The sequence below is a fragment of the Vibrio sp. 10N.286.45.E10 genome, from assembly GCF_002874195.2.
GTDB classification, from domain to species: Bacteria; Pseudomonadota; Gammaproteobacteria; order Enterobacterales; family Vibrionaceae; genus Vibrio; species Vibrio crassostreae.
In genome coordinates, this window is sequence record NZ_MCWD02000002.1 from 692056 (window position 1) to 749726 (window position 57671).

At 43.9% G+C, this 57671-nt stretch carries 46 protein-coding genes and 2 pseudogenes (1 of these 48 running past the window's edge); 18 read left to right on the forward strand and 30 right to left on the reverse strand.

Going from position 1 to position 57671, the window contains the following annotated elements:
* Both BCU34_RS16210 and BCU34_RS16215 read right to left on the reverse strand, forming a co-directional pair.
* Positions 1–96 carry the start of an NAD(P)-dependent oxidoreductase gene (locus BCU34_RS16210; protein ID WP_102478959.1) on the reverse strand. The gene continues 780 nt to the left of window position 1, outside the view, so only the first 96 of its 876 coding nucleotides appear in the window; it begins with the start codon at positions 94–96; the stop codon falls past the left edge of the window.
* 12 nt (positions 97–108) lie between these two features.
* Positions 109–1011 carry a LysR family transcriptional regulator gene (locus BCU34_RS16215; protein ID WP_102478960.1) on the reverse strand — a complete coding sequence of 301 codons (903 nt, stop codon included), beginning with the start codon at positions 1009–1011 and terminating at the stop codon, positions 109–111.
* An 85-nt stretch (positions 1012–1096) separates the two neighbouring features.
* On the opposite strand from BCU34_RS16215, the gene BCU34_RS16220 reads away from it, so the two are divergent.
* The gene (locus BCU34_RS16220; protein ID WP_057622702.1) at positions 1097–1348 is read left to right on the forward strand and encodes a DUF2798 domain-containing protein; all 252 of its coding nucleotides are present in this window, start codon (positions 1097–1099) and stop codon (positions 1346–1348) included.
* 165 nt (positions 1349–1513) lie between these two features.
* Here BCU34_RS16220 and BCU34_RS16225 read toward each other — a convergent pair whose 3' ends face one another.
* The 4 genes from BCU34_RS16225 to phhA all read right to left on the reverse strand — a co-directional run bounded on the left by BCU34_RS16225 (position 1514) and on the right by phhA (position 3908).
* Positions 1514–2230, reverse strand: coding sequence for a YebC/PmpR family DNA-binding transcriptional regulator (locus BCU34_RS16225; protein ID WP_017057670.1), 717 nt, complete (start codon positions 2228–2230; stop codon positions 1514–1516).
* Positions 2231–2326: 96 nt separating this feature from the next.
* A complete protein-coding gene (locus tag BCU34_RS16230; RefSeq protein WP_102431580.1) occupies positions 2327–2536 on the reverse strand; it encodes a DUF3283 family protein in 210 nt (69 codons plus the stop codon).
* 249 nt (positions 2537–2785) lie between these two features.
* Positions 2786–3124: a 4a-hydroxytetrahydrobiopterin dehydratase gene (locus tag BCU34_RS16235; protein WP_017102223.1), complete on the reverse strand. Its 339-nt coding sequence runs from the start codon at positions 3122–3124 to the stop codon at positions 2786–2788.
* Entirely contained in the window at positions 3114–3908 is a 795-nt protein-coding gene (phhA, locus tag BCU34_RS16240) for a phenylalanine 4-monooxygenase (protein WP_017630281.1), read from the reverse strand. The genes BCU34_RS16235 and phhA overlap by 11 nt, the downstream gene beginning before the upstream one ends.
* A 200-nt stretch (positions 3909–4108) precedes the next feature.
* Here phhA and BCU34_RS16245 point away from each other — a divergent pair, with 200 nt between their 5' ends.
* Both BCU34_RS16245 and BCU34_RS16250 read left to right on the forward strand, forming a co-directional pair.
* Positions 4109–6094: an acetoacetate--CoA ligase gene (locus BCU34_RS16245; RefSeq protein ID WP_102478961.1), complete on the forward strand. Its 1986-nt coding sequence runs from the start codon at positions 4109–4111 to the stop codon at positions 6092–6094.
* A 378-nt stretch (positions 6095–6472) separates the two neighbouring features.
* Complete coding sequence (locus BCU34_RS16250; RefSeq protein WP_102431583.1) at positions 6473–7315, forward strand: AraC family transcriptional regulator; 843 nt, start codon at positions 6473–6475, stop codon at positions 7313–7315.
* Positions 7316–7460: 145 nt separating this feature from the next.
* Here BCU34_RS16250 and BCU34_RS16255 read toward each other — a convergent pair whose 3' ends face one another.
* Complete coding sequence (locus BCU34_RS16255; protein ID WP_102478962.1) at positions 7461–7895, reverse strand: MarR family winged helix-turn-helix transcriptional regulator; 435 nt, start codon at positions 7893–7895, stop codon at positions 7461–7463.
* Positions 7888–8511, reverse strand: a complete 624-nt coding sequence (locus BCU34_RS16260; protein WP_102478963.1) for a DJ-1/PfpI family protein — start codon at positions 8509–8511, stop codon at positions 7888–7890. The genes BCU34_RS16255 and BCU34_RS16260 overlap by 8 nt, the downstream gene beginning before the upstream one ends.
* 234 nt (positions 8512–8745) lie before the next feature.
* On the opposite strand from BCU34_RS16260, the pseudogene BCU34_RS16265 reads away from it, so the two are divergent.
* Positions 8746–9342, forward strand: a pseudogene (locus tag BCU34_RS16265) (tyrosine-type recombinase/integrase).
* A 195-nt stretch (positions 9343–9537) separates the two neighbouring features.
* Here BCU34_RS16265 and BCU34_RS16270 read toward each other — a convergent pair.
* Positions 9538–10161, reverse strand: a complete 624-nt coding sequence (locus BCU34_RS16270; protein ID WP_102478964.1) for a LysE family translocator — start codon at positions 10159–10161, stop codon at positions 9538–9540.
* 168 nt (positions 10162–10329) lie between these two features.
* Between BCU34_RS16270 and BCU34_RS16275 the strand changes: the two genes are divergently transcribed.
* A complete protein-coding gene (locus BCU34_RS16275; RefSeq protein ID WP_102478965.1) occupies positions 10330–10887 on the forward strand; it encodes a helix-turn-helix domain-containing protein in 558 nt (185 codons plus the stop codon).
* 476 nt (positions 10888–11363) lie between these two features.
* Here the strand turns inward: BCU34_RS16275 and BCU34_RS16280 are convergent, their stop codons facing one another.
* Together BCU34_RS16280 and BCU34_RS16285 are read right to left on the reverse strand one after the other, a co-directional pair.
* Positions 11364–12380 (reverse strand): IS110 family transposase, encoded by a 1017-nt coding sequence (locus tag BCU34_RS16280; RefSeq protein WP_102478966.1) that lies wholly within the window; start codon positions 12378–12380, stop codon positions 11364–11366.
* A 618-nt stretch (positions 12381–12998) separates the two neighbouring features.
* The gene (locus tag BCU34_RS16285; protein ID WP_102479413.1) at positions 12999–13967 is read right to left on the reverse strand and encodes an IS30-like element ISVa6 family transposase; all 969 of its coding nucleotides are present in this window, start codon (positions 13965–13967) and stop codon (positions 12999–13001) included.
* Between the two features lie 637 nt (positions 13968–14604).
* Here BCU34_RS16285 and BCU34_RS16290 point away from each other — a divergent pair.
* The 3 genes from BCU34_RS16290 to BCU34_RS16300 all read left to right on the forward strand — a co-directional run bounded on the left by BCU34_RS16290 (position 14605) and on the right by BCU34_RS16300 (position 16551).
* Positions 14605–14955, forward strand: a complete 351-nt coding sequence (locus BCU34_RS16290) for a hypothetical protein (RefSeq protein ID WP_102479060.1) — start codon at positions 14605–14607, stop codon at positions 14953–14955.
* 138 nt (positions 14956–15093) lie between these two features.
* Complete coding sequence (locus BCU34_RS16295) at positions 15094–15558, forward strand: GNAT family N-acetyltransferase (protein WP_063523324.1); 465 nt, start codon at positions 15094–15096, stop codon at positions 15556–15558.
* A gap of 516 nt (positions 15559–16074) precedes the next feature.
* The gene (locus BCU34_RS16300) at positions 16075–16551 is read left to right on the forward strand and encodes an NUDIX hydrolase (protein WP_102479058.1); all 477 of its coding nucleotides are present in this window, start codon (positions 16075–16077) and stop codon (positions 16549–16551) included.
* Positions 16552–16776: 225 nt separating this feature from the next.
* Here the strand turns inward: BCU34_RS16300 and BCU34_RS16305 are convergent, their stop codons facing one another.
* Entirely contained in the window at positions 16777–18297 is a 1521-nt protein-coding gene (locus BCU34_RS16305; protein WP_082040340.1) for an ISNCY family transposase, read from the reverse strand.
* Positions 18298–19160: 863 nt separating this feature from the next.
* Here BCU34_RS16305 and BCU34_RS16310 point away from each other — a divergent pair.
* Positions 19161–20090 carry a carbamate kinase gene (locus BCU34_RS16310; protein WP_102431585.1) on the forward strand — a complete coding sequence of 310 codons (930 nt, stop codon included), beginning with the start codon at positions 19161–19163 and terminating at the stop codon, positions 20088–20090.
* A gap of 219 nt (positions 20091–20309) precedes the next feature.
* On the opposite strand, the gene maiA is transcribed toward BCU34_RS16310, so the two are convergent.
* From maiA to BCU34_RS16340, 6 genes are all read right to left on the reverse strand, one after another.
* A complete protein-coding gene (gene maiA / locus BCU34_RS16315; RefSeq protein ID WP_102479846.1) occupies positions 20310–21014 on the reverse strand; it encodes a maleylacetoacetate isomerase in 705 nt (234 codons plus the stop codon).
* 21 nt (positions 21015–21035) lie between these two features.
* Positions 21036–22073, reverse strand: coding sequence for a fumarylacetoacetate hydrolase family protein (locus tag BCU34_RS16320; RefSeq protein ID WP_102479844.1), 1038 nt, complete (start codon positions 22071–22073; stop codon positions 21036–21038).
* A 12-nt stretch (positions 22074–22085) separates the two neighbouring features.
* Positions 22086–23216, reverse strand: a complete 1131-nt coding sequence (locus BCU34_RS16325) for a homogentisate 1,2-dioxygenase (protein WP_102479836.1) — start codon at positions 23214–23216, stop codon at positions 22086–22088.
* On the reverse strand, positions 23209–24282 hold the full coding sequence (hppD, locus tag BCU34_RS16330; protein ID WP_102479834.1) for a 4-hydroxyphenylpyruvate dioxygenase: 1074 nt from the start codon (positions 24280–24282) through the stop codon (positions 23209–23211). The genes BCU34_RS16325 and hppD overlap by 8 nt, the downstream gene beginning before the upstream one ends.
* 375 nt (positions 24283–24657) lie before the next feature.
* The gene (locus tag BCU34_RS16335) at positions 24658–25317 is read right to left on the reverse strand and encodes an HAD family hydrolase (protein ID WP_102433011.1); all 660 of its coding nucleotides are present in this window, start codon (positions 25315–25317) and stop codon (positions 24658–24660) included.
* Between the two features lie 327 nt (positions 25318–25644).
* Positions 25645–28029 carry a response regulator gene (locus BCU34_RS16340; RefSeq protein WP_102433012.1) on the reverse strand — a complete coding sequence of 795 codons (2385 nt, stop codon included), beginning with the start codon at positions 28027–28029 and terminating at the stop codon, positions 25645–25647.
* Between the two features lie 88 nt (positions 28030–28117).
* Between BCU34_RS16340 and BCU34_RS16345 the strand changes: the two genes are divergently transcribed.
* Complete coding sequence (locus BCU34_RS16345; protein ID WP_102479832.1) at positions 28118–28876, forward strand: substrate-binding periplasmic protein; 759 nt, start codon at positions 28118–28120, stop codon at positions 28874–28876.
* Between the two features lie 139 nt (positions 28877–29015).
* Here BCU34_RS16345 and BCU34_RS16350 read toward each other — a convergent pair whose 3' ends face one another.
* Both BCU34_RS16350 and BCU34_RS16355 read right to left on the reverse strand, forming a co-directional pair.
* Positions 29016–29546 carry an NADAR family protein gene (locus tag BCU34_RS16350; protein WP_102433014.1) on the reverse strand — a complete coding sequence of 177 codons (531 nt, stop codon included), beginning with the start codon at positions 29544–29546 and terminating at the stop codon, positions 29016–29018.
* A gap of 190 nt (positions 29547–29736) precedes the next feature.
* On the reverse strand, positions 29737–29931 hold the full coding sequence (locus BCU34_RS16355; protein WP_048660531.1) for a PA3496 family putative envelope integrity protein: 195 nt from the start codon (positions 29929–29931) through the stop codon (positions 29737–29739).
* Positions 29932–30293: 362 nt separating this feature from the next.
* On the opposite strand from BCU34_RS16355, the gene BCU34_RS16360 reads away from it, so the two are divergent.
* Genes BCU34_RS16360 through BCU34_RS16370 form a run of 3 tightly spaced genes read left to right on the forward strand, consistent with a single transcriptional unit; the run spans position 30294 to position 32575 of the window.
* On the forward strand, positions 30294–31118 hold the full coding sequence (locus tag BCU34_RS16360) for an ABC transporter ATP-binding protein (protein WP_102433015.1): 825 nt from the start codon (positions 30294–30296) through the stop codon (positions 31116–31118).
* Positions 31119–31127: 9 nt separating this feature from the next.
* On the forward strand, positions 31128–32060 hold the full coding sequence (locus tag BCU34_RS16365; protein ID WP_048663996.1) for an ATP-binding cassette domain-containing protein: 933 nt from the start codon (positions 31128–31130) through the stop codon (positions 32058–32060).
* Positions 32057–32575 carry a transcriptional regulator gene (locus BCU34_RS16370; protein WP_102433017.1) on the forward strand — a complete coding sequence of 173 codons (519 nt, stop codon included), beginning with the start codon at positions 32057–32059 and terminating at the stop codon, positions 32573–32575. Before BCU34_RS16365 ends, BCU34_RS16370 begins: the two co-directional genes overlap by 4 nt.
* 381 nt (positions 32576–32956) lie before the next feature.
* On the opposite strand, the gene BCU34_RS16375 is transcribed toward BCU34_RS16370, so the two are convergent.
* Entirely contained in the window at positions 32957–34936 is a 1980-nt protein-coding gene (locus BCU34_RS16375) for a replication initiator protein RctB domain-containing protein (RefSeq protein WP_102479820.1), read from the reverse strand.
* Between the two features lie 1261 nt (positions 34937–36197).
* Between BCU34_RS16375 and BCU34_RS16380 the strand changes: the two genes are divergently transcribed.
* The 4 genes from BCU34_RS16380 (at position 36198) to BCU34_RS16395 (ending at position 42671) form a co-directional block, all read left to right on the forward strand.
* Positions 36198–37415, forward strand: a complete 1218-nt coding sequence (locus BCU34_RS16380) for a ParA family protein (RefSeq protein ID WP_102480786.1) — start codon at positions 36198–36200, stop codon at positions 37413–37415.
* Between the two features lie 5 nt (positions 37416–37420).
* Complete coding sequence (locus tag BCU34_RS16385) at positions 37421–38395, forward strand: ParB/RepB/Spo0J family partition protein (protein WP_048660526.1); 975 nt, start codon at positions 37421–37423, stop codon at positions 38393–38395.
* 93 nt (positions 38396–38488) lie between these two features.
* Positions 38489–40582 (forward strand): GNAT family N-acetyltransferase, encoded by a 2094-nt coding sequence (locus BCU34_RS16390; RefSeq protein ID WP_102480787.1) that lies wholly within the window; start codon positions 38489–38491, stop codon positions 40580–40582.
* Positions 40583–41000: 418 nt separating this feature from the next.
* Positions 41001–42671: a DUF342 domain-containing protein gene (locus tag BCU34_RS16395; protein WP_102431369.1), complete on the forward strand. Its 1671-nt coding sequence runs from the start codon at positions 41001–41003 to the stop codon at positions 42669–42671.
* Positions 42672–42821: 150 nt separating this feature from the next.
* On the opposite strand, the gene BCU34_RS16400 is transcribed toward BCU34_RS16395, so the two are convergent.
* From BCU34_RS16400 to BCU34_RS16425, 6 genes are all read right to left on the reverse strand, one after another.
* A complete protein-coding gene (locus tag BCU34_RS16400; protein ID WP_102480788.1) occupies positions 42822–44936 on the reverse strand; it encodes a type I secretion system permease/ATPase in 2115 nt (704 codons plus the stop codon).
* 18 nt (positions 44937–44954) lie between these two features.
* Complete coding sequence (locus tag BCU34_RS16405; protein ID WP_048664433.1) at positions 44955–46865, reverse strand: LapD/MoxY N-terminal periplasmic domain-containing protein; 1911 nt, start codon at positions 46863–46865, stop codon at positions 44955–44957.
* 5 nt (positions 46866–46870) lie between these two features.
* Positions 46871–47539 (reverse strand): transglutaminase-like cysteine peptidase, encoded by a 669-nt coding sequence (locus BCU34_RS16410; RefSeq protein WP_102480789.1) that lies wholly within the window; start codon positions 47537–47539, stop codon positions 46871–46873.
* Positions 47540–47598: 59 nt separating this feature from the next.
* Positions 47599–48990 carry an HlyD family type I secretion periplasmic adaptor subunit gene (locus BCU34_RS16415; RefSeq protein WP_048660519.1) on the reverse strand — a complete coding sequence of 464 codons (1392 nt, stop codon included), beginning with the start codon at positions 48988–48990 and terminating at the stop codon, positions 47599–47601.
* 112 nt (positions 48991–49102) lie between these two features.
* Complete coding sequence (locus BCU34_RS16420; protein WP_048664434.1) at positions 49103–50398, reverse strand: sigma-54-dependent transcriptional regulator; 1296 nt, start codon at positions 50396–50398, stop codon at positions 49103–49105.
* Between the two features lie 84 nt (positions 50399–50482).
* Positions 50483–52405, reverse strand: a complete 1923-nt coding sequence (locus tag BCU34_RS16425; protein WP_102480790.1) for an ATP-binding protein — start codon at positions 52403–52405, stop codon at positions 50483–50485.
* Between the two features lie 167 nt (positions 52406–52572).
* Here BCU34_RS16425 and pdxH point away from each other — a divergent pair, with 167 nt between their 5' ends.
* Positions 52573–53208 (forward strand): pyridoxamine 5'-phosphate oxidase, encoded by a 636-nt coding sequence (gene pdxH, locus BCU34_RS16430; RefSeq protein WP_102480791.1) that lies wholly within the window; start codon positions 52573–52575, stop codon positions 53206–53208.
* 101 nt (positions 53209–53309) lie between these two features.
* Here pdxH and BCU34_RS16435 read toward each other — a convergent pair.
* The 3 genes and pseudogenes from BCU34_RS16435 to BCU34_RS16445 form a co-directional block, all read right to left on the reverse strand.
* A pseudogene (locus BCU34_RS16435) lies at positions 53310–54045 on the reverse strand (PAS domain-containing protein).
* A gap of 423 nt (positions 54046–54468) precedes the next feature.
* Complete coding sequence (locus tag BCU34_RS16440; protein ID WP_102480793.1) at positions 54469–56298, reverse strand: formylglycine-generating enzyme family protein; 1830 nt, start codon at positions 56296–56298, stop codon at positions 54469–54471.
* Between the two features lie 223 nt (positions 56299–56521).
* Positions 56522–57625, reverse strand: a complete 1104-nt coding sequence (locus BCU34_RS16445) for a PEGA domain-containing protein (protein ID WP_055319250.1) — start codon at positions 57623–57625, stop codon at positions 56522–56524.
* Between the last annotated feature and the right edge of the window lie 46 nt (positions 57626–57671).

Consider the following 57671-nt stretch of genomic DNA (forward strand, 5'->3'; position numbering starts at 1 on the left):
AGTGCGGTTAAATACCGTTACTTCGAAACCAGCTTTGACTAGGTGACCTGCCATTGGGAAGCCCATAACGCCTAGCCCGATAAAACTTACTTTCATTTCTTTCTCCTTTTATTTGACCAAGTCATCGCTATGAAAAGATCGAACACTCTCAATCAATGCATCAATAAGCAAGGTCAAAGCCTTTGGCTGATATTTTCTTTCTTTGTACACTAAATACGCTTGGCGATCACCCCGATGATATTCGGGAAGCACTTGAATCAAATTCATCTCTCGGGATACATGACGAAAAGGCAATGATGCAAGCCCTAAGCCTTTTTGCGCCGCTGCTGCCACCGCATGAATGTCGTTAACGATGAACTTAGGTTTAATCGTGATCATCTGCTCTAAGCGGTCGGATTTGTAGAGCGGCATATCAAACACATCATCAACGTTAATCCAATCTTGAAGCTCTAAGTCGTCAGGCTTTTCTATTGTTGCTCGCGAATCTAAGTATTCTGGGCTTGCATAAAATCCGTGTTTGGCTTTGAAAAGTGGTCGAGCAATCATGCCTTCCATATCCGAGATCTTAAACGTGATCAGTAAGTCACGATCGGTCTGTGGAATAAGCTGCTGCTGGCTCAGGGTTAGGTCGAGTTGAACCTTTGAATATTGAGTGAGAAATTGCTCTACCGTCGAGCGTAGAAAGCCACTGTAGAAGTTATGAGGCACTGCGAGCTTAATCTTGCCTTGGATAGCATCACGCTCTTCCAACAAGCTATTAAAGCCTTGATGGATAGACTCCATGCCACTGCTCAGTGCAGCAAAGGCCGCCTCGCCGTCTTTAGTGGCCACCAGCTCACGACCTTTCTTTTCCAAAAGTCGGATATTAAGGCGATCTTCCAATGCGGTTAACCGACGTGACATAGTCGACACAGGCAGTTGCAGCCGTTTCGAGGCTGATAGCAAAGAGCCCTCTTCAACCACTGCACAGAATAAGAACAGATCATCAATGTTTCCAAATATGGAATTCATACTTCTATATGTGCCTATTTTTCTCATTAATGGATAGGAGTAACCTTATCTCATCAACAACAGAAAATCACGGGAGAAACATAATATGAACAACAAACAATTTTGGGTAACCGCGATTTTATCCTCCCTGACCATGGCGACCATCATGTCTGGGTTAATTTCTGGCTACAAAATGGGGTTCAGCCACGAATGGCCGCCAATCTGGATGCAAAGCTTTTTCATTGCTTGGCCGTGTGCCATCGTGCTCAACCTCACCGTGCTCCCTTTGATCAGAAAACTCTCTGCATGGATTTGTCGCCCGAGAACGCTTTGCGAACCTGAGATCACGGAACGATGATCAAGGGTTAATGTTCAGGAGCTATGTTCTAGACAATATCATTAAGAGGCTGCGACCAAAGAGATGCGTTCAAAAAACGCTGTTCATGGATAAACGCCTGAATTACGCCCATAAAAAAACCGAGCACTAGGCTCGGTTTTTTAATAACTGTTGTTACTGTAAAGATTACAGCTCAGCGTTGTGGTAAACCTGCTGAACATCATCACAGTCGTCAAGCATGTCTAAGAACTTCTGGAACTTCTCAGAATCTTCTTCAGCTACTGGCGTAGTCGTTTGAGGAACAAAAGTGATTTCCTCAACGTCTAGAGTTAGCTCTGGGAACGCAGTGTTTAGTGCTGTCTTCGTTTTGAAGAACTCAGTCGTTGGAGCGAATACAGTGATAACACCGTCTTCTAGCTCAACGTCAGTCACGTCTACGTCTTCCATCATTAGCGTTTCTAGGATGATCTCGTCATCTTCGCCTTTGAACTGGAATACAGCTTGGTGAGCGAACATGTGAGAAACAGTACCTTCAACACCGATTTTCGCGCCAGTCTTAACGAAACATTGGCGAACGTCTTGGAAAGTACGGTTGCCGTTGTCAGTTAGACAGTCAACGATCACGCTTGTGCCACCTGGGCCAAAACCTTCGTAACGAGCTGGTTGGAAGTCTTCACCGCCGCCGCCGTTCGCTTTATCGATCGCTTTGTCGATAACGTGAGCTGGTACTTGGTCTTTCTTCGCTTTAGCAATCAGGTGCTTAAGAGGTAGGTTCATGTCTGGGTCAGAGCTGCCGTTCTTAGCCAGTACGTAAATCTCTTTACCGTATTTAGAATAAACTTTAATTTTTGCGCCTGCAGTTTTCGCCATTGAGGCCTTGCGCACTTCAAAACTTCTTCCCATCGGGATCTTCTCTCTGATTCAATTAACGGTGCAAATTCTAGCAAATTACTGTGTCATTTCAATTCTACAGCACTGCTGGGCAAGGTTTGTCTGCGTTTATGCGACACCCATTACCCGTTTGTATTTTTCTACAGACTGTTCAAACCACACCTTTTCATCTGGGTCACCTAGCTTCATTGCTTCTTCAACAATGGCTTCAGGGCCACATTTCGCTTGCTTCAGTTTCCATACAAGAAACGATGCTTGCTTATCCAGTTCGATTCTATTTTTCTCGCTGGGTGGAAGGAGTGAAAGGTTGATAGACATTGCTAGCCTTCGTCTGTAATACACTTGGCCGAGAAATATATCATAGAGCAGCCTCATAAAACCAATACTATGAGTAACAGAAAGGGTTTATGAGACCCGAAACCAAGCAAGTCGCTGATGCAGGTCAAGCTAGTTTGAGAGAAGTGACGCCCCATGATGCGAAAGTATTGCTTATTCGACTCACCTAATGAGCCGAATAATGAGTTAATCACATCACAAAGGCGAAAGAGTGATTTCTAATCTATGAAACTACTCACTCACCGCGAATACATCGCAGCGTGAGGCGCAGATGAAATCATTTTTATGTAGGCCTTTAATTGAGTGGCTCCACCAAGTGACGGTGACTTTGCCCCACTCCAATAAGATCGAAGGATGGTGGAACTCTTCTTCTGCCAACTCTGACACTTTGTTGCTGAATGCCCATGCTTGCTTGTAATTCTTAAACTTAAACACCTTCTCAAGCTGTGGGATGCCGTCTCTTTCCATGATCTGCCAATCTGACAACTCCAATAGTAAAGATTGTTGCTCATCTTTACTTAAGGCAATCGCGTCGATACTGCAGGCTTCGCATTTTTGTTCATTCAACATGTGTGGGTTCCTTGGGTTCAAAAAGTGGTGGTAGTAACCCCGCATCAATCGCGAGATCAGCTTGCTGTAATAGGTTTTCCTGACTGATTTTGAAGAGCTCAGATAGCTCGTCGATCACGTAATATTTCGGCTGCATGATGTCGATGCGATAAGGCGTTCTTAAAACCGTTTGCAGATCGAACCGCTCGCGAACGGCCAAATCCCCTCCCAACGCATACATGGTTTCCGCCGGAGACGAAAGAATGCCACCGCCATAGATTTTCAATTGTTGGCCTTCTTTTACTAAACCGAACTCGACCGTAAACCAATACAAACGGGCAAGGTAAGCGCGCTGTTTGGATGTCGCGGCTTGGCCTAGTTTTCCATAATGCTCAGTGAATGCTGCGAAATCAGCATTAGTGAGCATGGCACAGTGACCAAAAATTTCATGAAAGAAATCAGGTTCTTGTAAGTAATCGAACTCGTCTCGCGTTCTCAAAAATGTCGCGACGGGGAATTTCTTATTCGCGAGCAAATCAAAGAAACGGTCGAAATCGATTAACGCAGGCACAGGCTGAACCTGCCAACCTGTTGTTTCCTTTAGCACTTTGTTTATCTCTGGAAGCTGGGGAACTCTGTCTAATGGCAGATCCAGCAGGGTCAAACCGTGCAAATAGGCATCACAAGCGCGGTCACTAATGACGTCCAGTTGCCTTTTCACCAAGTCGTGCCAAATGGCATCTTCTTCGAGGCTCCACTCAACCCATCCCTCTTGGCTCACGGGCTTAGAATGATATTGAGTCATTACACACCTCCTTTCGAATGTCTCACTTTAAGCCTATCTCCACTCCTTATATCCGCCAATTTACACGACTTTTCGAAACAGGCGATCGTGTAACATTTTATTTACACAATTCCGCCCCCCCCCTTATTTTGCTGATCTTTTGACTTTGTAAAACCTAAATACCAGACTGAAATCGTTAACTTTTTGTTAAAGGTAAAGGAATGCACGAAAGCAATAAGCCAATTTGGCAGCCAAGCGAGCAGCGTATCGCCGATGCCAACTTAACCCGATTTATCAACAACCTTAATCTGTCTGACTTAAACCGAGATAGAGACATACAAAGCTACGCAGATCTCCATCAATGGTCGGTGGATCAGCCGGAGTCGTTTTGGCAAAACGTGTGGCAGTTTTGTGGCGTGGTTGGCTCGCAAGGGGATGACATCAAAACGCAAGGTGAGATCCGCTGGCAGCAGCCTAAATCGAATCGTGATGCAATTTGGTTTCCGAATGCACAAGTAAACTACGCTGAGAACTTGCTGCGTTTGGCACACACCATGCCTCATGAGCTTGCGATTTGGTTTGAGAATGAACGTGGCGAACAACAGAGTTATACATGGAAAACCCTGTGTGAAGCGGTCTCTAGCGTTCAGCAATGGCTTGTCGATAGCGGAGTGAAGCAAGGTGATGTGGTTGCCGCGTATACGCCCTATCTGCCACAAACCGTAATAGCGATGCTGGCAACCACCAGCTTGGGCGCGATTTGGACATCGACCTCGCCTGATTTTGGTGTCGAGAGTGTGATTGAACGATTTGGCCAAGTGAAACCCAAGGTGCTGTTCACCTGTGATGGCTATACCTTCAATGGCAAAACGTTCGATATGACGGACAAGAACCGTGAAATCATCGAGCACTTAACCGAGCTAAAACAGGTGTGTCAGATCGGTTACTTGGGAAGGAATGACTTTGAAAATGATGTGTCGATTCGAAGCTGGCACAACATGATCAATCATTATCAGCCACAACTTGTACGATTTGTGCGTGTCAGCTTCAATGAACCATTGTTTGTACTCTACTCTTCCGGCACAACAGGCAAGCCAAAGTGTATTGTTCACTCGGTTGGTGGCACCACCATCAACCACCTAAAAGAGCATCAGCTTCATTGCGATGTTAAGCCAAACGACCGCGTGTTCTACTACACCACTTGTGGTTGGATGATGTGGAACTGGCACGTCTCTGCGCTTGCCAGCGGCGCTTGTTTAGTGATCTTTGATGGTAGTCCGGTTTACCCGCAACCCAATGTTCTATGGGATTTGGCGCAGCGAGCTGACGTATCGACATTTGGCACCTCAGCTAAGTATCTAGAAGCGATCGAGAAGGCAGAGCTCTCGCCATTAGAAAACCACTCTCTGCCTCATTTAAGAACACTGTGCTCAACAGGTTCTGTGCTTTACCCAGAGCAATTTGATTACGTTTACAAACACATCAAACAAGACCTGCATTTAGCATCCATTTCTGGCGGCACGGATATTTGTGGCTGTTTTGTGTTGGGTAACCCTATCTCGCCAGTGTATCGCGGTGAGTGCCAACAGGCAGGGCTTGGCGTCGACATCAAGGTATTCAATTCAACGGGCCATAAAGTCGAGCACGAACGTGGTGAACTGGTGTGTACCAATTCCCTCCCCAATTTCCCAGTTGGCTTCTGGAATGACACCGGAGAGCGCTATCACAGCACTTATTGGGACAGGTTCGATAATGTGTGGCATCACGGTGACGAGGTCGCGCAGAGTCTGCATGGCGGCTATCTGTTCTATGGGCGAGGCGACACCACACTCAACCCTGGTGGTGTGCGTATTGGTACTGCTGAGATCTACCAACAAGTGAACACCATTGAGGGCATCATAGATTCCATCGCCGTCGGTAAAGATGTCGACCGCAATGAGCAAATTTGGTTGTTCGTTCAACTGCAGCAAGGTGTAGCTCTAAATGAAACGCTATTGGCCGCCATTAAGCACAAGCTCAAATCATCTTGCTCGCCAAGGCATGTGCCGAGCCAGGTTTTTGCGATCAGTGACGTGCCAAAAACACGCTCAGGAAAACTGGTAGAACTGGCGGTGAAGCAGGTCGTGAATGGCAAGGATGTAGAAAACCTCGGGGCTATCGCTAACGCCGAGGTTTTGGAAGAGATAAAGCGTGTAGTTTCGCTTTAGTGTTAAGACCTAGAAGAGCGTGAGTGAGAAGCGCCCCTCCACGGATAATGAAGTGACGCTGTGGAGGTTTTTTTGATCTTAGTATTCGATGTTTTTAGGTAGAGTAGTCAGGATATGTCTGTCACTTTTTAACTCTAGCTTTAAGCCGTTCCAACAGACTGCTCGAACTCATTTCGGCCCCGTAGTGTTTTATTCAGTAGCCAAATTGGCAATGTTCTTTAGTTACTTTTTCTTATGTTGCTTGTATTTTTTAGATTGATGTCAGGTTTGAAAACGGTCTTGAATCTAAACTTTCAGACAAATTAGCAATAATGGAAAATCACTTAGTCTCGCGGTATAGGACACTACCTATGTCGAAATAGGATGGATGTATAAGTAATGCAGAACAACTATGTGAGGTTGGAGAAGGTAGTGAGGTATTTAGAATCTCACCTTGATCAACCGATGGTAATAGAAGAGCTATTATCAAAATTTCACTTCTCAAAATACCATTTTCATCACTTGTTCCGAGCCTATTATGGCGAGGGTGTATATGCGATGCGTAAGCGCCTGCTTTTAGAGAGGGCGGCACGAAGTATTGCTTATGGAGATGAGAGCATGACTGAGATTGCTTTTTCTTGTGGCTATGAAAACCAAGCTTCTTTTAATAAGGCGATGCGAAAGCAGTTCTCTTGTACACCATCGTATATTCGTCATCAAAAAACAGTTCCTGCCTTAAAAGGGCAACAACTCACTAGTTTTGAGGACATAAAGATGAATATAAACGTTGTCGATCGCAAGTCTACGGAAGTCCTGTATTCCAGAGGTAGTGGCAAATACAATGATGCTGCTGCAACCGCATGGGGTCAACTGATGCCGTTTGTTTATTCTAATCGCTTAATTCAACCCGAGACAATAACGATAGGAATAAGCCATGACGACCCGAATATAACCCTTGTAGATAATATACGCTACGATGCATGTGCAACGATCGTTACTGAGATGGAATTACCTGAAGGTATCGAGCGCAAGACAATCTTGGGTGGCAAATATGCCAAGGCCTTACACAAAGGTACTTACGAGAAACTCTCTGAAGCTTATAGCTATTTACTCTTGAAATGGCTACCAGAGAGTGGGTTTGAACTGCGAGATCAACCATGCTTTGAGGTGTACCTGAATCGAGACCCAAGACGAACTAAACCTGAGAATTTAAAAACCGAAATCTATATTCCGATCAAATAGCTAAGAGAGCTTCCCTTGAGTCAGTCAATCACGGCTGACTCACTTTTGCCCCATTCTGCGTTAGAGTGATTATTCGTTGGTGAATCGTGCCACTGAAATCAGATTACATTTTCTCATGATTGGCGCTCTGTATCACTCATATAGATTAAAGGCTTTTCATTGCGGTTGATAGTTCAGTTATGGCTTTAACCATTTCAGCTACTTTTTCTTCCCCAACCGTATCAATTAGTTGCTCTGCATATGCTTTATGAAATGGTCTTATTTTTGACAGAGCATTATGACCTTTTGGCGTTAACTGAAGTAACATAGCCTTTTGATGAGATGGATTTTCTAATGTTTCTAACATACCTTCATCGATAAGCTGTTTGCTGGTTCTCTGAACGCTTTGACGTGTGATCCCCATTTGACGTGCGACTTCAGCTTGTGTAAGAGGATCATTAACAAGAGCCCCCAACACTTGCCAGCGAGTTGCAGTGAGATCTGCCCGAGAAGCAATATTCTCGGCTATTGATAAAAACTGACCATTTAAAGAAAAAACAGTTAGGGCTAAAGTACTGAGGTCATGTCTTGGGTCACTCATTGAAGGAATTCTCCATTAACTCGTAAAAACCAGTTATGTCCCGCTGTTCGAATAATTTCAACCAAGAATCTAGCGTAGTTTCAGAATAGATCTCCAACTTCCTGAATATCTCTGCCGCAAAAGCAATAGGTTCAATACCCCCTGCGGTGATCAAATAGTCTGTCGATACAACGGGTTCTTGGATATAGTTCTGGCTACCTGCATATCCTGTCATTTCCAGAAATTCTTTTGCATTACTAGTATGCGGAACATTATCTAATATACCTTTTCTCGCTAAAGCAGCGGTTGCACCACAGATAGCTGCAACACAAATACCATTGTCGATAAAACGCTTGGCTGCATCGACAAAATCATCGATGCCGCCTGAAGCAGCATTATCTGAACCACAAAGAATAAGCATTTTACCATCAGAGGGATTTAGCTTATCGAGAGATAAATCTGGCACGACAGTTAATCCACCTTTAGTTCTAATCGATTCTTTATTTCGCCCAACCGTCTTTATTACAAACCTGTCAGGGAAAGCTTGAAACTCTTGAGAGTTGATATGAGCCAAGACATACCCGTACTCCCAATCAGAGATACCGTCATATACAGCTAGATAAATAGATTCCTTCATAAATTACACCTCAAAAATGACAACAGACTTACATTGTGTCAGCGTACTGTCACAATTACAAGGAAATAAATTCAATGGGAGTTGCATACAATTTCACAAACTTTACATTAATTAAGTTGATATCACAGAGTTCAGCCTTTCAGTTTCTGTCCACCGACATTTAAGAGCTTCCTAAACCCTACTAAATTTGACGGCCAAACTTCATGTTGACCAAAACATTGAGAGGAGGTCATCATGAGAAAGTTATCTTCTGGAAAATGCAGTGGCATCAAAAGGCCATTTAAGCTTGAAGAGATCTGGCGGATCAGAACTAGGCTGGAGATTGAAAATGATCTGATGCAGCTCGCATTACTGAACCTAGCTATAGATAGCAAATTAAGAGCGAGTGACTTACTAAAGCTACACGTTTACGATGTTTCTTCGCAAGGGGTTATCTATGAAAGGGTTCAGTGCATCCAGCAAAAAACTGGCACCGATGTCCATTATGAGATTACTCCGAGAACATAGCAAAGTATTAGCCGATGGATTTTTGCAGCATCCCTAGAGGCAAGCAGCTTTCTATTCCCGAGTAGCCGACGCTTTGGGCAACCTATCAGCTACTCATTCTATCGTTCAATTATCAGGAACTGGGCTGTAAAACTGGGACTGAATGCTGACTATTACGGCACTCATTCCATGCGCCGCACCAAAGCCACGTTAATATATGCCAGAACGAAAAACATCAGGGCCGTACAGATTTTACATGGACATTCGAAGCTAGATAATACAATTCGATACCTTGGCGTTGAACTAGAAGACGCTCTGAGGTTGTCTGAGAAAACAGACTGCTGACAGGTGATGAAACAGGCTTTTCTTCTGAAAAGCCTGTGCCCCATTCGGTGTTAACGTAATGACTCAGTGGCAAATCGTGCCACTGAAATCACAGTACTTTTGCTCATGGTTGCTACTAGCGGAGTGATGAAAGGAATCTCCCATTTCTTTCCATCTTGTAAGTTAACTCGTTTAAGACTGAACCTGAATAACTATTCATTGCCAACTAGCTATTAACTGCTGCCTAATGTCTGCAATCACTGGAAAGACCGATAACAATAACAAAAAAGACATAGACATGTTAAACCAAAGTAGATAGTTACTGTATTTCAGTGTTTGTTGTAGGAAAGAACCAAACAGTAGCCATATCCCTACGCATGGAAACGAAACGAGGAAAAAGGTTGTAGCAATGGTCAGGCTTTGGGTTGTGTATTGTTCTCCTATCGTTGTGAATGAAGAAATCGCACCAATAGCAACTACCCATGCTTTGGCATTAACCCATTGAAAGATTGCTCCTTTTAGAAAACCCAGTGGCTTGGCTTTTTGAGCGCTACTATCTACTGAGCCACTTCTGGCTATAAGCCAGGCCAAGTAAAGCAAATAGGCTGTCCCAACAATCTTTATGATTAAACTCAGTTGTGGAAACCGTGTAAAAAGGTGGCCGAACCCCAATCCGACAACCAGTAGCATAACAGTAAATCCGACACAAATGCCTGTCAGTAGAGGCAGGCTCTTTCGCACGCCAAAGTTTAGTCCTGATGTCATAACCATAATGTTATTGGGGCCAGGAGTAACTGAAGCAGAAATAGCAAATAGCGCTATAGAAACCATGTATTCCAATTTAATTTCCTCTTAATATTTGATGTCCGCTTTCATTTCATGAATTACGATAAATGTAAAATCATTTTAATGAACGAGTGTTTTTTATATTGAACACATAAGCGTGGGCTGTCAAACAAAACTATCGTTTGATATAATGAACGAAATATTTTATAACTAACCTGTCCTATGAATAGAAATGAACCACCTATTGCACAAATTGCAGCTACGTTAAATTCGGAAAGAAGACGCTCAGGGCTAAGTATTGCTGAGGTTGCCAGGCAGGCAAAAATTGCAAAATCGACGTTATCTCAACTGGAAAACGGAGTTGGGAACCCAAGCATAGAAACGCTATGGTCTATTTGTATCGTATTAGGTATCCCAGTATCACGCTTGCTGGAATCACCGAAACAGGAAACGAAAGTCATTCGCCATGGAGAAGGAGTAACAGTTGCTTCAAAGCGTAACAATTACCACGCTACTTTGCTTGCAGCATGTCCGCCTAACGTAAGTCGAGATATATACTGGATTGAAGTTGAACCTGGAGAACCCCATTACTCGGAACCACACAATCAAGGCGTAATCGAGCACGTTGTTATTACTACAGGAAAGGCTCGACTTGGGTTGGTTTCAGAAAGTTATGAGCTTAATGAAGGTGATTATATTTCTTACCCTGGAGATTTGCCGCATTTGTTTGAGGCTTTACAAGAAGGAACAAGAGCAATGCTGATTTCTGAGTACCGATAAAACTACTACTTTACGAGAGTGTTAGATACAAGAACATATGCAATTTAATAGCATTTAATTTAGTGGTTCTAGGGTAATATTGTGCAAACTTCTGTCCATTTCCGTTCACGGACGGCACCTCATCAAGTGGTGTCGTTCTGCGTTTAGCAGTACTGAAAGTTATCCTCGCTCATCTAAATTAGCAAAATCGGTAACTCAGAATTGTCCGTGCGACCTGAAGTCGTATGAAGCGTTGTTCACCACGAAAGAGTGAATGTATGGTACGCCCCGCATTTGCAAGTAAATAATAACGAGCTGATTTGCGCCAATGTATTCAGAGTCTTCATGAAGTCACTACACAACTTCGCTCTACGATGAGATCCGCGCCAGATTGTCCTCATAACCATCAAAGCATTTTAATTTGCTTGTTCACTCAACAGGTTTCAATCTGGTGGTCTAACCGTTTTGTCATCATTTACTATCATTGCAAATCTGGTTTAAATTTTTAGTGAGAATTCTTTATTTGTGACCATAACAGACCACGCTATTCTTGCGAGCTTATTAGCTAAAGCAACAACAACCACATTAAATGGTTTGTTGCGTTTTAGATTTACTACCCACTCCCCAAAATGCTTTTCAGCGGTTTCTGTTTTCTTTAATATTGAGCGAGCAGCATGGATAAAAAGCTCACGTAGATCACTATTGCCGCGTTTTGATATACCTAACATCCGACTTTTACCACCGGTAGAATGTTGATGAGGAACTAAGCCAATCCATGCTGCAAAGTTCCGTCCATTAGAAAAGTCCTTTGGGTTAGCAACATTAGCTACACAGCATGCCGCTGTCAAAGGTCCTACGCCAGGGATAGTTTGTAATAGGTGATAACGGATATTCTCTTTATTAATTAGTCGTAGCTTTTTCTCTTGAAGCTCAATCTTTTCGCTAAGGTATTGATAATATTCAACCTGAGTTTTAAGTTCACAAACCAAAGAGTTTGGTAAAACCTCATTTTGAAGTTCTATCCATGCAAATAGTTTTTTAAGGTGGCTATGACCACGAGGTAAACTTAGTCCAAACTCCAAAAGCATTGCCCCAATCCTGTTCATACAGGCTGTTCTTTCTTTCATAAACGAAGACCTAACTTTCCGAACCATCGAAGCTACTTGTGCTTCTTCAGGTTTAGGAGAAGTGAACCTCATTGAAGGTCTCGTCGATGCTTCAGCAATCGCATCGGCATCTATAAAATCATTCTTATTGGTCTTCACATAAGGTTTAACATATTGCGCAGGAATCAACTTAACTGTATGGCCATAAGATTTACACTTCCTTGCTAACCAATGAGAACCGCCACAAGACTCCATTGCTACGTTCACTGGTTCATGCACAGATAACATTTGGAGTAGTTTTGTTCTACTTAACTTCTTACGAAATGTTTCTTTGCCAGATAAATCATGTCCAATTGCATGAAATGAGGATTTGCCTAGATCAATACCGATAGTTGTTGTGGTAGCCATGATGAAACTCCTTTAGTAGACGGATCTAAGTCTAGGTGGTTGGGTGTGGGGCGTACCATCTAATTACCATCTGTATCACCAGATGACCCAAGGGTCCTGAATAAAGCAGCGGATCTGACAATGTAACGAAACTTGGCTATGAGGCTGAGTGGGAACAAAATCGTGAGAGGATGTTCCTCCTGAAAACCACAGCTCGGGTGAGTGCTAGGGAGTCAATATGATGAATGTAATGTGAATCCATTTAAGGCGCGTTATATTATGAAGCAGCGGAAGTGGTTAATACGCTGTAGCCAAAAGGCAACGAGAGTCGGAAAGAGATTGGACAATGCTCTTTCGTGGTCATTGTACTCTCCGCACCATTGTGGGCATCTAAGTTGACATTTTACGCGACATACGGAACAGGGTAAGCCTGTATATCTCCCTATGGGAAAGCAGTCTGTGAAGATTGCCGATAGGTATGCAGGTAAAGGAGGTTAGAAAAAGGGAATGCCGCTTTGTAACGAAGCGGATACAGGTTTGTATCTGGCGCGAAAGCGAGCTGACTTCTAACTGGTCTCCCGTTGCGAAAGAGTTTGAAGAACTTTATTACTTAGTATCAAGTTTGAAGTGCGACACTTTTTACAGATGCGCATGAATATACTCCGTTGGTGTTCTATACCCAAGCCTTTTGCGTGGGCGCGTATTTAATTTATGTGCAATTTCAATGCAGAGCTTCTGTGTCACGTGTGACATAGAAGTTCGTTTTGGTAAGTATTGTCGTATCAAGCCATTGGTGTTTTCATTAGTCCCTCGCTCCCATGAGTGGTATGGATTTGCAAAGTAAAACAGACAGTTATGATGTTTTTCTAGTTGTGCATAACCATGAAACTCAGTGCCGTTATCCGCAGTTATCGTCTTGAAAGGTAAGTCAGAGCGGGTCATGATTTTGCTCATTCTTACGTTGAGCGACTCGCTTGTTCTGTCGTCCATTTGCCCAATAAAAGTGTAGCCTGTCATTCTGTCGACTAAAGTCACGATACAGTGCTTGGTTCCGCGGCCAACGACGGTATCAATTTCCCAATGACCAGGCTCTTTTCTATGCTCAGCATTTGCTGGTCTTTCGGTAATATGACGCTTTGCAGCTAGCCGTCCACGGCTGTCTTTTGAGTTATACCTTTTCCGCCTTTTCTTAGTGGATTGGCGTAGGTGCTTCCATAGTGTTCCACCGAGAGTTTTGTCGTTCCAAACGTACTGATAAATGAGCTCGTGGCTCATTGTTGGATAGCCTTTTACCCTCAGGTATCCGACGATTTGGTCAGGACTCCAATCAAGTCGTAGCAAGGCTTCAGGTAACCTGAAGTCGATTTCGCTGTAGCGCTTATTTCTGCGCGAGCGACTCAGCCGGTTGCGAGCCATTTGTTGGGCTCTCCACGCCTGATAGGAGTACCTTTTAAAGTGTCTGTTGTATCGGGAATTGCGTTCAATTTCTCGATAGATAGTAGCTTTGTGACGACCCAGTTGTTTAGCTATTATAGCGGTACTAATTCCTTGCTTTCTGAGTGCAGAAATCATATACCTTTCGTTCTCAGTGAGGTGCGTGTATCTCATGTTTTTTACTTCTTGGCGGGAGCAAACTTCATGATTATCGCATCTCACTGTTTTTATGTTCAGAGGTGTCGCACTTCGTACTTGAATCCAAGTTAAAGAAGAAAAGCAAATGATGATTTCAAATGAAATTAGTGCGTCTTCTGACAATGAACCTTGGTCTATCAATTACTGAGTGACCATTGGGGAAGTATTAAAGCTTCAAGTGCGTATCGCAAAGGTAATTAAAACGAAGGGTTAGTGCCGTGACCAATTGTTGGTATCGCTCTAATGCTATAACGTTCTAATTACTGGGTACTTAACGGTGCCTTTGAGGAGGCTTGAGTCGTATGCAGTGAAAGTTGCACGTACGGTTCTGAGGAGGGTGGCACCTGGCAACAGGTGCCGTCTATCCGACAGAAACGAGTTTGGTGCAGAATAGTTAGTGTGATCTAAAATCGTTATCACCAAACTCAATTTTTGTATATTTGCACAGTAATATTTAGAACTTCCAAATATCAAAACAAATGTGAAGAAAAGTTTTGCGCGTTTTCACTGGTCTAACGACATAAACGCGCATGCGCACGAATAAAATGTTAGGTAACTAAACATGAGTTACGATATTGAATTCCCAAATCCATTTTAGTTGGGAATAAAAATCATGGAAAGTGAAGGCAACTTACCATCCTTAGGTTGCCAAGTTGATATAAAACTCGAACTACCTCGAGGAAAGTTTGAATATACAGCTTCCGAGATATGGTTTGAATGTGCTGTTTTTGACGAATTCATAAATCAATTAAACCTCTTGAAGTCAGGCACTCAAACTAAAGCAGAATTTTATGATATTGATCGAGAAATTGTTCTTATATTCACAAATGAACAAATTGAATTAGCTGTACACCGCATTCACAGTGAAATTGGTTCAGGGTATCTTGAGTTTAAACGTGACTTCGTCGCTGATATTTTGCATCAACATATCGAGCATCTATGTAGTTTTGCGAAATGGTGGTAAAGTTACCTAATAAGCTAATAAACAAGGACAAAAAACAGTTTGCTGTTTTCGTTCCTCAACATTTTAGCAAACAATTTTTTGCCTGTGCTGGCAGGCGTTATATCGTTTTTTTAAGTTCATCATTTTATAGGATTAGACATGATTCAGCTCAGACCAATGACCTCAAATGAATACCCTGCGTATTGTGATTATTTCATTGATGATTACAGCCGTGAAATAGCTGAAAACTATGGTCACTCAATGGATAGGGCGCTCGAATTGGCTAATCAGGATCTTCTTCGTAGTTTTCCTAATGGTTTGGAAGCTAATGACCATGAATTATTATGTATTGAATCAGGTTCAGAGTTGGTTGGCTATCTGTGGCACTCGATTAACGGAAATGATAAATCGACCTTTATTTATGATTTCTTCATTTTTCCAAACTGCCGCAATAATGGTTATGGGAAATTGGCAATTGCTGCCCTTGAATCACAATTGAAATCGATTGGTATTGAGCAAATTAAATTACGAGTTGCGTACCAAAATCAAAGAGCGTTAAAACTGTATCAAGAAGTTGGTTTTGCTATTTCTGGCTACAATATGTCAAAGAAAATAGTAAGTTAGCATTCTCGATATAACAAATGCATCAACACGATTTGCTACATTCGGCATTCTAGGTTTCTTTGTGTTTACCGTATTAAGTGGTAAGTTTGAGCTTAATTTGCATGGCAGCAAACGTGTTATGCAGGCGTTACTTTTCCATACTTCAATTAATCAGTTAAATTCTAATTTAGTAATGTCGCTGACAAGCTTTTGTCCAAAAACTTCGCAGGCCGAATTCTGACCCGCGGCACTTTTTAGCTGGAAAGTGCCCGATTATCGCCTAGAGTTGATACTCATTCATATCCTTTTTTATGGGGTTTGCCCTTCTAAAAGTTATCTATTCTTCTAATGCTGTTCATTGTGAAAGTTATCTGAATTCAGTACATCTAGAAATTATGCTTCACTTAGCAGTCTAACCTCTCAATGTGGTCACTAACTTATTGATTATAAATTGAAGTGATAGCTGAAAGGCTGCATTATTGGGCGTAAAATGTGACGCAGAGTCATATAGAAGGCTTTATGCTGTAAGGAGTAGAAATGTTGAGATTTGATCAAGGTGATGCTCGATTTAACTTTCGAAGTGCTGCCGTTATTATTCATGATAATCATGTGTTATTACATAGAGTTGTCGGAGATTCTTTTTGGGCGCTTCCCGGTGGTAGAGTTGAGTTTTTCGAAAACTCAGATGCTACATTGAATCGAGAGCTACTAGAAGAGTTAGGGGTAGAGTCGTCTGTTAAGAAGCACCTTTGGCACGTTGAAAGTTTCTTTGAACATGCAAATAAAAAGTATCATGAAATCGCTAACTATTTTTTTGTTCAACTAAGCGAACCTCATAGATTTCCATTGAACGAGCCTTTTCGTGGTATTGAGTCTGGCGTCGATCTTGAGTTTAGGTGGTTTTCATTGAACGAGTTGCCAGAAGTGGATGTGAAGCCAGAGTTTTTGCGTTTAGGTTTGTTAGATTTACCTCTAGAAACAAAGTACATCAAACTAAGTGAGTTAGAAGCATAACAAGCTGCGAAGCCAGCGCTTAATCAGCCCGATGCCTCTATATAAGTAAATTGTGCGATCTAACCTACATCAACAATACTGAACCTCCCTGAATTTAAGCCGTTTGCCATACTTGCAGTTATTCATTAATTGCTAATTTTGTCATTACTGAGGGAACATGACGGGATAAGTACCAACCGATTCTGTCATGCCTTTATATTCTAGTATTCATATCGTTCAACTGCCTCACACATCGATACTCATTGATTGGGATTGCTTGATTCTCATCTCTCGTGTATTGAGCTTTTCTCTTTTCCATATAGTCTGGATGGTGCTGATACTCACGGTAATGTTTTCTTGTTTGAGTAGTTTCATCACTTGTATCGACGTATTATGCGGGTTGAGCAACGTCAACTCGATAATCCTATCTTCGGTGCTCTCTGGGATTGCGTTTTTACTGCGCTTCAGTGGCTTATTAATCCGTTTGAGGCCAAGTGGCCCTTCCTCTTCCATTATTTGCTGATAGGTATATAAGGTTTGGCGTGAGCAACCTAAGATACGAGCGGCTTTAGAGACACTACCAAGCTCTGCAACCAACTCCAGAGCCTCTATTTTACGTTGTACCTCTTTGCCGTATTCGTTGCATTTACGTGGCTCTACTAACTCAGTGATGTCTAACCGTCGATGACCGAAGTAAGCAGAGAAGGTACCATCGAACTGACATCGTATTTCTACTTTTTGGTTCTCTATGGAGTAACGTACTGGCGAGTCGATAACGTACATTTTGCTATCAAAGCTAAACGTGTGGTCACGTCGTATCGTTCGATATTCTTTCTGTACGCAGATGCTGTTAAGGTCTAGGTCAGGTGGCAACGACTTGAACGCAGAGCTCGATTTAGTCGCCTGAACCATCACATTATTCACCCAGTATTTGGGGATAAACTCCTCTTGCAAGTATCGGTTTGCGCTCTCCATGTCAGCGATGTTATTGAGGCGCAGTTCGGGGACAAGGCGGTCTTGGAAGGTGTCGAAGGCTCGTTCGATTCGTCCCTTCCCTTGAGGTGAGTTGGCGAAGATAATTTCGATACCGAGTTCATCACAAGCTCGCTGCATTTGCGAGAAGTTGCTGCGTTTCGGCCCACCAAAGATACCTGCTCGATCCACGTAGAGAGTTTTGAATATGCCTCGCTTTTCAATATAAGCTCGCATCACCTTCATACAGCCTTCGGTGGTCTCTGAAGGGAAGAACTGCGCATGAATATCACTAGTAGCGTCATCAATGATGGCAATCAAGCAAGACTTCTCATCACCAAACCAGCGATGAGGGCTGCCATCCATTTGCAGCATAAGCCCAGGCAACGGCATACGCTCTCGATACTTCCTTACTCGACTTCTACGGCGTTTAGAACGCTTCACATGGTGAATGTCATGAGCCCAAGAACGCAACGTTTCACGCTTAATCGACAGTCCTTCATTTTTGCTCAAAAGCTCCGAGAGATGTTGAAGATTAAAGTCGTAGTACTTGGTTTGAATGAGGGCTTGAACCTCCTTCTTGAGTGACTCAGGGATTTTATTGATGGGAGCACGACCAGTGTTACCATGAACCACGAACCGAATGCCTTCCTTGCGATAGCGACTCAAGTAACGTTCAACGGTTCTTCGTGATTTTTGCAGTAATTGCGTGGCACTATTGATAGTAATTTTGCCATCAATGACTTTACTAATGATATCGACAGTAAACTGTGATTTTGAATCCATATAGAACATCCTTAGCACCCTTTAAAGCTCATTTGATTACTTTAAAAAGTAAGCTAAATCAGTCCCGACATTTTCCCTCGGTAGTTATTGTAATGACAAAGTCGCTTGGTAATTAAGGTACGACAGAATCGCTTGGTGATCACACATTAATTGCTAATTTAGTAAAGTCGCTGACAAACTTTTGTCCAAAATTGTCACAATATGATTTTTAACCCTTGGCATTTCCTGGTTCAAAAGCTCTCCCTTTTCGATTAGTGCCCCGTAAAACGGCTTTTACCGACAAACGGTTGTGTGCAAGATATATGGAGCATTTAGCTATCAGACAACATCTGGAGTAAAGGCAGCCGATTGAAAACCGATGACTGAATGAAGCAAGTAACGGGAGAAGCATTAAACACTAAACACTTTAAGCAGCCCTTGGTTGGCCGATAAAAACCGATTCTAAACTACTAAGCTCGTGAATCCTCACCTCAGTATGGCCTCGTGCCTTTTCTAAAGTTCTTAATGCGATCTGCTCATCATATTTAAAACAAAAATAGAAAAATAGTCATTTTATAGCCTGAGATAATATTCACTAAAGACGAATCATTTATACCAAAAAAGACTCCACCGCTAGATTGTATCCAAGCTTATGGATATTTAATCGAATTTAAATAATTGCCGTTTCCACAGCTCCATTTCTAGTCAAATGATAATTTGATAGCTATCACATTTAGAACGATTATTTTCCCATACTATCTCGGCATGTTAATTACTTAAGAGTAATTAACAACCTAGTCATTGTTATTAATAAGCTTGAACCCAACTAGAAATAACAAGCGGTTAATTCCTACGTAAAATAAAATCATTATAAAATGATCGGAGACATTATCATGCGCATAGTATTAGCTTTAGGCGGTAACGCTCTTTTAGCAAGAGGCCAAGCATTAACGGCTGAGAACCAACGTGAAAATATAATCAAATCCGCGGCGAGTATTGCCGCGATCGCTCGCGAGCATGAGATTGTTATCGTTCATGGTAATGGCCCACAAGTAGGTTTGTTGATGGAACAAAACGCAGCTTATAGCGAATATTCACCAGAGACGACCTCGTACCCAATGGATGTACTAGGCTCTCAAACCTGTGGCATGGTGGGCTACATGTTACAACAAGAGCTAAGAAACATTGATCCTGAATTAGACGTAGCGACGCTAGTCACGCAAACTGAAGTATGCAAAAAAGACCCTGCGTTTGCTAACCCGACTAAATTTGTTGGCCCTGTATATACAGAGCAACGAGCTAAAGAGTTAATGGCTCAGAGCACAATGCAATTTAAAGCTGATGGCGAGTACTACCGTCGCGTTGTGCCTTCTCCTCTGCCCAAAAACATTGTTGAAATTCAGCAAATTGAAACTCTTCTAGATACAGAAAATCTTGTTATCGCTTGTGGTGGCGGCGGTGTTCCCGTGAGTATCGAGCAAGGTAAGAGTACTGGCGTAGAGTGCGTAATTGACAAAGATCTTACGGCTGAATTACTGGCTGAAAAAATCCATGCTGACTTATTTATTATCTTAACAGATGGTTCGATTTTCCGTAACTATGGTAAAGAAGACCAAGCAGAAATGAAGCAAGCAACGCCTGCTGGTTTAGCAGAATTTTCATTCCCTGCTGGTTCTATGGGGCCAAAAATTGATGCCGTTTGTAAATTCGTTGAAGCTGGATTGGGTAATGCGGCGATTGGTTCACTATTTGATTTAGATAAAATAATTACCAATGAAGCTGGTACTCTAATTACGAAAGGCGAAGGTGTTATTTATTATTAGCATTATCGAATGATAATCACAACTAATATAAAACCTTGGGTTAAAGCCTCTTATTTAATAACGAGGCTTTTTTATTAAGGCCATATTAGTGCCAAATGGGATAAATATTCACTCACTCACTCACTCACTGAATTTAATATTTTTATTTTTGGAAACAGCTTCTTTCAAGAAACGGTTTGGTAGCGCAAGGGAAGAGTATTTGCGTTTACATCAATGAATCTACATGGACTCATTCGCATCCGCTTGATTCTCTGGCATCGCCTCAATAAAAGCGGGCAACTGATTACACGCCTCAACAATCGAGTTAATCAACGGATACGGCGACATATCAACGCCAAAGCGCAGCGCGTTATACACCTGCGGCACCAAGCAGATATCGACAATGCATGGTGAATCCGTGAGGCTATACACCGAGTCACCGTGTGCTTTTCTGTGCTTTGCCAACTTCTCTTCTAGAGCACAGAAACCTTGGCTCATCCAATAGTGAAGCCAGTCCATTTTTGCCTCTTGCTCGCACGACAACTCTCGCTCCAAATACTGCAACACACGTAGATTATTCAGAGGGTGAATTTCCATCGCAATGTCCTGAGCCATCGCCAGTGCTTGATAGCGCAATGGTGTTTGCTCTGGAATGAGCGAGGAGTCAGGGCTGCTCTCACACAAATAGTGTTCATCGAGATATTGAAGAATAGCCAGTGACTGATTGAGTTGAACTTCACCATCCACCAGCACGGGCACTAATTGGCTGGCGTTGAGCTCACGATATTGTGGGGCATGCTGCTCACCGCCATTACGCACCAAGTGCACCGATTTAGACTCGTAGTTGAGTTGCTTCAGGTTTAATCCAATACGCACTCGATAGGCTGCGGACGAGCGCCAGTAACCGTAAAGTATAATGTTCTTGTTCACGATGCTCTCACTCATACAGAAATCCTATTACGTGGATTATAGCGCTCGATACTGGCTCACTTTTTGGTCAATCGCACCAAAAATGGAGTCACCCGCTGCATCGAACATCTCAAGCTTGATCGAATCGCCAAACGACATGAATTGAGTCGAAGGCTTACCATCACGAATCGTCTCAATCATTCGCACTTCGGCAATACATGAATAACCCACACCGCCTTCGGCAATTGAGGTGCCGTGGTCAGTGCCTTGCTTATTAGAAACCGTGCCCGAGCCAATGATTGCACCGGCCGATAGTGGGCGAGTTTTCGCAGCATGGACTACTAGTTCAGCAAAGTTGAAAGTCATATCGACGCCCGCATTCGGACAACCAAAAGGCTGGTCGTTGTAGGTCGATATCAACGGTAGATGTACCTTGCTGCCTTTCCATTGCTCGCCAAGCTCATCAGGTGTTACCGCAACCGGAGAGAACGCCGAAGACGGTTTAGACTGGAAGAAACCAAAGCCTTTCGCGAGCTCAGCCGGAATCAAGCCGCGCAGCGACACATCGTTCACCAACATCAGTAATCGAATCGACTCGTGCGCCTGTTTAGCACTTGCACCCATTGGCACGTCACCGGTCACAATCGCGACTTCGCCCTCAAAATCGATACCCCACCCGTCGCTAGCAAATTCAATATTGTCACGTGGACCAATAAAGGCATCTGAGCCGCCTTGATACATTAATGGATCGACCCAGAAGCTTTCTGGCATTTCAGCACCACGAGCCTTACGCACCAGTTCAACGTGGTTTACATAAGCGCTGCCATCAGCCCATTGATAAGCGCGTGGCAATGGTGATTCACAATACTGAGTGGCAAACACTTCACTTCCCGTCACATGCCCGTTATTGAGCGAGGTGTATAACTCTTCTAACTGAGGAGCAACGCTGTCCCAGTTATCCAAGGCTACCTGCATGGTGGGTGCAAGATGCATTGCGTGGAAAATCTCCGTCGCTGGCACGCACTGTTTGAGATCTTTACTCACGACCATCAATAGGCCATCGCGAGTGCCATTTTTCTTGGTTGCTAATTTCATCCTTGTTGCCCCTTACTTCTCTTGCCAACTGTAGACATATTCTTTGTTCTCAACGCTATCAAGTTCGTCAGAGAACTGCAGTGCATGGCGAGTATCGATCATCACCGCGACTTCATCGGTGAACTTTTTCTTATGCGCCTGACCTGCCTTAAAGGCTTTAGGGTGAGGCCCATGCGTGAAGCCAGCTGGATGGAAGGTCACCATGCCCGCTTCAATATTGTCGCGACTGAAGAAGTCACCAGCGTGATAGAACAGCACTTCGTCGTAGTCATCATTGTTGTGGTAGAACGGTACTTTCAGCGCACCTGGATCGCTCTCAATCGGGCGTGGTACAAAGGTGCACACCACAAAGCCTGCGCCAACAAAGGTAGTGTGTGCAGACGGTGGCAAGTGGTAGCGATGTGACATCAGCGGTCTGATATCGCGCCAATTCACCTTCACCACGGCCAAATCACCATGCCAGCCAATTGCATCCAATGGATTGAACGGATAAGTGATCACACTGACTTTGTCGTGGCGCTTCACCTGAACTTGGGTTTGGTTTTCTGAATATTGAGCGCGGAATTGATCGTTGATCGACGGGGTTTCAAGAACCGCCGGATCAAATACCGCGTGATTGCCGACCATGCCTTTCTCTGGCAACGAGTAAGCCGCGTCGGTGTTCTCAATCATCAAGATGAACATCGGCTCGCTTGGCTCCAAGCGCCAGTTGGTTGAGCGCGGGATCATCACGTAATCCCCTTCACTCACCTCTAGATGACCATAGTCACAATAGAGATCGGCGCTGCCTTGATGAATGAACAGCAGCTCATCACCGTCAGAGTTACGCACCAAGAAATCCATCTTCTCATCCATGCGCCATACGCGGATTTTGCAGTCTGCGTTGTGCAAAAGATGAGGCACCGCCCAAGGGGTTATCTGGCTAGCTTTCTCCACCAGCGTAAAATCAAAAGCGCGAGGACGTAAATCGCCCTCCCACTCCGACCAACCTGTTGGCGCATGTTGGTGATGAAAGTGAGCGGCAGGGCCAAAGAAACCACTTCGGCCCGCCTCTCGCTCATAGATTGCCTCTTCAGGGAAGTCGGCATGCGCTTGTTTCGAGCATACCCCCTCCCGATGAGGAAATGAGATCCATTTATGCATCGTCTAATACTCCTCGACGAATCTGGTCCTCTTCAATCGATTCAAACAGCGCCTTGAAGTTGCCTTCGCCAAAGCCTTCGTTGCCTTTACGCTGGATGATTTCAAAGAACACAGGCCCGATTACTGTCTGCGTGAAAATTTGCAGCAAGATGCCGTCTTTGGTCGGCGCGCCATCAATCAGAACGCGCAGGTCGCGAAGCAGGTCGGTGTCTTCACCGTGGCCTTTCACACGATCGTCAACTTTCTCATAGTAGGTGTCTGGGGTTGGCATAAAGTCCATGCCGCGATCACGCAGGGTTTTCACTGTTTTGTAGATGTCATCTGTAGCAAGTGCGATGTGTTGAATGCCTTCACCGTTGTATTCGCGAATAAACTCTTCAATTTGTGATTTATCGTCTGAAGACTCATTGATAGGGATACGGATTTTGCCACATGGTGAGGTCATGGCGCGGCTCACAAGGCCTGTTAGCTTACCCTCAATATCGAAGTATCTAATCTCACGGAAGTTGCCGATACGCTCATAAAAACCAGACCACAGGTCCATGTTGCCTTGTTTCACGTTGTGCGTGAGGTGATCGATCTCGTAAAGGCCTACATCAGCTTTCGCCATACGCTCTTCCGCATCATCATAGAATCGGAAATCAACATCATAGATGCTCTGCTTGCCGTAACGGTCTACGAAATAAAGCAAACTTTCACCGATACCGTAAATGGCAGGAATGCTCAGCTCCATCGGCCCTATTTCTGTTTTGTACTCTTCACCACCGCCCTTGAACGCTTGCTCCATGGCCGTCGTTGCTTCATTCACACGAAAAGCCATGCCGCAGACAGATGGCCCATGTACCTTAGCAAACGCTTCAGCTTGGCTGTGTGGCTGTTCATTGACGATAAAGTTGATGTCACCTTGTCGATACAGCCAAGCCTCTTTTGAACGGTGCTTAGCGATCTCAGCAAAACCAAGTGACACAAACAGCGCTTTAAGTTGCTCAATTCCCTTGTGGTCAACGGCCGTGTATTCAACAAACTCGAATCCATCCGTGCCAAGCGGGTTGTATGTATCCACCATGAACTTTCTCCTTGTACCTATTGGTTTTGTGTTACGTTTTTTATGAAATGATTGTTTTTTGTCCTTAATTAAATTTGGCCCACAAGCCGAGATAATGGAATGGGTGGAGGAAAATGGGCAATTTCGATGAAACCCTGTCAATTTGTAAAATATTTGTTACACACAGACAGCTAAGGCAGGAAAGTGAGTGCTATCAAGGGATTGAAAGGTGGTGGTTTGATTTACAACTGAGGAATGGATGTTATTGAATTGTTACATACGTACTTTTGTCAGCTGAGGTAATAAATCGAACATTAGACTGATGATGCAAAAAAGCCGCTGTGTCAGCGGCTTGATGAGTTCTAGAACGAAGCTAATTCGAATATAAGAATCGCGTTAATCCCAGTCGAGAATCGACCAATTCGGTTGATCGGCTAACGCTTTTAAACGCGGGCATGGGTTCACCAAATAAGCAAAATCAGCGTGTTCACACAAAGGTAAGTCGTTGATTGAATCCGTATAAAAGTGAATGTCTGAGTAGTTGGTTTCTTGGTTGTCTAACCACTCTTTTAAACGGGTGACTTTACCTTCTCGGTAACTTGGTACACCTGATATTTGAGACGTAAAACGGCCTTGTTTTTCAATCAAATCGATACCAAGTGCGTTTTCGATACCCATCTTACGGCCCACGGCTTCCACTAAGAAAGTTACGCTGGCAGAAATGATCAGCATATCGATGTCGTCATTTTCTAGCTGTTCAATCAAAGGTTTCGACTGCTTGAATTGCTTAGGCAAAATATGCTGTTCGACACACTCTTCAACCAATGCGGTGACTTGCTCTGTTGGCATGTCGGCTAGTGGCTGCATGGAAAATCTTAGGTAATCTTCCATGTTCAGCTTACCTTCTGAATACAGGCCCATTAAGCGCTTATCTTCTTCGATAAAGTTGGGGGCTGTGGCAATGCCCTTTTCAACCAAGAATTCATTCCATAGCATCGCTGCATCGGCATTGATCAGCGTTTCATCCATATCAAATACATACAAAGGTTTGAACATCTTAGGCTCTCACAGGTTGAATTTCGTTAAGGTTAAACAGGAGTTCAAGTTGGCAGTATGCTATTACGAAATTGTGACAAATTAAGCGTATTTTCGTGGCAGTTGCATTTCACCCATATGACAACCGTTCCTCCTTGCTTACGTCTTAAGTACAACAACTTATGAATTCAATCTGTATTGATAAGCGGTGCATTGGCTATCTAAATGTTTTGATTAACTCGATATGTGTTAGCTAACCAAGTACTAATTAGCTAAAAAAACTCCGACGGATTCAGTCGGAGTTTTATTTGATTGAGTATGCTTTAGCGAGACATCAGCTAGTTGAACCTAAACAATCTTCTGCTCACTTTCGCCCGCGAGATCGCTTTTATCCGACATAAAACTCGCGGCAATCTCTCTCAGCTTGCCTTGATTAACAGGCTTAGGTAAAAACTCATCCATCCCCACATCGAAGCACAAGTGCTTGTCTCGCTGTACAACGTTGGCAGTGAGCGCAACGATAGGAATATGTTTAGAAGTCCCCTCCTCCAGCGCTCGAATCTGTTTAGTCGCTTCGAAGCCATCAAGAACCGGCATCTGACAATCCATAAAAATCATCACATACTCATTGTATTTGAATTTCTCGACTCCAACTTTACCGTTGTCTGCGATGTCAACTTCAAAACCCAACTTCTTGAGCATCATTTTGGCGACTTGTTGGTTCACTCTTGAGTCTTCGACCACCAACACTTTTCCGCTAAATAACGCGGTTTCAGGCTTAGACTCTTCAGCCTTGACGCTCTCTTTCGCCACCACCGCTGGTTTAGTTGTTGGTGCAGGCTCATTATCCTTAAACGCGACTTCACCTCGGTTTGGATAGGTGAAGGTTGAAGTATCCGCCGATCTTGCGAGTACCTCACTGACGGTCCATTTAAGTTGGTTATCTTGATAAGGACGAGCAATGTAGGCAACAAACCCCACTTGCTTAGCGCGTACTTCATCTTGTTTTCTTGGGTCGGCAGAGATCATTACCAATTTAGGACAATCTTTACCAAATCGCTCCATTAACCTTCTTGCTAGCTGGAACCCATCGATGGAAGGCATGACTTTATCAATCAACACCAGATCATAAGGTGACGACTTCGCAACAGACTCTGAAACCAGATCTAACGCTTGAGTAGCGGTTTCACAGCACTTGGAGGTCACGCCAAATGACTGAAGCTGTGTAGAGGTAATACGCATGTTCAGCTGGCTATCATCAACCAGTAGTACAGAGACTTTATTAAAATCAATGTTGCTCTCGTCGACGTCCAAACACGGGTCAAAGTCAGCAGTAAAGTAGAATGTACTTCCCTTACCTTCGACACTGGTTAGCTCAAGCTTACTGCCCATTAGGGTTACGATCTTATCGCATATCGTTAGACCAAGCCCGGTGCCTCCGTAAATACGCGTAGTGCTGCCATCTGCTTGTTGAAACTTATCAAACACCGATTGTTGCTTGTCTTCTGCGATACCGATACCACTGTCGGTCACCTCAAATTTCACTCTGAGCTTTTGTTCTGGTTCGATGACTTCTTCCAAGCGAAGTGAGAGCGTGACATGACCATGCTCAGTAAATTTGATTGCGTTGCCGACTAGGTTATTCAGGACTTGTCTTAACTGGGTTCGATCGCCAATCACCATGGTTGGGATCTTAGGATCAATCGCCAGTTGGAATCTGAGCCCTTTCTGTTCGGCTTTGACTCTGAAGGTCGACTCTACATCAGCAGCAATGCCCATCATTTTCATCGGTTCTTGCTGAAGTTCTAAACGACCTGCTTCAATTTTCGAATAATCCAAAATGTCGTTGATAAGGTCGAGAAGAGTCAACGAAGAGGTATTAAGCATGTTGACGTACTCTTTTTGCTCTTTCGGCATATCCATTTCTGAAAGCAGAGACGAAAGTCCGATAATTCCATTCATTGGAGTGCGGATTTCGTGGCTCATGTTAGCCAAAAATTCACTCTTGTTACGGTTAGCAACTTCAGCCGTCTCTTTGGCTTTAATCAACTCTTGATACTGTTGACGAATGCGTTCAATTGATTGGTTGTAGCTGTTTTCCAACGTCGATATTTCATCTTTATAAGTAGAGTCGGTTGGCGTTAAAAAACGTGGTTTATTGTCTTCAACTTGCTGCTCGTTTATCTGAGAAGACATGGTCATTAAGCGTTTGACTACCAAGCGATAAACAATGGCCAAAGAAACCAATGACAACAAAAAGATTTTCACGGCTTCAAAAGCGAGTAGCAACAGCACTCGCTCTTCGAAGTCATTGAGGATCATACTTAAATCGGATTGCACCGTGAGGGTGGCAAGTGGGAAGTCTTTTCCCCCCATCTGATACACCATTTCCCATGACTGAGAATACGATTGCCCAGCAGTAGGGCTGCCAAGCTCTAAGATTTTTTCATCAGGGTTTTCAATGAGGAGATAACTAACCGAAGGGAGGCGTGAGATGCCCTCTGCTTGCACAAACAACTGAGCACGATCTTCAACCCATAGGCTTGACGTTAAACCAGAAAGGTAGCCAGCTTTAACCTGCTCGATCTGAGAACTGATAAAAGAAACTCGATTTTGGTACTCCACATACAGCCCCAGACCTGTCACTATAACTGTGAATAAGGTACTGATGGCAATGATGGCCCCGATCAACTGTCGAGAGAGTCCAATATAGCGTTTTCCTTTTTTCACCATATAAAAATTACCAATGTTGTTATCTTAGTAAACTACAATTACTCAACTAGTATAGTAGTAGTCATTCATCAAATAACTAGGGAAGGTTATGAAAAAACATCTTATCGTTGCATCCATAGTCAGTTTGTTTTCAAGCAGTTATACTTTTGCAAGCGAACCTCTTCACTACTACATTATTGCCAGCCAAGCGCAACCTTTTCAGATCGAAACTGACGGGTCATCTCACAGAGGAATGGTTTCGGATATCGTTGAAGCCGTGTTTGATGACAGCCAGTATGAGATCAACTACCACACCTACCCATTTAATCGAATGATCGATAAGCTCGATGCTAGAGAGAATCCAAACTGGGTAACCTATGGCAGCCCTAGTTGGGGAAATATCCAATCAGTTAACCTGTCTAAAGACCCGATTTACAATGTAAAACACGTATTACTCAGCAGCGGTAAAAAGCCGTTCGAGTTCAATACGATTGACGATTTAGATGGTAAAGCAGTGGTATTGCTGGTGGGATTTGAATATCCAAACTTAGAGCCTTACATACAACAAGGTAAGCTCAATGAGATCCGAGTAAAAGATTATACGGCTGCATTCCGCGTTATTAACCGTGCACCTGGTGATACCGTATTTGTAGAAATGGAATCACGAATCAAATACAACTTAAACGAGCAGAAGCTCAGTATCGACGACTACCAGATGCAAGAGTTTGGTTCAGTAATCAATAGCTACCCCATCCATTTAGCGTTTGACCCTGAGATGGATCCTAAGCTCGAGACTTTTATTAACCAACGTTTAGACCAAATGAAAGACGATGGACAGCTTGATGACATCGTCCAAAGTTACTTATAGTTCTAGCGTCACTCTATGGCTCGTTAGCGCCCTCTAGCGACTTCGGATACCGGAACTACAGAAATACAAAAGGCCGCTCTGTTTTTAGCGTACAAGCTAACTAGAGCGGCCTTTTTAATGTGTACTTAATGTGATGTGATCAACGAAGTTGTTGGCGCACTGCCATCAAGATTTTTCCTAAGTGATTTGCACCGGTTCCGTCTCCCCCGTCCCCCCAAAAGTGGTCTTTATGAGAGTGTTCTTTGATCACCGAATCACCCGTGCTCGTTAAAAACAAAGCAAACTGCGGGTTTTGTGTGAATTTCTCGGTCACGATGAATCGCATCACCTCAACACGAATATCGTACCAGTCCTCTCGAACCTGCTCTTCGTATTGTCGGCTTAATGAGAATGCTTCAGCAGGTGTGCAGGCTTCAAGAATCATGTTTCTCAGCGATGGTGAAGAAAACTTCATCGCCTGATAATAGTGCTCACTGGTTGCCCACACTTGCCCATCCACCTTGATCGGGCAAGCGGCGAAATTTGACAGGTATCCGTTCGGATCTTCTGGTTCATAAAACAACACTTCTTCAGCTTGAGCCACAGAGTTCGACATAGCCTTCTCCCTACCAACGACATCGCATATTTTTGCTTTAACTTTAAAATTAGTGGCGTTGCATATTACTGTCAAACAACTAAGTTCAAGAGTATGTCATGTGTGTGCTTTTCATCTGAAAAGCGTAATGTCAAAAGGGAGCAGCTTAGCGGAACAGTGAGGTCAATAACTAAGATATTGATTTAATCTAGATAAGATTTATGAAAGAAACACTTATAAATCAAAGGGTGGCATGGTACCACCCTTCTAAATGCAATGGGGATTATTAGTGAATAAGACCTAACTCCCTCGCTTCTTCCAGACTCAAACCGCTTTCTCTAATTTCTCTTAGAGCCTCGATACGACGACGAGCTTCAGCAGACTTCATTTTCTTTTCTGGTTTGAAAGCTACTTCTTCTTCAGCATCCCACTTGTTTGCAATATTTGTCATTTCATCATGGTTGATAGAATTAATGGACATGTTTTCCTCCGAAAAGCACCATGTAATGGACAGGTAATCTGTAGCAAATGCTTTTTCGCTTGTTAAGAAATTCTGTACTGAAGTGTGATGATTACGACGCTTCATAAAGCTAATTAATAAATGCCTCATTTAAACTTTGCCAAAGCCATTTTCTGCAATTACATTTAAAAGATTCCCCATAATAAATGTGGTTTGATCCAACTCTCATTTCCCCCTCTTTCAATGCTTCTTTTCTGCTGAAAATTCGTGAAATAACCCAAGATAAATTTCGAGGCACTTCATCCTTTTCGTGCTCGTTGCTTCCACTAAATCCAACACATGCTAATGATAATGGTTATCAATATCATAACTGAGTATTTATCATGTCTGTGGGAAATTCAGATAAACCACTTCTCGAAGTGAAGAATCTATGTGTCGACTACATCACCGATGACGGTGATTTCAATGCAGTTAAGTCCGTAAGCTTTAGCATAGGCCAAGGCGAGATTTTCGGCTTAGCCGGAGAATCCGGTTGTGGCAAAAGCACCATCGCATTTGCCATTAACCGTCTGCATAAGCCGCCGGCTTTCATCTCTGAGGGTCAGATACTGTTTGGTGGGCAAGATCTGCTGAGCTTATCGGACAGCCATTTGAATACTTTACGTTGGAGTGAGATCGCCATGGTGTTCCAAAGCGCCATGAATTCACTCAACCCAGTATTAACCATCGAAGAGCAGTTTGCTGATGTGCTGCGTCACCACAAAGGCATGACCTACGAACAAGCCAAAGATCGCGCAGAGAAGTTACTCGACCTAGTCAATATTCCGCGCAACCGACTCACGGAATACCCTCATCAATTTAGTGGCGGTATGCGTCAACGATTAGTGATTGCGATTGCTCTCGCGCTCAATCCCAAACTGATCATCATGGATGAGCCGACCACGGCTTTGGATGTGGTCGTACAGCGTGAGATTCTGCAGCAGATACACCAACTCAGAGAGGAGTTTGGCTTCTCAATCCTCTTTATCACTCATGACTTAGCATTAATGAGCCAACTGTGTGACCGCATTGCCATCATGCGCCATGGTCAAATCGTTGAAGTCAATCAAGCCTACGAGATTCGCAACAACCCGCAGCACTCCTACACCCAAAAGCTATGGAGTTCTTTCCCTAATATTCACGAACATGCTCACGCGACAGCTTGCTAGGAGAGCTCTATGTCACAACCTATTTTTCAAGTAAAAAACCTCGTCAAAGAATTCACTGTTGGTGGGGGATTTGGCAAAGAAGAGATCTTTAGAGCATTGCATGGTGTGAGTTTTGACTTACATGCAGGCAAAACACTGGCACTGGTTGGCGAATCTGGCTGCGGGAAAAGCACCTGTGCACGATTGATGACCAAGGTTTACCCTGCGACCGAGGGAGAGATACTGTTCAAAGGCAGAGACATCTCTACGCTCAAAAGCCGTAAAGATATCTTAGATTATCGCAGCCGTGTACAAATGGTTTTTCAAGACCCCTTTGGTTCACTCAATCCAACTCACACCATTGAGCACCATTTAACGCGCCCACTTAAGATCCATAAACAGGTAGCCACTAAACAAGCTCTCACAGAGCGCCTCAAAGAGTTATTAACGCTGGTGGAGTTACCCATAGAAACTCTCGCCAAATACCCTCACGAGCTCAGTGGCGGCCAAAGACAGCGGGTTAACCTAGCTAGAGCGCTTGCGGTTGGCGCTGAAGTTATTCTTGCTGATGAACCAACCTCGATGCTGGATGTTTCGATTCGACTTGGCGTGCTCAATCTAATGCAGAAAATGAAGAAAGAGTTAGGGATAGGTTTTTTGTACATAACCCACGATCTTGCCACGGCACATTACATCGCAGAAGAGACGGCGGTGATGTACAAAGGGCAGATCGTCGAATGGGGCTCAACCCAGTCGATCCTTACTAATCCTCAACACCCATACACTAAACTGTTGATCTCTGCCGTTCCTGATCCTGATCTGCCGTTTGGCGAACTCGTCAAAAATGAGCCAAACTATTCAATAGACGCTGATCGTATTCGAGAACAGAGCAGTGAAATACAGCATAAAATCAAACAAGTTGCTGATAATCACTTTGTAAAACAGTGGGATAACGTTGCATGAATGAACTAGACACTTGGTTAGATCGGATCGGAGATTGGTACAAAGACCGAAAGCATGATCAAGTGGACCGGTTAGAACCTTTGATCTTAACGCCTCCAGATGCTCTCTGGGGGCCCTTGATCACGGATGAGCAAAGCAAAGGCATCGCATGTTGGCTAGACGGATGCCTGAGAATCTTTAATTTCTATCGCCACCACGCGGACTCACTGAATCCGGAGTTGGCTTCGCAGGAAGCCAGCAACTCAACTCATCAAGAAAAGGCCTACCAATACCTGATGTTTGCCTATAGCAAGCTCCAAGCCGTATCCTGTGATTCAAAATCAGAACCGGACTTACAAGAGTGGTGCACACAGCGGTTACAACATTTGTGTGTATTGGCTTTGGAATTTACGAACCAACAGCAAGAACCACGTTGGAAAGCAGAATCAGAGAGATTGATCGAATCGCATGTACGCTTTATGGCAGCCCATCCCCGAAACGATGATCAAGGTAGTCTTCAACGCCACCTCCACTGATCAAGCCCTTCTCGATCAAACATCAAATCAGGACCTCATCAAAGTTAGATCCGTAGAAAGCATGATCTAGCCTTGATCATGCTTCAGCGATTAATTCTGTAAGCTATTGAATTTTAATAGTTAGCTGAATTTCAGGCAAAAAAAAGCGAGTCCCTTAGGAACTCGCAAAAATCTATTCAGTATGATGTAACAAAATATGAGCCAATCTATTAATCATAAGAAAGGACAAAGGTTGTCTATTCGGGATAAATATTAATCAACTGGATGCGTTACTTTGTCATCACTTTGTCAGCGTTAGGTGCGATTTTAATCAGCACCTAATGTGTTCAAAACTATCCATTCATCAGCGCTAAATACAGGCTTATCGCTACAGGATAATGACTAGTGGCCAATCGCCATTTCATCGAGCGCAAGGAACACGTTTTCGTCAAGGTGACCTTCGTGAACCTGTTTACACACTTTACGACGCACAGCTAAACCAGAGATCAAACGTTCAATGGACAAGTGTCGATTGCTGGTGCTATCACGATCGTTGTACAGCTCAATCAAACGACTCAGTGTTTCGTATGGGATAACGTCCTCCCCTACTCTCAACCAATCAAGCTTCTCAATGAGCTCTGAGCACTCTTCTTTGATTGAGGCATGTGAGTGCCCTGTCATAGCGGATAAAGCCGTTATACTGCGTTCTAGAGCCTCTGCAGAGGTATATTTAGAGAGAGTAATCATGATCTCGTCAGCGTTGATCTCAACAGAGTGTTTACGTTGCTTAACTCGACGTCCCAATTTGCCTCTTGGCGACGGTGCTTTACGCTGAATTGGCTCAAACTCACCATCGATAATCTCAGATAGCTCTTCCAGTTTCTGCTTAGACACCATCTCGTTACGAAGTGGGTTCGGAAGCGTTGGCGCCATATTACGCTTACCTGCGTTGGTAGTGCGCGCTCTTGAATATCGTAATACTTCTTCCACATTACATTTGATATCTACTTGATAATCCGTCGTTTTGCCTTTTTCGAACAACGCGGTGATCGTCAAATGATAACCCCAAAGGTTAACCAGAAAGGTATCTTCATGATCCCCTACTTCGCCCAACTTTCTAAGCTCACGGATCAGATCCATCGAGAACCGACGCCAATCGATGTTACGGGCTAATTTCTGATTCAGTTCGCTCAGCAACATGCAATCAGAATGGCGACGTGCCATACGGCTTCTGAAGTACGAATACATTTGGAAAACCAAGGTATGTTGCTTCAGGATTTCTGGCGGAAATAGGAAGAAATAGTCACGCGTTAGCAGCTCTTCGTAGAACGAAGGTTCCCAAACTAGTATGTATAGGTTCGGTTTAATGCGAATTTCGCCGTCAGAGCCCTCTGTAGGCGCTTCTTCGGATGCGGTAATGGTTCTCGCTAAGAATCGGAAACGATCACTCTTAAAGCCTTCTGGCATGTTCTCACTAAGCCAGCGGCCTGTAAGCTCATGCAGTTGGAAATCCGTAAATTCGATACGATCAATACTGTCGCGGATCGAATCACGTGCCGGGCCACTATCTTTCTTACCACGTAAAGACAAAATGTCAGTGATGTAGAGTGGTGTTTTGTTCGGTGTGTGTTTAGCGTCTAGATGGTAATCATCTTGATGATGATCATGATATTGAACGGTAAGCGTGAATAACGCGAACAGCGTCATCAGATCATCAACTGTCATGATATTTTTAGAAGATCGTGTCTCGATCACAGCTCGAGTGCCGGAGATCGAAACCATTGATTTTTGGTAACTCTTACGCGTTCGTGGTGGCGCTAACGCTTGATCAATAATCCCCGCCCAGTTTGTAGGAGACACAATGAACTGGTCTGCTTCATCTTTCATTGTTGGGGGAGTATTGAGTCCGTGTTCATTCAGCAGGCGTTTGTTTACTTTAGTTTGAGCTAGGGCTTTAGAACGCTTCTGCTTTTCATTTTGTTTGACACTTTCTGTCACCAAGCTGGTGGCACCCAATACCGATATTAATTGGTTAGGGTTAACAAAACGATGCAGCATGGTTTTTCCTGCTAGGCCTTCTTCAAAGCGAACAGGGATTTGCTTGAAAAGACCTATATTTACCGCCGCTCTCAATCTTTGTTGCAAAGCTGCGCGGGTAACTTGACCATCGGTTGATTCAATAATCTCGGTCGTTGAAACGTATCCATCTTTGCTGCTAAATCCACGAAGTGAAATTAGGTTAAGAAGCTCAACTATGCTTTTAGTGACACCTTTGAAGTGTTGATATTGTTCTATCCATTCAACGGCTGTTTCAGATACCTCAAATAAATGACCATCTTTGTGGCTTCGTGCCTTAATTAACAATTTCTCTTCTGGTTTCATTTTTGATCCGTATCACACTAACCGTAATTTCACTATAGTTCCTGAATGATAAAGAAAGAATGATCATAAATAAAGAGAATTTATTGGCTTTTAAATAACTGATCTTTTTGATTAATATGATCTTAAATGATTAAGTGATCTAATGATCTGGACGTAAGTTTGCTTTTAAGTTGCTGAATTTAAAGTGTTAAAATAAATCAGCTTGGAAAGCATGATCATAAAGGACTCGAAACTATGATCATTATACTTAAGAAAGCATGATCACAGAACATCAGAACGATGATCATTAAGTCATTGTAAGCATGATCATTATTGGTTCGAAAGCATGATCATTATACTTATACAGCTTATCCACAGATCGGAATTCAGCATAGGTTTCTAACTCGCTTTTAACTTGTCTCCGTGGACACTTCTGACGCCCAATCTAGCGGAACAATGATCAAGAGAGTGTACTTTTTTATCGTTCCCACCCTATTGAGCACAAAATTTAGTCTGTATTCGCTGATAATGAATTGCTTTGATGGATTGAGCACAGGTGCGTATTAACTAGGAAGCATGATCATGAAATTGTCATGTTTGTGTATTCTTGGTCTGTGTAGATTGAATTTTCAATGGTTGAGCCCTTATAGGCGTTGAATCCCCATTGCAAAAGCATTTGTCCGTAACTTAGCTCCTAAATTATATGCTTCCGGAACGATATTTACTTGATCATTTTTCCGGAAGTTGATCATTTCTAATGTGCAGTTACTTGGATCAATATCGCTAAGTTTGTGCCTTGATCATGCTTCATAATTTGGCGTTATTAATTATCTTACGCGTTACGTATTCCATGATCATTCTTCCGGTTACGCTCTAATCTTATCTTGTTTTCTGGCATTCAAGCTTCTCTTCTATTTTGAATCTTTTGTCCATTCTGCGTTTTTAAATTTTTATTGGCTCGAAAATCTATAAATTAGAATGCAAATCACACCAACCGTAATCTATGATTGTATTTCAATCGTTCCGAAGATTTTTTGCTGAAATTCCATTTACATTGTAAATAAGTGATGCTGTAACACTTTAAATGTATGTCAGAAATAGCATGGTTATACATGATAAAAATGGTCATTTTTTGTGTTTGTCTTAGCCGCTGTTTCATCAAACTGTAAAAATACAGTCTATTTTATGTGATTTCACTCATAAATGTATGTTCATGTTTTTGTTGTGTTTGTTGTTAATCGCTGTACAATTTGTACTTAGTTAATCATTACGGAAACTGGCAATGAAAAGAGAACAAACGATTGATAAGCTCTATCAGCTAGCCGAACAAACTCAACAAGTTCAGGCTGACCGAATTGAGATTATTTTGGAAGAGCGAAGTGATGAACATTTCCCTCCAATGTCTAAAGCTATGATGGAGACTCGTTCTGGTTTAACGCGTCGCAAACTCGATGAAGCGATCACTAAGCTTGAAGCTGATGGCCATCAGTTTACAAAGAACAACGCCAATCATTACTCGATTTCATTGACAGAAGCTCACATGTTGATGGACGCGGCAGAAGTGCCAAAGTTCCACCAACGTAAGCAGCACGCTGACAATAAGCCATGGATTATCAACGTACAAAACCAGAAGGGTGGTACGGGTAAATCAATGACAGCGGTTCACTTAGCTGCTTGTTTATCTTTGAATTTAGATAAGCGCTACCGTATCTGTCTAATTGACTTGGATCCACAGGGCTCTTTGCGTCTGTTCCTAAATCCACAAATTAGTGGGGCAGAGCACGACAGTATCTATTCTGCCGTCGATATCATGTTGGATAACGTGCCTGAAGGCCAAGACGTAGACCTAGAATTTCTTCGTAAGAACGTACTATTGCCAACTCAGTATCCAAACCTGAAGACAATTTCTGCATTCCCAGAAGATGCGATGTTTAACGCTGAAGCGTGGCAAAGCCTTTCACAAGATCAATCTCTTGATATTGTTCTTCTGTTGAAAGAGAAGCTTATCGATAAAATTGCCGATGATTTTGATGTGATTATGATTGATACCGGCCCGCACGTTGACCCTCTAGTGTGGAACGCAATGTACGCGTCGAACGCACTTCTGATTCCATGTGCAGCGAAGCGTTTGGACTGGGCTTCAACGGTTAACTTCTTCCAGCACTTACCAACGGTTTACGAAATGTTCCCGGATGATTGGAAAGGGCTAGAATTTGTTCGTCTAATGCCTACCATGTTTGAAGACGACAACAAGAAACAGGTGTCAGTTTTGACAGAAATGAACTACCTGCTGAATGACCAAGTCATGATGGCAACCATTCCAAGAAGCCGTGCTTTTGAGACCTGTGCCGACACTTACAGCACGGTTTTCGATCTAACGGTGAGCGACTTTGAGGGCGGTAAGAAAACTCTAGCTGTTGCTCAAGACGCAGTACAAAAAAGTGCTCTAGAATTAGAGCGCGTATTACATAGCAACTGGCCTTCACTTAATCAGGGATAACAACAATGGCAATTAAAACATCTGACTTAAATGCAAAGCTATTTGGTAAAGCAAACAAACGTCGCGTAGCAACGCCTCAAGAAGCGCAAACTGCTGCCAAAGAACAGGCTCAAGTGATTGAACTTTCAGTTGCGGGCGAAGAGTTGGTTTCATTTGAATTGGTTCGTATTCCGGCAGCCGATGTCGCAACTCGAACGGTTGTTTTTGAAGAGAATGCTCGTGAGCAATCTTTCTTAAACGAGCACGCGCTTTCTGATGTTCTTACTACATTAAAAGAACGTGGTCAGCAATACCCAGCGGTTGGTCGTAAGAACAAAGACGGTAAGATTGAAGTTCTTGATGGTAGCCGTCGTCGTATGTCATGTATTTTGGCCGACAAAGAGTTCTTAATCTATGTTGCTGAAAACATTAACGGCGAACACGCTAAGTTCTTATCTGATGTTGCAAACGCTCATAAACCGCTTTCTCTTTACGAGAAGGGTAAAGAGATGCAAGCGAAGCTGGATAAAGGCGAAGCTGAAGACCAAAAAGCACTGGCGAAAATGTTCCAGTGTAGTGAAGCTTTGGTGAGTGGTGCATTGAAAGCGGCCGCTTTACCACTTGAATTGCTACAAGCTTACCCAAATGTGAGCGACCTTGGTCGTCCAACTATTGTTAAACTGCACAAGCAGTTTGGTGGATTGACGAGTGAACAACAGCAAACATTGCTGACTAAGTGTGATGCTTCTGAAGGTTTTGTTTGGCAGCGTAGTGAAGCTCAAGGCGTAACTCGTCTAACCAAAGACGTGACAGAAACTTTGGAAGGTTGGATTCTTGAATTGGCACCCGCGCCAGCAAAGAAAGCCTCTCCAAAAGTTGAGCTCATTAAAGGCCGTGCTTCATACAGCCGCAAAGGTTCAAACTTAGCGTTGAACCTTAAGAAAGTTGATGATGCGACAATGGAAGAGATCCTTGCTTTCGTACAATCGAAGCTCGACTAAGTCGACGACTTTTCATTCCTACTCTAAAGCCGCTTTATGCGGCTTTTTATTTGGCTGTGATAAACTGTGTTTAGATGAATCTGGACGCTAACTATGACAAACCCAACCAACTCTTTTCTGCATACACTTTCTAATATTGCTCAACATAACGATCACCGTTACGGTGTGGTCTTTGAAGGTGATTTTGATTGGCAAAACTCTGCTGTTTTTACCTTCCTTCAAGACTCATGCACTCCGAGCATCTTCCAGATTGGCGGTACGCCATTTGAAGGTGTAATTCATGTTCCAGTAAAAAAAGGCCAACAACTGCTTGGTCGTGAGTGCCAAGTTCTTGTTTGTGATTTTAGAGAACAGTTTGATGCGAATGGTTTTAGTGCCGCGCTCGGTTCGTTAGTCGGTGGTGGACTGTTGTTGGTGTTGCCGCCAAAAATTGATGGCTCTGAAGATAGCGAGAGCTTTGGTCAACGTTGGTTAAAACTCCATTTCGACAAACTGATCTCTGTTTCACAGCACAATGAAGCAGAGGGGGTTACTCAAGCGACTAACGCTCTTCCTAAGAAGCAAAGCGTTAAAAATGGTTTGGACAAATTCGAACAGCAAAAAATGGCCGTCGAGTTAGTTAAGAAAGTCGTCACAGGACATCGAAAACGCCCACTTATTTTAACTGCAGACCGAGGGCGAGGTAAAAGCTCAACTTTGGGTATTGCAGCTGCGGAGCTTTTGGCAGAGCGACAGGGCTTAAATATTATTGTTACCGCTCCGTCTGTGAAAGCGATTGAGCCGGTATTTTCTCATGCGTTACAGGGACTCGATACGTGTGAAGCAATTAACGCGACTCACATTGGTTATCAAGGTGGAAGTTTAAGGTTTGTCCCACCAGATGAATTACTTAAATCTAAGCCTGATTGCGATCTGTTATTGGTTGACGAAGCGGCTGCAATTCCAATCCCAATGCTTAAATCCATGGTCGATATCTATCACCGTATGGTTTTTTCAACCACGGTACACGGTTACGAGGGTAGTGGACGAGGGTTTGGTATTAAGTTCGAATCTTGGCTTTCTGAGTATCGTCCGGGGTGGAAAGGCTTTAAGCTCGAACAACCGATTCGTTGGAATAACAACGATCCACTAGAAGCTTGGTTGTTTGATTGCTTCCTGCTTGGTAACGACGTATCGCTAAGTGACTCCGCAGTTCATGAGTTAGATAGCTTTTCTGCTGAAGAAAGCAACCAGTTAAACTTGGTCGAGTTGTCAAAAGCAGAATGCTTGGCTAATCCTGAGCAGCTACAGCAATGTTTTTCTCTTCTCGTTGATGCGCATTATCAGACGTCGCCGAACGACTTAATGCAGTTCTTAAATAATCCAGCTATCCATTTATATGCTGCTTGGCAGAAAGATGAATGTCTTGGTTGTATGTTGGTGACGGAGGAGGGCGGTTTAGATAAAGAGTTGACCACTCAGGTTCAACTTGGAAAGCGCAGGCCTCAAGGTCACCTGGCTCCTGTTTTACTCGCAAACCAACTTGGTTGTACTCAGGCTGCGACTAGTCGTTGCCTTCGAGTTATGCGCATCGCAGTTTCAACTCACCATCAAGGTTCGGGAATTGGGCGTTGGATGCTGAAGCTGCTATCACAGCAAATCAGCCAAGCAGATTACCTGGCGACAAGCTTCGGTGCGACCAGTGATTTGATTTCTTTCTGGCGTGATAGTGAATTTGTGCCTGTTCATATTGGCCACCAGCGAGATCAGGCAAGTGGGTGTCATTCTGTTTTGATGGTTAAGGCACTTAACTCAAGCTCTCAAAGCTGGATTAACCAAGTTCAAAATCACTTCGAGCGTAGCTACTGTTTTCTTGTTTCTGGTTCTTTAGTTTTACTTGAAACGGATATGGTGCGCGCACTGCTGCCAAAGAGTGTACAAACCGTGAGTGAGTTTGAAACTCAATTAGTTAGAAATCACGTAAACGGTGGCAATAGTTATGATACGATTAGCTTCAGCGTATTGAATTTGATTCTGCTCAGTAACGATCGAGAAGCCAGTGTTTCTGACTTACTTATCGCAAAGGTCGTTCAACAGAAAGAGTGGGAGATTTGTGTCGAGCAGTTTAATCTTGTTGGTCGTAAACAAGCAGAGAGTCAGTTTCGCAAAGATGTCGGTGTTTTGTTAGCAAATTTACAGTGTAAATAGACAGGTCATCATTTTAATAAACTTACCGCTACGAATTAGATTTACAGTGTAAATTAGAATCTTGGATTTACACTGTAAACTGGAACACAATAACGAAATCAGGTTTTACCCGGATTTCCGGTTTTAGCCTTTCTGTTTTATCTCTCCATTACAGCCTCTAATCTTTTATACCTACTGGTCTTTACTATTTGGCCCAACCTCGTATCAACATTCAATCGCACGAAATATCTTGGAAAATTCACTAATGTATTTGTAAAGGTGAAGCCGATCATAAAATGTGTCAGTCTTATTTATGAGTCATGTTTGCAGAATCGAAAGTAAGTGATGTGACGCTGATTATTCTAATAATGTGATTCTAAGCGCAGAACGAATTATATAGACTGAATAACAACTGAGTCATTAGGGATACTCAATTCGAATGTGGGATAACATCGTTACATTGTCGGAAGATAAGCAACAAGTGATGGCGTGTCTGCCAACTGGGTTTGTGGTCGACGCAAGCTTTGATAATAAGACGCTGCCAGCAACCTTGGAAGCTTTGAACGCATCAAACTATTTTATTTTCGAAGAAGAGGTTTTGCGTTTTGTCACTCTTGCTAAAGAAGGTAAGGGGGAAGCTTATGAAGGAATCTTGATTGCAGAAGTTCGAAATGCCAATGTTACGGTCGAATTATCTGATGATGAGATGCTCGCAAGTCTTGTGGTAACGGGGCCATATAATGGACATGCGCTGCGTGGTAGCGACATTATTCATTGTTTAGCTCAAGCCCACATAACAAAAGGAATTAATAAGTTAGCGCTCAGAAAAGCATTAATGATGAGTAACAAGCTTAAGCCGGGCGAAAAGTTTACTCAGCCAGTCGCCAAGGGGACACAACCCGTAAAGGGTAAAGACGCAAAATTTGCCGCTTTGGTTGAAGATATTACTCGCCAAGTTTTGAAGCCTCGCAATAAAGACGAAGGCAAGATCGATATGCGAGATTTGGGACAAACCATTACCGTTGGTCAAAATGATCACTTAATGAAACGTACCCCCGCAACCAAAGGCATTGCAGGCTTTACCGTCCAAGGTCGAGTTATCCCACCGCTTCCTGGACAAGACAGTTTAATCAAGCCTGGAAAAGGTACCTACATCTCCCCTGAAGATCCCAATCTACTACTCGCCTCACACCCTGGATTGCCCATCATTAAAGATCGAACCATCGAAGTGGATGACGCCTTATGTGTCAGCAACGTCGATGTCTCAACTGGGCACGTTAAATTCAAAGGCAATGTCTTTGTCTCTGGCAACATCGAGCCAGGGATGATCGTCAAGGCGACCGGAAGTGTCACGGTGGGTGGTTTTATTGAATCAGCCGAAGTTCAAGCTCAGGGAGATATCAAAGTCGCGAAAGGTATTATCGGCCACACCACCAAAGAGGGTGAGCCAAAAAGTTGTAAGGTATTCAGTAAAGGTTCCATTACTGCAAGCTACGCACAGAATGCCGAGCTACAAACCGCCGGTGACCTTCGACTTGGTGTGCACAGTATGAGTAATGACATTCGCTGTGGTAACAATCTTATCGTGATGGACAGTTTGAAAAAGCATGGCACGCTCAGTGGTGGCGAAGCTAAAGTCGGTGGAAAGATAGAATGTGTGTTCTTAGGTGTTGAGGGAGACACCGCAACCAAGGTACATGGTTTTGCACGCTACGATGGCTACCGACAAAAGATAGCCGAGCTGAAGGAAACTTATAAACACACTCAAGAGCAAACCATGGGTGTGATCCGCCAAGAGTTAGAATTTAAGAAGCGCCCGAAAGCTGAGAGAAGCGAAGAGCAAGCCCTAGAAATTGAGCAGCAACGTGAGAAGAACAACCTCGCCATTGAAAATACTAAGTCGCAGTTGGATACCCTCGAAGCGGAATTTGAAACCAACCTTGCCGAATGCACCATAGAGGCTCATGAAAAAGTGTATACCCGAGTGACGATCCAGTTTGGTGATGAGACGGTCACTACTAAGCGAACGCATGGTGGCAGTGTATTCTCGTTCAATCAATACGAGATTCAATGTTCATTTAAGATGGAACAAGAAGATATCTCATTGTGATTGAAAGACTCTCAGTCTGAATGATTCTGACTAGATCGGTTCGAACCGTTTTCTATATATTCGAATAAAAAAAAGGGGGGGAGCTGATGCTCCCCCCTTTGCTTGTCACTGATATTGATTTAGTTAGATTCTTTAAGTCACATGAGCGCTTTAACTTGCAGCTCTTACCTTACCTTGCTTCAAGTCTGACAGAACTTGCGCTTTTGGCCCGTCAGCAATAATGCAGCCTTTCTCCATTACGATCACTCTGTCGACAATGTCCAACATCGATGTTTTGTGTGTAATCAGAATTAACGTCTCGCTTGGTAGCAATTGGTTAAGCTGGTGCTTGATGTGCATTTCTGAACGGTTATCCATCGCACTGGTCGGTTCGTCCATCAATAGCACTGGAGGACGGCCTAGGAAGGCTCTAGCAATGGCAATTGACTGACGTTGACCACCAGACAGCAAACCACCGCCTTCGCCCACTTGGCGTTCTAAGCCTGCTGGATCTTGCTGAGTAAAAGCGGTAACACCTGCACGGTTCGCAGCATCCATTACATCACGGTCATCGACCAATGGACGACCTAAGGTAATGTTGTCTCTTACTGAGCCATAGAATAGGTTACTGTCTTGCGGTACACAGCCTATATTGCGTCGTACGTCGACATGATGTAGTTGCTCCATGTCGGTGTCATCAATGCGAACATGGCCTTCTGTGGGCTTATACAGGCCCATAATCAGGCGCTCTAGAGTCGTTTTACCTGAACCAATTCGGCCAATGATCGCCACCTTTTCACCAGGTTTAATATGCAGTGTTAAGTCTCTGATAGAAGCGACTGGCGAGTCAGGGTAGTGGAACGTCACTTTGTCTAACGCGATATGACCTTGGATAATCGGACGATGAATGTAGCGTTTGCCTTCTTCTTGTTCATCAGGCATCGACATGACTTGCTCAATCAGAGTCATCGACGATTTCGCTTGGTTATAACGTGTAGAAAGCAAAGACAGTTGAACAAGAGGACCAATCGCACGGCCACTCAGCATGGTCGCAGCAATCAAGCCACCCATAGTCAGTTCACCTTCAGCAATGAGATACACACCAAAAATGATCATACCTACGTTAGTACTTTGCTGAACAAAGCCGGCGGTGTTTTGGATGCTGTCTGTGATGCGTCGGCTTTTGATATTCCAATTTGCCATGTGCGCAACCGCTTCTTCCCAACGGAATTGGAACTGACTCTGCGCGCTGAAGAGCTTAACCGTCTCTAACCCAGCCAAACTTTCAATCAAGTTCGCGTACTTCTGAGAAGCAAGACGAGAGCCCTCTTCAATAGTACGACGCAGTGGACCTTGGATTAACAGTGCATAGATGATCAGAATAACCACGCCGACAACAGGAACAAATACAAGGTTTCCGGCCATTAACCAAATCAACGCCAAGAACATCAGCGCGAATGGTAAGTCGATTAACGAGCCGATGGTTGCTGAGGTAAAGAACTCACGGATTGATTCGAACTCTTGCAAGTTTTTGGCAAAAGCACCGACAGAAGCAGGCTTTGCTTCCATACGAATCCCTAATACCTTACTAAACAGCTTGGAAGAAATGAGGATGTCGGATTTCTTACCGGCAACGTCAATGAAGTAGCTTCGCATCAATTTGAGCAGCAAATCGAATAGGAACACGACAAAGATACCACTCGCTAGCACCCACAAAGTTTCAAAGGCAAGGTTGGGAACGACTTTGTCATACACCAAGCGTGTGAACATTGGCGCGGCTATCGCGAAGATATTGATCAGAATGGAGGCTATCAACACATCTCGGTAGATGTTTTTTGATTCCCAAATGGTACTCCAAAACCAATGCCCTTTACGTGTTTTTAGAACCTCTGGTGAACGTTCATCATAGCGAAACTGTTTCTTTACCAAGAAGTAGCGGCCGATGAATTGTTCTTTCAGTTCTTCGACAGGAATGATGATTGGCACCATTCCGCTTTCCGCTGTAATGATTTCCGCTTCTTGCTTTTCTAAATCAATGCTGTTGAGAACGCACGCCTCACCTTGTTTAAGTAGTAAAACCGCAGGCAGAATCAGGTGAGGTATCTTTTCCAAGTCGGAACGGTTTTCTTTCGCCACCAATCCTGCTCGCTCTGCAGAACGAGGGAATAGGAAAGGGGTTAGCTTTCCGTCTGATAATGGTAGCCCATTGATCAACGCTTCAGGCGAGTTAGCTAACCCGTAATATCGGCTAACGTAGATCAGTGAGTTCAATAGTGGATCTTGCATGTGATATAACCCTTACAACTATTTATCAACAATGAAGCCTTGGAACACTTCTACGTAGTTATCAGACAAGATATCTAGCTGAGTCTGAGTTTCTATTCGAGACGCGATGGTGGTGACGCCTAGGTTGTGAGCGGTTCTAGAGATCGACGTTAAGGTGAACTTTTGTTTTTCGTCATCCAGGTTATGTGTGAACAGGTAATCTAGCTTCACATAGCTTGGACGGTATTCGTTGATGTAATCCAGAGATTGGAAGTTACGTCCGTAGTTATCGACACCAAACACCGCTTCAGCATTGCGAATGGTGTTACACAATAGTGCCGTGTAGTGCGGAACGTTGATGAAGCAGTTTTCTGGAATCTCAAAGTGCAACAGGTGAGCGATTGAAGTATTTTGTTCAAGCGTCTTACCGATCCAGCGGATGAAGCTTGGTTGAGAAATACTGCTTGGCGAAATATTGATAGCAACAGGGCTTGTTACTTCTTTCGCATTCAGTTTTTCAATCATCTTCTCGATAACGTATTGGTCGAGAATGTGGCTCATTTCAAGCTGTTCTAGTGCGTACAAGTACTGGTTAGCACCGTAACGCACGCCATCTTTTTCAATCGCAGAGAATACTTCTTGGTGATACGTTTTACCAAAGGCATTATTTGCAGCCTGAAGACGGAAGGTAATGAGGTCGTTGATGATCGCTTCTTCAACCAACATACGCCATTGTTGTTTACCCATCACAGCGCCGTGATCGTCTGCGGTTACGTAACCGTAAGCAAGCTCTCGGTTCGCCTTGGCACTTGAGAGTGCGTTATCAACCAACGACATGATTTCGGTACTGTTTTTTCGGGTGTTGCTGTATGTCACACCTAATGCGATGTGTGGATTCGCCGTACCTGTAGGGTCTGAACCTAGGTTTTGAATGCAATTTACGATGCTGCCCGCGACAAGTTTAAGTTCGCTTTCGTCAATGTTCGGCATAATGAAACCAAACTCGTCACTAGAAATACGGGCGATGGTGATATCTGGTGATGAAATTGAAGCCTGTAGCTGTTCAGCCAGTTGATGAACCAAGGCATCACCCTCTTGGTAGCCTTTTTCGTCGTACTCTTCACTAATAAATTCGGCTTTTAGTACCGCTAAACCACCTAAGCTAGACTCTTCTAACCACTGGGTTAACTGAGACATGTAGTAAGCACGGTTACCTAACTGAGATACAGGGTCGATATACGCTCTTTCACGCAGCTTTTGAGCTTCTTTCGCTTGGTTTTTAAATGCCAGTTCAACTTGAGTCGACATGTGGTTGATACCGTCGACAACCAAGGTTAGATCTTTTGTCTTTGGACGAGCTAGAGGTTCGCCAAACTGGTTCTTGGCGATCTGATCCATCTTAGTAATGATCAACGAGAGCGGGCGTAAAGCGCGTTTAAGGATCCAAGATATAGACACTAAACCGAGCAAGAAGATCGTGCCAAAGATGCTTAATAAGCGGATGAATGCTTGCCAAAGTTGATCGTAGGCAGGGCCTGGATGACTTACGATCTCTACTTCTGCCAGTTGCATCCAGCCACTGGTGATCACGCGGCGGTCATGAACAGGCTCGAACAGGTTTAGGTTGGTAAACCACTCCGGTACGCCAGTTGGCTTTACAGGGTATGAGCGGAGAATGTCATCACCGCTGTCGAGAAAGATCAATCGAACGACGGAATAAGAACTGCCATCAAACAGGGCGTTGATTACAGACTCCACTGCCACCTTGTCTTTTTCTTCTAGGTAAGGGGCGAGAGCCAGTCCAACAGTATTAATGGTATTACTTACCTCAGAGCGTTGCTGCTCCTCTAAGTATCCACGGGTGGTATTGAATTCGATCATAAAAACTGACGTCATCAGCAGTATGAACACTGCAACCATCCCGACCACAAGCTGTTTATATAAAGTCATTGTACCTACTCATCGTAATTGATAATGGGTTTGTTTAATTTTAGAGAGCGCTCACGAGAACGTAAGTCGTTCCATAAGCTCAATCTTGAAGATTTCCCTGCTAATTTACCGCTGCCCGCTGCCGATTTTATCAGCCAAAGATTTTTACCGTTGAAACTGTAAATCGGTCGTAGATCTGGGCGTTTGGAACCGCGTTTAATTTCAGGGTTTAAGTTGTCCAAAATTAGTGGCTCTGCACTCGGTGTTGAGTAGTACGCCAACACCATATGGAATTGGTTTAACTCCAGTGCTTTTACGTACACTAATCGCAATTTCTTATCTGGGACGCCCAGTTCAAGCAAAGAGAAGTATTTTGCGATAGTGAAATCTTCACAGTCACCAGCATTGCTGCCTAAAAACTCCAGTGGTGTTGCCCAATAGTCGTTTTTTCCCCACAGTAAGTTGTCATCGACAAAGTACATCTGGTTGAAGAATTGGTTCACTGACCTGAGCTTCTCTTTTTCATTTAATCTGTCGTATGACGTCATGTTTGAACGCCACGTTGCTACTCGCTTTCCGGCTCTATCGCCGTAGGTTTTGGTCACCGCATCTATCCACCTTTGGTCGCTCTTGTTGAGCGCCACAGAGGTAAAAGAGGTAAGAACTAGCAGCAATAGCGAAATCCGAGACTTCATAGCCTCTGCTCTTGTCTATTTACTGCGTACTGAAAGGCGTTATCAAACATCCAACGTCCTTACTCTTTTAGTGCATTGTTTTGAGCACTTAATAGTGGCTTCAACATGTACTCAAGCACGGTTCTTTTGCCTGTGATGATATCGACTGAGGCAGTCATGCCCGGAATGATTGGCAACTCTTCGTTCTGTCCAAAATTGTGTTTTTCGGTGCGCACACGCACGATGTAGAAGCTGTTGCCTTCTTCATCTTGAGTGGTATCGGCACTGATGTGCTCTAGTACGCCTTCTAGACCGCCGTATTTAGTGAAGTCATAGGCACTGAACTTAACGATGGCAGTCAATTCTGGGCGTAGGAAAGCGATATCTTGTGGGGCGATTTTCGCTTCAACCAAGAGAGAGTCTTCTGTCGGTACAATCTCAACGATGTCCATACCCGGTTGGATAACACCACCGACAGTATTAATGCCCAATGTTTTAACGGTGCCAGTTACAGGAGAAACCACCACAGTACGGTTTACTCGGTCTTCAAGGCCAACAGCCGATTCGGTCATTGCAGAGAGCTTATCTTGCGCTTGATTGAGCTTTTCTTGTTGTTCGGAGCGGAAGTTCAGGGCAGCATCAATACGGCTGAGCATGGATTCTTTGATTGCTGAGCGTAGCAGAGGGATTTTTAGCTCGCTTGAGGTCATTTCTCGGCGAGTGTCGTTCACTTGTCTTTGCAGTTTAAGTAATTCAATTCGTGGTACCACCCCTTCATCGGCGAGGGGTTTGGTGATATCCAGTTCTTGGCGAGCAAACTGGTAACTCTGTTTTAGGTTGCGAACCCGCGCCTTAATCTCAACTAGGTCTTGCTGTTTCTGTTCAACTTGTTGATCAAAAACAGAAAGTTGGTTTTTTAGGTTATTCAGATCTTGACGATATTCGGCTTTTTGGCGATTAACCAGTTTAGGCTGAAGCTCGTAGAATTTTGGTGGAAAGGCGAGTTTACCGTAATCAAGCAACACGCTTTTTTTCCACTCTTCAACAGAGAACTCTTCGTTAATGACGACACTGGTTAATGAAGCGGATAGCATCAACACGTTGGCGGTTAAGTTCGCCACTTGTTGTTCACGTTCGCGGAAGTCCGAACGGAATCGAGTGTCATCGATCAACAGTAGCTGCTGACCTTTCTGAACACGTTGACCTTCTTTAACTAAGATCTCTTTAACTAAGCCACCTTCAAGGTTTTGCACCACTTGGATTTGAGAGGAAGGGATCACTTTGCCTTGGCCAACGGTAACTTTGTCGATCTCTGCCCAAGCAGACCACCCAATAGCAGCAATAAAAAACAGAACGATCACCCACAACATAATACGCGCACTGGTGGGCGTATTGAGGAGTAGTGCCGCTGTTTTATCGTCGACATACTCAAGCTCGGTCTCGTTCAATTTGCTGAAATTTTTCTGACTCATAACAGTCCTTGTTCGCTAAGTAAAAGTGCAAGCCTATTGAGTGTATTCTTACTTCTTATAAATGTTAAGATTTTGTTCCTTTAAATCTTTGAATTTATATATTTTTTAAGACTTATCGGTTCTTGAAATCGGTTTTATCGAGCTGATGCTTTCTTAGTTTGTCATACAGCGTTTTTCGCGACACCTGCAGCTCTTGTTGTACTTCTTTTAAACGACCTTGATGGCGATGTAGTGCCTCAATCAAGATAATTTGTTCAAAGCTATCGGTACGTTGGTTTAACGACTGTTGTTGTTCTTCAATGCTGACGTCGAGTTCGTTATCGTCATTTTGCTCATTAGTATCGCTGTCGAGCGACGGCTGCTTAATTTGAGTCAAGACTCTGAGTTCGGCATGCTGGCGAAGCTGGCGAATGTTCTCTACCCAATGCGTTGCAATGAGTCGTTGAATCTCTTTTTCTGTAATAACGGGCGGCGGCAACTGATAGCGACTTGCTGCACCGCGAGCAAAGTGTTTGAACAAAGACCCAATATCTTCCGTTCTTTGCGCCAAGGGTAGTAAATTAAATTGGCGCAGTTCACCTGTAATTGTAGTAGGAACTATTTTGGTTGCGATAATGATACAAGTTGCATTGGTCTTGCATGAGTTTTCACGAAGTAGAGTGGGTTTTAGATTCGCTAACCACAGCCATTGATCCTGAGTTAATGCTTCTGTCTCATGGATATAGATCGTTCCACCTTGATGCTTCAAGAACAGTTGCAAAACAAACTGATGAAATGTCGCTTCGTCACTGCGTGGCAAATTAAACGCAGCAACAGGGCAAAGTTCCGCAGTTTGATGACTGTGTAAATCATGAGTGTATTGTGCTGTGACCCTTTTCCCCGTCCCTAAATCACCAACAAACAATAGAAGTGGGTTGGTTTTGGTGTCTAAGGTGATCAGTTCTCGGCGTAATGCCTGCATTGATGGCGATTGACCAATCAGTTTTGGGCCCACCTGATTTTGCATCGCCAACTCTTTACGCAATAGGTTGTTTTCTTCAACCAGTGCGAGCTTATCTGCGGCTTTTCTTACTGCTGTGAGGAGGGCATCGACCACAAACGGCTTTTCCAGAAAATCATAAGCCCCGGCTTTCATCGCAGATACCGCGGTTTGCACGTCACCATGCCCGGTAAGTACAATGACCTGAAAATGAGGATTTTGGCTCAGTAATTTTTGCGTTAATTGAATGCCATCCATCACCGGCATGTGAATATCGGTAATGACAATCCCGGCTTGCGTGGTATTTATCTTCTTTAGAGCCTCAATAGCATTAGGAAAGCAGACGATATCGATGCCTTCAATCAGCATGGCTTGTTCTACGGAGTCTCGGATAGCGGGTTCATCGTCGACAAAATAGAGTTTGGGCATAGAGTGCAAAGCCGAGTCCTTAGCTGTATGTGAGATTAGCAATAATGTGAAATTCGTTTTCTCGTTAACAATACCAATTCTGCGTCAGTTGTTAACTTTGTATAACGGGATATTAAGCGAGAATACCATGCCTGACGGCTCCAACTGGGCTGCACTGATCGAGCCGTGATACGCTTCAATAATCCGTTTAGATATAGAGAGTCCAAGCCCTAAACCTTCAGGCTTAGTGGTGAAAAACGGGTCAAAAAGTTGTTCAAGCTTGTCGGCAGACATACCAATTCCGTTATCCCAAATGATCACCTGACACATGTCTTCATGCAGTTGCCATTCAACGCCTATCTGTGGAATAGCCTGTTGGGCTGCTGTTTGTTGAACTGTTGTTTGTTGGAGCAAGGTTTGTTGATCTATGGCTTGCTGCTGAAGAGCTTGAGTCGCGTTGTGAATCAGATTCACCAGCACTTGTTCGAGCTCGGTCGGATGAATCGCGATATTAATGTCATCTGGTACCGTGCTTAACCTGAGCGTGATGCCTTGCTTGATCATCAGTGCGCTGAGAATACTGGTGGCATTGTTGACCGCTTGATGCAGGTTGGCTACATGATGCTCTTGTTTGGTGACCTTGCGAGTAAAGACTTTGAGTCGCGCGATGATGTCGGTAATGGTGTTGTTTAGGCCAATCATTTTCTCAAGATTACTTTTCACCAAATCGGTTCGTTCCATTTCAAGCAGTTTTAAGCTGTTCTCGCTGTAGGTTCTGAGTGCTGCAAGTGGTTGGTTGATTTCATGATTAATGCTGGCTGACAGCTCACCCAGAACGGCTAATTTGGCGGTTTGGGTTAGCTCTTGTTCTGTCTGCTTCAACTTCGATTGCGACTCTTGGTATTGAAAGATGGTTTGTTGCAGCTGTTGATTGGATTGCTTCAAGTAGTGAGTCCGTTTATCAACGGTTTGCTCTAAGTTTTGGTTGAGTCGGGTCAACGCCACTTTCGCTACGTAGGTTTGGCGCCATGACCAAGCAATAAGCATCACCAAGCTGTAAATCACGACGAAGATGACATCGATCTGCAGTACTTTTATAAGCTCAGCCCGGGTCTCTTTTAGTGCGACCACTTGGTACTGATTGTTACTGACGGCTGCTGGGTAAAGATTAAAAGTACCAAGCTTGAATAACTGGTTGGCCGTGAGCTCTTTTTGGATTTGGTTGGATTGAAGGTTGTTAGATCGATTAGCGTTAGCTTCTGGTTGAGAGCTTGAAGAGCGAAATACTTCGATGATCGAAATTTCGCTTTGACCGTATTGGCGTTGAAGTGAGATATCCGTTTGTTGTTGCTGCGTTAGTGGCAACAATGAATGGTAAAGCCACGGAGTTTGGCTTGATAGAAATACCACTTGGTTAGAGTCGAGTACCACAATCTCAAATTCGTCGCTGGTTAGGATGTTTTCGAGGTTCTCTAAGCTCACTTTTACGGTGATAACACCAACAATGTCATTCTCAACATACAGCGGTGAAGATAGAAAGTAACCGCGTACATTCGAGCGGGCACCCAGTGCGACGTAGTGTGTGTTGTTACCTTGAATGGCAGAAGCAAAGTAGGGGCGAAACGAGAAGTTCTCACCCACAAAGGTGCGAGGCTTTTGATAATTACTGGAAGCGACCACAGTACCACTTGGGTCATGGATATCTATAGTGTCGGCCTGGCTTTGATTTGACCATTCAAACAGCAATTGATTGAGCTGAGCAGCGGAAATCTTGTCTGTTTGCGGTGATGAGTCAAAATAAGAAAGCAAGCGCGGGTCATGACTGAGTAAGTTCGGGATCTGTTTGAATTTGTCCAATTCAGAATCAATTTGTAGGTTGGCTTTATTGGCCGCTTCATTGAGTTGCTGAGTGACGATTTTTTCTTGGAACTGTACTGCCATAAAGTGGGTTGCGGTCAGCCCTGCTGCTCCCAGTAACAACGAGAATAAAACAAAAGGAGTCATTAGGTTAGGCAGTATTTTGGTCACTTGGATCTCTGCTTGTCATCGGTTTGTATAAAGATTATCAATATGGTGGATAGAGTACCGAGATCTTGTTAACACCGAACAGCTTCTGTGAAACAAAACCATGGCTGAGACTTGTGTTTCAAAGGATTACAGCGCAAAATCACAAAAAAATTGAAAGGAGCAACCAAATGGAACTGACAGATATTCGTCGCGAATACGCTAAGGGTGGATTGAGACGTAAAGACTTGGCCGCAGACCCGATTGAGCAATTCAATCTATGGCTAGAGCAAGCCATTGAAGCGAAGTTGACGGACCCTACTGCCATGACAGTTGCTACGGTTGATGAAAATGGTCAGCCATTCCAACGAATTGTTCTGCTGAAGAATGTTGATAAAGACGGGTTCGTTTTTTACACCAACTTGGGTAGCCGTAAAGCGCACCAGCTTGAGCACAACAGCAAAATCAGTTTGCACTTCCCTTGGCATCCACTTGAGCGACAGGTTCATATTACGGGCACGGCTGAAAAGCTGACGGCTATGGAAAATATGAAGTACTTCTCGTCACGTCCAAAAGAGAGTCAATTGGCCGCGATTGCAAGTAAGCAGAGTAGCCGCATCTCAGCTCGTGGGATTTTAGAAGGTAAGTATCTAGAACTTAAACAGAAGTTTGCTAAAGGACAGATCCCAGTGCCTTCTTTCTGGGGTGGCTTCCGAGTTCGTGTCGATAGCATTGAGTTCTGGCAAGGTGGTGAACACCGCTTGCACGACCGTTTCTTGTTCTCTCGCCAAGACAACAGCTGGGATATTGATCGCCTAGCGCCTTAGGCTGCTTGATCGCTTAGCTGTTAACCGATCAAAAAATGCCGTTGATGAGACTTATCAAATCAACGGCATTTTTTTGTCTGCATTTTCAGTGGAACAGTAAATCAGTCACTGTGCAGAACAACGGAGATCTGTTTTTTAAGCAGAGTTTCTGGGATCACTGAGCCTAATCCTGAGTCCAATGCATACTCTATTAACTGGCTTTTACTACGTGCATCAAACTTCTGTTTCAATCTAGCGACATGACCTTCGACCGTTTTGATTGAAATGTTTAACGTCGACGCGATGTACTGTGGTTTCTTGCCGAAAAGCAGTAAAAACCAGCACTTCTGATTCTCTCGAAGTCAGCCGCTTTTGCAGTTTAGACACGCGCGGCTCTGACCCCGCAAGCGATTCCTGGTTGCCTTTTGTTCCTGTTGCCTGACAAACCCAATGACCGACCTCTAAGATCGCGGTATCGGTAAGCTCTTGGCCATAGAAGATGGTGCCTTGGACGTTGTCGTCATCATCAAGCCAAGGGGTTTTAGTAAAGATATGGGCGTGCCAGCGTCCGTCTGGATAGGGGTGAATATCGAGGATCTTAAGGGTACTGCGTGTATCCATCACATGTTTGTCTTGAGCTCTGAAATCTTGCGCGCACTCAGTGGTTTGACTGGGCATGTCGAAGTCAGTCAAGCCAGTACAAGTCTCGCCCTGTTTTAAGCCGATCAATTGGTTGTAAGCAAGGTTGGCGTACACGAAGACCGAGTCAGTATCTTTGCAGCCCCAGCAGCCTGGAAGTTGCTCGAATAAAGAACGATGTATGGAGTTGAGTGGATCTGGCAATGTTTTATCTCGCAATCAGAGGTATCACAATGATATCAGTTTCTTATAGTGCTGCAATGGCCATTTGAGTTTGAACTCTACACGAGAAGTAAAGGGTGAATATCAGTTGAACGGACTGCTGACTAACTGTGTCAATCTCGGAGAATCGATGGGCATAAAGGGTAATAAACAGGCAAAAAAAAGCCAGCCTGAAGAGGGGCTGGCCAAAGACAAGATATGCCTTGTCGACATGTAGAAGATTTTCAGTTTAATTTACGAGGGTCAGGTAAATTAAACTGAGGCATCAATTTGATACCCAGAGTGACTTACTACTCTATCGACGAATCTACTCCTAGGAGTGCTTATGCATAAGGGGGGAATTCCCCTATAAATGCTGTTCAATGTGATAATTGAGAACCTAGAGTAAATATTTAAGATTTTGCTCCTGTGATTGGGAGCCTATAGATCTCGTACTACTCGGAATCCTAGATAGTTAGCTGCGGTTGAAGGTGGTACGTACAGTTCGTTATACACTTTCGCTTCTTCAGGAGAGAAGCTCCACGCGCCACCTTTCGCTAAGCCTTTCTGAGTGGTTGTCCATTCCCATACGTTACCCACCATGTCGTAGAAGCCTGTTGGCGTTGGCAGGAATGACTTAACTGGAGATGTGCTAACGTTTGACCAAGGTGTACCCGCCCAGCCTGTATTGGCTTTGCCAGAGCGGAATTCGTTGCCCCACCAGAAGTTGGTGTCTTGGCCTGCTCTTGCTGCAGCTTCCCACTCTTGTGGCGTTGGCAAACGGTAAGTAAAGCCTGTGTTTTTAGATAACCAACGAGTATAAGCTTTGGCATCATTTTGGCTAACACAAACGACCGGCGAGTTATCTGCTTGCTTAAAGCCTGGGTTCTGCCAGTCATTGTCTGAAACGGTTGTGATCTCTGCATTGACGAACGTATCGCAGGTGTTCATCAGTTCTGCGTCTGTCTGGTAGCCTGTGCTTTCAACGAATGCTTTAAAATCTTGAACACGAGTCGGAGTTGCGGCTAATGCAAATGGCTGTTTGATGGTCACTTGCTTGGCATTGTTTTCACCCAGCAGGTAGCGACCAGATCCAACCACAATCATTTCAGGGCTCTGAATGTCGTTACCCATAGGGTCGGCAAACTTAGTGCCGACATTCAATGAATTCTGTTTGGCTTGTAGTACGGCTCTTAGGTTGTGATCGCGGGCTATCTTCAGCTCTTGATGGAAAGAAAGGTAGCCTTCTTTTTCGATCGTGACCATGTGCTGGCCTGTTGGCAACATCACTTCAACCGGTGTGCTGCCATAGTTCACGCCGTTGATAGAAACATTGTCGTTGTATTGATTGGAACGCACCACCAAGTTAACCCAAGCGACTTCTTTTTGCTGGTCGTTGGCTTGTTGCTCGCTTTGCGTGAAACAGTTTGATGATTGAATACCAAGCAGACGACAAGGTGTGTTCTTATCTGGGCGTGTTTCTAGGTTCGCCGCAATCACCGCTCGGTAACGGTTATCTTCAGAGAAGCCAGAGGATTTCACTTTGTGTTGCAGAACGTGAATATTCAGCGAAGCAGACGCAAGGTGCTCTTTCACTGTGTTCGATTCAGTCGCGTTATCTACCAGACTATGTTGGAACTGTTTTACCGCTTTTTGCAGTGCCAAGGTCACCGTTTGGTCTGAACATTGCGCCAGTGTCATATCGCTACTGCAACGGTTAGTAAAGCTCACGGTTTGCTCTTCCGTCTGAGTGATCTCGTTTCTTAGTCGTTCTGCTCTTGCTCTTAGCTTGTCTTGATTTAGGGTTGCGATTGAAGCTTCTGCCGTCGCTTTCTCGACTTGAATAGCCTCAAGTTCCATCACCAAGCCTTGTTGCTTCTGCTCAGAGTCTGAAATCGCAAGCTTGCCTTCTTTTACTGTTTTCCACGCGTCTTGGAATAGGCTTTGAGCTGGCGAGATGTCGAAATCGGGCTCATCAATCATGCGCGTATAGTCTTGCTCTAGGCTGGCTTTCGCTTTTGCGAGTGTTTGCTCAGCTTGAGCTGATAACTTGGTTAGACGTGCCGTTTGTTGCGCTTGATTGTCGACTTCATTTTGTTTGTCAGCCAGTTTCTTCTCAACAGCCGTTAAGTCGGTATGCTTTTCGAATAGTGAGCTTTCAATATCGGTGACAGAAGGTGCGATCGCTGGTGTTGTTGCTTCTGCGAAAACAGCAGGAGTCATTAGGCAGGGAGCAAGTGCAAATAGTAGAGTAGGAAGACCTTGGCGCATGATGGGCTACTTCAATCGTAATTTAGGTTAATCGAATATTCTAAACGAGAACGCCATTTCGTCTGCAGCTACTGTTTATAACGACTATACAAGGTTATAACGATCATACAGTTTATAACTATCAACAAAATGGCGAGTGTTCATTCAGCTTTGTGAAATAGGCACGGCTATCTGATATAGAGCTAAGCGTTTATATCGGCTTAGCTCTATGTAGAAAGGGTGTTTAGCTTTCTTTGCTAGGAAGAAGCTTAACCCAAATAGTGTCGCTGCCGTTGATGGTAACTGTGCGGTTGTAAGACTCGTAACCTTGTTTTGAAATGGTTACTTGGTGACGACCGCTTGGTAGCGCAACCTCAAGAGGCGTGCTGCCGTACTTAATGCCGTTGATGGTTACTGAGTCGTTGTACTGATCAGAACGTACCGTCACGTTAGCCCACTGTTTGTCACTCTTCTTAACGACCGCAGCGTCACTGCCTGTTAAGCAGTAGCGAGTCGAAACATTCAATAGGTTACATGCTGCAACTGCTTCAGGTTTTGCTTGAAGCTGAGCTTGCATCTGCATGAAGTAAGAGTTGTTACCAGAGAAACCACTCTTGATTGCTTGGCTGTCTTGAACATGGATGTTCAGTTGAACACCTTGCAAGTTTTGCTTCGCTAGTGTGCTTTCTGTGAGCTGCTCAAGTAATTGGCTCTTGAACGTTTGCACGGCTTTCTGATTGGTCAGGTGTTTACCCTGTGCAGTACACTCACCCAGTGTCATTGTTGATGAACATGTGGTGGTGTAACTGGTTTCAAGAACCGCACTTTCACGCAATTCTGTCGCGATACGTTTTACACGAGCTTCAACTTTTGACTCTCTCAAGTTTGCTAGCTCATTATTCAGGCGAGCTTGCTTTTGCTTGATTTGAGAAAGGTGAATTTCGCTCTCGTTCATCGCTTGTTCGTTATCGAGCTGAGCCGATTGATTCTCTTTAACCGCAGCCCAAGCGTCTTGGTAACTTTTCTGGAAAGAGACCAAATCCGTTTCTGGATCTTCAAGCAAGCGACTGTACTGTTTGTCGAGTACAGACTTGGCTCTGTTGCGTTTTGCCTTAAGTTCTTCACCTTCGCGTAACAACTTGCTGTTCTTGTTTTGAAGTTGTTTTAGGTTTTCAGTCGCCGATACTTTGGTTGCTGAAATACGCTCAATATCTGAGTTTTTCTCTGTTAGCTTTGCATCGATAGCTGAAACGGGATCGACTTGATTCAGTTCTTCAGCTGATACCGATGCAGATACCCAAAGAGGGGATAGCGCAAGTAAAAGCGCTGAAATTCGAAAGTTAGTCATAGGTCCCTGCAACTTGTAGATTGAAATTGGCTCGTTAATAAAGTGT

What these genes read in the sequence shown, in the direction of transcription:
- BCU34_RS16215 (WP_102478960.1), bottom strand. Translation starts at nt 1,011, where the DNA reads ATGAATTCCATATTTGGAAACATTGATGATCTGTTCTTATTCTGTGCA.
- BCU34_RS16220 (WP_057622702.1), top strand. Translation starts at nt 1,097, where the DNA reads ATGAACAACAAACAATTTTGGGTAACCGCGATTTTATCCTCCCTGACC.
- BCU34_RS16225 (WP_017057670.1), bottom strand. Translation starts at nt 2,230, where the DNA reads ATGGGAAGAAGTTTTGAAGTGCGCAAGGCCTCAATGGCGAAAACTGCA.
- BCU34_RS16230 (WP_102431580.1), bottom strand. Translation starts at nt 2,536, where the DNA reads ATGTCTATCAACCTTTCACTCCTTCCACCCAGCGAGAAAAATAGAATC.
- BCU34_RS16235 (WP_017102223.1), bottom strand. Translation starts at nt 3,124, where the DNA reads ATGTTGAATGAACAAAAATGCGAAGCCTGCAGTATCGACGCGATTGCC.
- phhA (WP_017630281.1), bottom strand. Translation starts at nt 3,908, where the DNA reads ATGACTCAATATCATTCTAAGCCCGTGAGCCAAGAGGGATGGGTTGAG.
- BCU34_RS16245 (WP_102478961.1), top strand. Translation starts at nt 4,109, where the DNA reads ATGCACGAAAGCAATAAGCCAATTTGGCAGCCAAGCGAGCAGCGTATC.
- BCU34_RS16250 (WP_102431583.1), top strand. Translation starts at nt 6,473, where the DNA reads ATGCAGAACAACTATGTGAGGTTGGAGAAGGTAGTGAGGTATTTAGAA.
- BCU34_RS16255 (WP_102478962.1), bottom strand. Translation starts at nt 7,895, where the DNA reads ATGAGTGACCCAAGACATGACCTCAGTACTTTAGCCCTAACTGTTTTT.
- BCU34_RS16260 (WP_102478963.1), bottom strand. Translation starts at nt 8,511, where the DNA reads ATGAAGGAATCTATTTATCTAGCTGTATATGACGGTATCTCTGATTGG.
- BCU34_RS16275 (WP_102478965.1), top strand. Translation starts at nt 10,330, where the DNA reads ATGAATAGAAATGAACCACCTATTGCACAAATTGCAGCTACGTTAAAT.
- BCU34_RS16280 (WP_102478966.1), bottom strand. Translation starts at nt 12,380, where the DNA reads ATGGCTACCACAACAACTATCGGTATTGATCTAGGCAAATCCTCATTT.
- BCU34_RS16285 (WP_102479413.1), bottom strand. Translation starts at nt 13,967, where the DNA reads ATGAGATACACGCACCTCACTGAGAACGAAAGGTATATGATTTCTGCA.
- BCU34_RS16290 (WP_102479060.1), top strand. Translation starts at nt 14,605, where the DNA reads ATGGAAAGTGAAGGCAACTTACCATCCTTAGGTTGCCAAGTTGATATA.
- BCU34_RS16295 (WP_063523324.1), top strand. Translation starts at nt 15,094, where the DNA reads ATGATTCAGCTCAGACCAATGACCTCAAATGAATACCCTGCGTATTGT.
- BCU34_RS16300 (WP_102479058.1), top strand. Translation starts at nt 16,075, where the DNA reads ATGTTGAGATTTGATCAAGGTGATGCTCGATTTAACTTTCGAAGTGCT.
- BCU34_RS16305 (WP_082040340.1), bottom strand. Translation starts at nt 18,297, where the DNA reads ATGTTCTATATGGATTCAAAATCACAGTTTACTGTCGATATCATTAGT.
- BCU34_RS16310 (WP_102431585.1), top strand. Translation starts at nt 19,161, where the DNA reads ATGCGCATAGTATTAGCTTTAGGCGGTAACGCTCTTTTAGCAAGAGGC.
- maiA (WP_102479846.1), bottom strand. Translation starts at nt 21,014, where the DNA reads ATGAGTGAGAGCATCGTGAACAAGAACATTATACTTTACGGTTACTGG.
- BCU34_RS16320 (WP_102479844.1), bottom strand. Translation starts at nt 22,073, where the DNA reads ATGAAATTAGCAACCAAGAAAAATGGCACTCGCGATGGCCTATTGATG.
- BCU34_RS16325 (WP_102479836.1), bottom strand. Translation starts at nt 23,216, where the DNA reads ATGCATAAATGGATCTCATTTCCTCATCGGGAGGGGGTATGCTCGAAA.
- hppD (WP_102479834.1), bottom strand. Translation starts at nt 24,282, where the DNA reads ATGGTGGATACATACAACCCGCTTGGCACGGATGGATTCGAGTTTGTT.
- BCU34_RS16335 (WP_102433011.1), bottom strand. Translation starts at nt 25,317, where the DNA reads ATGTTCAAACCTTTGTATGTATTTGATATGGATGAAACGCTGATCAAT.
- BCU34_RS16340 (WP_102433012.1), bottom strand. Translation starts at nt 28,029, where the DNA reads ATGGTGAAAAAAGGAAAACGCTATATTGGACTCTCTCGACAGTTGATC.
- BCU34_RS16345 (WP_102479832.1), top strand. Translation starts at nt 28,118, where the DNA reads ATGAAAAAACATCTTATCGTTGCATCCATAGTCAGTTTGTTTTCAAGC.
- BCU34_RS16355 (WP_048660531.1), bottom strand. Translation starts at nt 29,931, where the DNA reads ATGTCCATTAATTCTATCAACCATGATGAAATGACAAATATTGCAAAC.
- BCU34_RS16360 (WP_102433015.1), top strand. Translation starts at nt 30,294, where the DNA reads ATGTCTGTGGGAAATTCAGATAAACCACTTCTCGAAGTGAAGAATCTA.
- BCU34_RS16365 (WP_048663996.1), top strand. Translation starts at nt 31,128, where the DNA reads ATGTCACAACCTATTTTTCAAGTAAAAAACCTCGTCAAAGAATTCACT.
- BCU34_RS16370 (WP_102433017.1), top strand. Translation starts at nt 32,057, where the DNA reads ATGAATGAACTAGACACTTGGTTAGATCGGATCGGAGATTGGTACAAA.
- BCU34_RS16375 (WP_102479820.1), bottom strand. Translation starts at nt 34,936, where the DNA reads ATGAAACCAGAAGAGAAATTGTTAATTAAGGCACGAAGCCACAAAGAT.
- BCU34_RS16380 (WP_102480786.1), top strand. Translation starts at nt 36,198, where the DNA reads ATGAAAAGAGAACAAACGATTGATAAGCTCTATCAGCTAGCCGAACAA.
- BCU34_RS16385 (WP_048660526.1), top strand. Translation starts at nt 37,421, where the DNA reads ATGGCAATTAAAACATCTGACTTAAATGCAAAGCTATTTGGTAAAGCA.
- BCU34_RS16390 (WP_102480787.1), top strand. Translation starts at nt 38,489, where the DNA reads ATGACAAACCCAACCAACTCTTTTCTGCATACACTTTCTAATATTGCT.
- BCU34_RS16395 (WP_102431369.1), top strand. Translation starts at nt 41,001, where the DNA reads ATGTGGGATAACATCGTTACATTGTCGGAAGATAAGCAACAAGTGATG.
- BCU34_RS16400 (WP_102480788.1), bottom strand. Translation starts at nt 44,936, where the DNA reads ATGCAAGATCCACTATTGAACTCACTGATCTACGTTAGCCGATATTAC.
- BCU34_RS16405 (WP_048664433.1), bottom strand. Translation starts at nt 46,865, where the DNA reads ATGACTTTATATAAACAGCTTGTGGTCGGGATGGTTGCAGTGTTCATA.
- BCU34_RS16410 (WP_102480789.1), bottom strand. Translation starts at nt 47,539, where the DNA reads ATGAAGTCTCGGATTTCGCTATTGCTGCTAGTTCTTACCTCTTTTACC.
- BCU34_RS16415 (WP_048660519.1), bottom strand. Translation starts at nt 48,990, where the DNA reads ATGAGTCAGAAAAATTTCAGCAAATTGAACGAGACCGAGCTTGAGTAT.
- BCU34_RS16420 (WP_048664434.1), bottom strand. Translation starts at nt 50,398, where the DNA reads ATGCCCAAACTCTATTTTGTCGACGATGAACCCGCTATCCGAGACTCC.
- pdxH (WP_102480791.1), top strand. Translation starts at nt 52,573, where the DNA reads ATGGAACTGACAGATATTCGTCGCGAATACGCTAAGGGTGGATTGAGA.
- BCU34_RS16440 (WP_102480793.1), bottom strand. Translation starts at nt 56,298, where the DNA reads ATGCGCCAAGGTCTTCCTACTCTACTATTTGCACTTGCTCCCTGCCTA.
- BCU34_RS16445 (WP_055319250.1), bottom strand. Translation starts at nt 57,625, where the DNA reads ATGACTAACTTTCGAATTTCAGCGCTTTTACTTGCGCTATCCCCTCTT.